General features: G+C 34.8%; 53 protein-coding genes (1 of these 53 running past the window's edge). 22 read left to right on the top strand and 31 right to left on the bottom strand.

Annotation, left to right across the window (positions count from 1 at the left end):
* Positions 1-337 carry the 5' end (the start) of an alpha/beta hydrolase family protein gene (locus EM308_RS00270; RefSeq protein WP_035640609.1) on the bottom strand. The gene continues 2,075 nt to the left of window position 1, outside the view, so 337 of the gene's 2,412 nt are visible here — the first part of the coding sequence; it begins with the start codon at positions 335-337; its stop codon lies beyond the left edge, outside the window.
* A 271-nt stretch (positions 338-608) separates the two neighbouring features.
* On the opposite strand from EM308_RS00270, the gene EM308_RS00265 reads away from it, so the two are divergent.
* Positions 609-1,616, top strand: a complete 1,008-nt coding sequence (locus EM308_RS00265) for a 3-oxoacyl-ACP synthase III family protein (protein WP_035640611.1) — start codon at positions 609-611, stop codon at positions 1,614-1,616.
* A gap of 195 nt (positions 1,617-1,811) precedes the next feature.
* On the opposite strand, the gene EM308_RS00260 is transcribed toward EM308_RS00265, so the two are convergent.
* Positions 1,812-4,148, bottom strand: a complete 2,337-nt coding sequence (locus tag EM308_RS00260) for an outer membrane beta-barrel family protein (protein WP_035640614.1) — start codon at positions 4,146-4,148, stop codon at positions 1,812-1,814.
* A gap of 361 nt (positions 4,149-4,509) precedes the next feature.
* Between EM308_RS00260 and argS the strand changes: the two genes are divergently transcribed.
* A complete protein-coding gene (argS, locus tag EM308_RS00255; protein ID WP_035640619.1) occupies positions 4,510-6,288 on the top strand; it encodes an arginine--tRNA ligase in 1,779 nt (592 codons plus the stop codon).
* Between the two features lie 92 nt (positions 6,289-6,380).
* Here the strand turns inward: argS and EM308_RS00250 are convergent, their stop codons facing one another.
* Positions 6,381-6,893: a hypothetical protein gene (locus tag EM308_RS00250; RefSeq protein WP_035640620.1), complete on the bottom strand. Its 513-nt coding sequence runs from the start codon at positions 6,891-6,893 to the stop codon at positions 6,381-6,383.
* Between the two features lie 567 nt (positions 6,894-7,460).
* Here EM308_RS00250 and ffh point away from each other — a divergent pair.
* From ffh to EM308_RS00205, 9 genes are all read left to right on the top strand, one after another.
* Complete coding sequence (gene ffh, locus EM308_RS00245; protein WP_035641237.1) at positions 7,461-8,813, top strand: signal recognition particle protein; 1,353 nt, start codon at positions 7,461-7,463, stop codon at positions 8,811-8,813.
* A gap of 118 nt (positions 8,814-8,931) precedes the next feature.
* A complete protein-coding gene (locus EM308_RS00240; protein ID WP_035640873.1) occupies positions 8,932-9,813 on the top strand; it encodes a bifunctional 5,10-methylenetetrahydrofolate dehydrogenase/5,10-methenyltetrahydrofolate cyclohydrolase in 882 nt (293 codons plus the stop codon).
* A 403-nt stretch (positions 9,814-10,216) separates the two neighbouring features.
* Positions 10,217-11,053 (top strand): ABC transporter ATP-binding protein, encoded by an 837-nt coding sequence (locus EM308_RS00235; protein ID WP_035640876.1) that lies wholly within the window; start codon positions 10,217-10,219, stop codon positions 11,051-11,053.
* A complete protein-coding gene (locus EM308_RS00230) occupies positions 11,043-11,861 on the top strand; it encodes a hypothetical protein (RefSeq protein ID WP_156101393.1) in 819 nt (272 codons plus the stop codon). The genes EM308_RS00235 and EM308_RS00230 overlap by 11 nt, the downstream gene beginning before the upstream one ends.
* Position 11,862: 1 nt before the next feature.
* The gene (locus tag EM308_RS00225) at positions 11,863-12,240 is read left to right on the top strand and encodes a GntR family transcriptional regulator (protein WP_035640883.1); all 378 of its coding nucleotides are present in this window, start codon (positions 11,863-11,865) and stop codon (positions 12,238-12,240) included.
* Complete coding sequence (locus tag EM308_RS00220) at positions 12,227-12,595, top strand: hypothetical protein (RefSeq protein ID WP_035640885.1); 369 nt, start codon at positions 12,227-12,229, stop codon at positions 12,593-12,595. The genes EM308_RS00225 and EM308_RS00220 overlap by 14 nt, the downstream gene beginning before the upstream one ends.
* 59 nt (positions 12,596-12,654) lie before the next feature.
* The gene (locus tag EM308_RS00215; RefSeq protein ID WP_231926274.1) at positions 12,655-12,933 is read left to right on the top strand and encodes a hypothetical protein; all 279 of its coding nucleotides are present in this window, start codon (positions 12,655-12,657) and stop codon (positions 12,931-12,933) included.
* 581 nt (positions 12,934-13,514) lie between these two features.
* On the top strand, positions 13,515-16,268 hold the full coding sequence (locus EM308_RS00210; protein ID WP_051877918.1) for an outer membrane beta-barrel protein: 2,754 nt from the start codon (positions 13,515-13,517) through the stop codon (positions 16,266-16,268).
* Positions 16,269-16,311: 43 nt separating this feature from the next.
* Positions 16,312-17,505 (top strand): TlpA disulfide reductase family protein, encoded by a 1,194-nt coding sequence (locus EM308_RS00205; protein WP_051877919.1) that lies wholly within the window; start codon positions 16,312-16,314, stop codon positions 17,503-17,505.
* Positions 17,506-17,600: 95 nt separating this feature from the next.
* Here EM308_RS00205 and rluF read toward each other — a convergent pair whose 3' ends face one another.
* The 4 genes from rluF to EM308_RS00185 all read right to left on the bottom strand — a co-directional run bounded on the left by rluF (position 17,601) and on the right by EM308_RS00185 (position 21,396).
* On the bottom strand, positions 17,601-18,413 hold the full coding sequence (gene rluF / locus EM308_RS00200) for a 23S rRNA pseudouridine(2604) synthase RluF (RefSeq protein WP_035640889.1): 813 nt from the start codon (positions 18,411-18,413) through the stop codon (positions 17,601-17,603).
* Positions 18,414-18,611: 198 nt separating this feature from the next.
* Complete coding sequence (locus tag EM308_RS00195; RefSeq protein WP_035640892.1) at positions 18,612-19,469, bottom strand: alpha/beta fold hydrolase; 858 nt, start codon at positions 19,467-19,469, stop codon at positions 18,612-18,614.
* Between the two features lie 46 nt (positions 19,470-19,515).
* A complete protein-coding gene (locus EM308_RS00190; protein ID WP_035640895.1) occupies positions 19,516-20,295 on the bottom strand; it encodes a zinc ribbon domain-containing protein in 780 nt (259 codons plus the stop codon).
* A gap of 3 nt (positions 20,296-20,298) precedes the next feature.
* Positions 20,299-21,396: a Nif3-like dinuclear metal center hexameric protein gene (locus EM308_RS00185; protein ID WP_035640898.1), complete on the bottom strand. Its 1,098-nt coding sequence runs from the start codon at positions 21,394-21,396 to the stop codon at positions 20,299-20,301.
* A gap of 236 nt (positions 21,397-21,632) precedes the next feature.
* Here EM308_RS00185 and EM308_RS00180 point away from each other — a divergent pair, with 236 nt between their 5' ends.
* The 4 genes from EM308_RS00180 to EM308_RS00165 are packed head-to-tail and all read left to right on the top strand — an operon-like array spanning position 21,633 to position 23,984.
* The gene (locus EM308_RS00180; RefSeq protein ID WP_035640901.1) at positions 21,633-21,908 is read left to right on the top strand and encodes a DUF2683 family protein; all 276 of its coding nucleotides are present in this window, start codon (positions 21,633-21,635) and stop codon (positions 21,906-21,908) included.
* Complete coding sequence (locus tag EM308_RS00175) at positions 21,890-22,171, top strand: Txe/YoeB family addiction module toxin (RefSeq protein WP_035640903.1); 282 nt, start codon at positions 21,890-21,892, stop codon at positions 22,169-22,171. Before EM308_RS00180 ends, EM308_RS00175 begins: the two co-directional genes overlap by 19 nt.
* Before the next feature lie 3 nt (positions 22,172-22,174).
* Complete coding sequence (gene lpxK, locus EM308_RS00170; protein ID WP_035640905.1) at positions 22,175-23,200, top strand: tetraacyldisaccharide 4'-kinase; 1,026 nt, start codon at positions 22,175-22,177, stop codon at positions 23,198-23,200.
* Positions 23,172-23,984 (top strand): purine-nucleoside phosphorylase, encoded by an 813-nt coding sequence (locus EM308_RS00165; RefSeq protein WP_035640907.1) that lies wholly within the window; start codon positions 23,172-23,174, stop codon positions 23,982-23,984. Before lpxK ends, EM308_RS00165 begins: the two co-directional genes overlap by 29 nt.
* On the opposite strand, the gene EM308_RS00160 is transcribed toward EM308_RS00165, so the two are convergent.
* The 3 genes from EM308_RS00160 to lipA all read right to left on the bottom strand — a co-directional run bounded on the left by EM308_RS00160 (position 23,981) and on the right by lipA (position 28,111).
* A complete protein-coding gene (locus EM308_RS00160) occupies positions 23,981-26,161 on the bottom strand; it encodes a tetratricopeptide repeat-containing hybrid sensor histidine kinase/response regulator (protein ID WP_035640910.1) in 2,181 nt (726 codons plus the stop codon). The genes EM308_RS00165 and EM308_RS00160 overlap by 4 nt on opposite strands.
* Positions 26,162-26,179: 18 nt before the next feature.
* Positions 26,180-27,175 (bottom strand): type I glyceraldehyde-3-phosphate dehydrogenase, encoded by a 996-nt coding sequence (gap, locus tag EM308_RS00155; RefSeq protein ID WP_035640913.1) that lies wholly within the window; start codon positions 27,173-27,175, stop codon positions 26,180-26,182.
* 66 nt (positions 27,176-27,241) lie between these two features.
* Positions 27,242-28,111 carry a lipoyl synthase gene (gene lipA / locus EM308_RS00150; RefSeq protein ID WP_035640916.1) on the bottom strand — a complete coding sequence of 290 codons (870 nt, stop codon included), beginning with the start codon at positions 28,109-28,111 and terminating at the stop codon, positions 27,242-27,244.
* 240 nt (positions 28,112-28,351) lie between these two features.
* Between lipA and EM308_RS00145 the strand changes: the two genes are divergently transcribed.
* Positions 28,352-29,254, top strand: coding sequence for a M48 family metalloprotease (locus EM308_RS00145; RefSeq protein ID WP_035640918.1), 903 nt, complete (start codon positions 28,352-28,354; stop codon positions 29,252-29,254).
* A 70-nt stretch (positions 29,255-29,324) separates the two neighbouring features.
* Here the strand turns inward: EM308_RS00145 and EM308_RS00140 are convergent, their stop codons facing one another.
* From EM308_RS00140 to EM308_RS00105, 8 genes are all read right to left on the bottom strand, one after another.
* Positions 29,325-30,158 (bottom strand): energy transducer TonB, encoded by an 834-nt coding sequence (locus tag EM308_RS00140; protein WP_035640922.1) that lies wholly within the window; start codon positions 30,156-30,158, stop codon positions 29,325-29,327.
* Positions 30,159-30,738: 580 nt separating this feature from the next.
* Positions 30,739-31,290 carry an RNA polymerase sigma factor gene (locus EM308_RS00135; RefSeq protein WP_035640927.1) on the bottom strand — a complete coding sequence of 184 codons (552 nt, stop codon included), beginning with the start codon at positions 31,288-31,290 and terminating at the stop codon, positions 30,739-30,741.
* Entirely contained in the window at positions 31,281-32,387 is a 1,107-nt protein-coding gene (locus EM308_RS00130) for a glycosyltransferase (RefSeq protein WP_035640945.1), read from the bottom strand. Before EM308_RS00130 ends, EM308_RS00135 begins: the two co-directional genes overlap by 10 nt.
* Positions 32,388-32,531: 144 nt before the next feature.
* A complete protein-coding gene (gene murB / locus EM308_RS00125) occupies positions 32,532-33,545 on the bottom strand; it encodes a UDP-N-acetylmuramate dehydrogenase (RefSeq protein WP_035640930.1) in 1,014 nt (337 codons plus the stop codon).
* A 38-nt stretch (positions 33,546-33,583) separates the two neighbouring features.
* Positions 33,584-34,252: a DUF2461 domain-containing protein gene (locus EM308_RS00120; protein WP_035640932.1), complete on the bottom strand. Its 669-nt coding sequence runs from the start codon at positions 34,250-34,252 to the stop codon at positions 33,584-33,586.
* A gap of 8 nt (positions 34,253-34,260) precedes the next feature.
* Positions 34,261-34,989, bottom strand: coding sequence for a thioredoxin domain-containing protein (locus tag EM308_RS00115; protein ID WP_035640935.1), 729 nt, complete (start codon positions 34,987-34,989; stop codon positions 34,261-34,263).
* Between the two features lie 72 nt (positions 34,990-35,061).
* On the bottom strand, positions 35,062-36,141 hold the full coding sequence (recF, locus tag EM308_RS00110) for a DNA replication/repair protein RecF (RefSeq protein WP_035640938.1): 1,080 nt from the start codon (positions 36,139-36,141) through the stop codon (positions 35,062-35,064).
* Positions 36,142-36,403: 262 nt separating this feature from the next.
* The gene (locus EM308_RS00105) at positions 36,404-37,153 is read right to left on the bottom strand and encodes an N-acetylmuramoyl-L-alanine amidase family protein (RefSeq protein ID WP_197056155.1); all 750 of its coding nucleotides are present in this window, start codon (positions 37,151-37,153) and stop codon (positions 36,404-36,406) included.
* Between the two features lie 638 nt (positions 37,154-37,791).
* Here EM308_RS00105 and EM308_RS00095 point away from each other — a divergent pair.
* From EM308_RS00095 to EM308_RS00070, 6 genes are all read left to right on the top strand, one after another.
* Complete coding sequence (locus tag EM308_RS00095; RefSeq protein ID WP_035641203.1) at positions 37,792-38,568, top strand: tetratricopeptide repeat protein; 777 nt, start codon at positions 37,792-37,794, stop codon at positions 38,566-38,568.
* Positions 38,569-38,672: 104 nt separating this feature from the next.
* On the top strand, positions 38,673-39,245 hold the full coding sequence (ribH, locus tag EM308_RS00090; protein WP_035641201.1) for a 6,7-dimethyl-8-ribityllumazine synthase: 573 nt from the start codon (positions 38,673-38,675) through the stop codon (positions 39,243-39,245).
* A 469-nt stretch (positions 39,246-39,714) separates the two neighbouring features.
* Positions 39,715-41,610, top strand: a complete 1,896-nt coding sequence (gene mutL / locus EM308_RS00085) for a DNA mismatch repair endonuclease MutL (RefSeq protein WP_035637035.1) — start codon at positions 39,715-39,717, stop codon at positions 41,608-41,610.
* A complete protein-coding gene (locus EM308_RS00080; protein WP_081907269.1) occupies positions 41,607-42,365 on the top strand; it encodes a rhomboid family intramembrane serine protease in 759 nt (252 codons plus the stop codon). The genes mutL and EM308_RS00080 overlap by 4 nt, the downstream gene beginning before the upstream one ends.
* Before the next feature lie 62 nt (positions 42,366-42,427).
* On the top strand, positions 42,428-43,288 hold the full coding sequence (locus tag EM308_RS00075) for a rhomboid family intramembrane serine protease (RefSeq protein WP_035637037.1): 861 nt from the start codon (positions 42,428-42,430) through the stop codon (positions 43,286-43,288).
* 72 nt (positions 43,289-43,360) lie between these two features.
* Complete coding sequence (locus EM308_RS00070; RefSeq protein WP_035637040.1) at positions 43,361-44,407, top strand: endonuclease/exonuclease/phosphatase family protein; 1,047 nt, start codon at positions 43,361-43,363, stop codon at positions 44,405-44,407.
* 65 nt (positions 44,408-44,472) lie between these two features.
* Here the strand turns inward: EM308_RS00070 and EM308_RS00065 are convergent, their stop codons facing one another.
* The 13 genes from EM308_RS00065 to dnaA form a co-directional block, all read right to left on the bottom strand.
* The gene (locus EM308_RS00065) at positions 44,473-45,096 is read right to left on the bottom strand and encodes a WbqC family protein (RefSeq protein WP_035637041.1); all 624 of its coding nucleotides are present in this window, start codon (positions 45,094-45,096) and stop codon (positions 44,473-44,475) included.
* Positions 45,097-45,165: 69 nt separating this feature from the next.
* A complete protein-coding gene (lepB, locus tag EM308_RS00060; protein ID WP_035637045.1) occupies positions 45,166-46,728 on the bottom strand; it encodes a signal peptidase I in 1,563 nt (520 codons plus the stop codon).
* Between the two features lie 43 nt (positions 46,729-46,771).
* The gene (gene dapB / locus EM308_RS00055; protein WP_035637047.1) at positions 46,772-47,479 is read right to left on the bottom strand and encodes a 4-hydroxy-tetrahydrodipicolinate reductase; all 708 of its coding nucleotides are present in this window, start codon (positions 47,477-47,479) and stop codon (positions 46,772-46,774) included.
* 48 nt (positions 47,480-47,527) lie between these two features.
* On the bottom strand, positions 47,528-48,088 hold the full coding sequence (locus tag EM308_RS00050; protein WP_035637049.1) for a DUF5683 domain-containing protein: 561 nt from the start codon (positions 48,086-48,088) through the stop codon (positions 47,528-47,530).
* The gene (locus EM308_RS00045; protein ID WP_035637051.1) at positions 48,088-48,987 is read right to left on the bottom strand and encodes a ParB/RepB/Spo0J family partition protein; all 900 of its coding nucleotides are present in this window, start codon (positions 48,985-48,987) and stop codon (positions 48,088-48,090) included. The genes EM308_RS00050 and EM308_RS00045 overlap by 1 nt, the downstream gene beginning before the upstream one ends.
* A gap of 4 nt (positions 48,988-48,991) precedes the next feature.
* Positions 48,992-49,759 carry a ParA family protein gene (locus EM308_RS00040; RefSeq protein ID WP_035637053.1) on the bottom strand — a complete coding sequence of 256 codons (768 nt, stop codon included), beginning with the start codon at positions 49,757-49,759 and terminating at the stop codon, positions 48,992-48,994.
* 248 nt (positions 49,760-50,007) lie between these two features.
* Positions 50,008-50,889: an SDR family oxidoreductase gene (locus tag EM308_RS00035; RefSeq protein WP_035637055.1), complete on the bottom strand. Its 882-nt coding sequence runs from the start codon at positions 50,887-50,889 to the stop codon at positions 50,008-50,010.
* Between the two features lie 103 nt (positions 50,890-50,992).
* Positions 50,993-52,129 carry a methionine aminotransferase gene (locus EM308_RS00030; RefSeq protein WP_262488059.1) on the bottom strand — a complete coding sequence of 379 codons (1,137 nt, stop codon included), beginning with the start codon at positions 52,127-52,129 and terminating at the stop codon, positions 50,993-50,995.
* A 35-nt stretch (positions 52,130-52,164) separates the two neighbouring features.
* Positions 52,165-53,010 carry a tetratricopeptide repeat protein gene (locus EM308_RS00025; RefSeq protein WP_035637060.1) on the bottom strand — a complete coding sequence of 282 codons (846 nt, stop codon included), beginning with the start codon at positions 53,008-53,010 and terminating at the stop codon, positions 52,165-52,167.
* A gap of 569 nt (positions 53,011-53,579) precedes the next feature.
* The gene (locus tag EM308_RS00020) at positions 53,580-54,680 is read right to left on the bottom strand and encodes a pectate lyase family protein (protein ID WP_081907271.1); all 1,101 of its coding nucleotides are present in this window, start codon (positions 54,678-54,680) and stop codon (positions 53,580-53,582) included.
* 249 nt (positions 54,681-54,929) lie between these two features.
* Positions 54,930-55,652 (bottom strand): SAM-dependent methyltransferase, encoded by a 723-nt coding sequence (locus tag EM308_RS00015; RefSeq protein ID WP_035637063.1) that lies wholly within the window; start codon positions 55,650-55,652, stop codon positions 54,930-54,932.
* A 106-nt stretch (positions 55,653-55,758) separates the two neighbouring features.
* Positions 55,759-56,226 carry a low molecular weight protein-tyrosine-phosphatase gene (locus EM308_RS00010; RefSeq protein WP_035637065.1) on the bottom strand — a complete coding sequence of 156 codons (468 nt, stop codon included), beginning with the start codon at positions 56,224-56,226 and terminating at the stop codon, positions 55,759-55,761.
* A 5-nt stretch (positions 56,227-56,231) separates the two neighbouring features.
* Complete coding sequence (dnaA, locus tag EM308_RS00005; protein ID WP_035637069.1) at positions 56,232-57,659, bottom strand: chromosomal replication initiator protein DnaA; 1,428 nt, start codon at positions 57,657-57,659, stop codon at positions 56,232-56,234.
* Positions 57,660-57,671: the final 12 nt, after the last annotated feature.

Here is a 57,671-nt window from a genome sequence, read left to right as displayed (position 1 = left end):
CTGGAAACCCTGTAATTTGTATTTCGTTTTTGTCAGCAACTTTTCTTAGTTTGATATTGTTTATGTAGGTTACCGTACTGGAAATATTGGTTATTGGGTTTATTCGTAAGCCTCCCAAACGCATTTCCTCCTGATTTAAATCGTCCAATGTTTTATAAGTGGCTCTATACATCAAAAGCATGTATTCTTTTTTGGTGTCCATGGAGACTGAAGGAGCTCTTTGATAATCAGCTAAATCTAATATTGATTTGGATGGTTTTTGATAGTTTAGATTTTCTTGTGCCAATGAAGACAATCCTAAACATAGAAATAGGAATGAGCAAACTCTTAATTTCATAAGGTTAATATATTTTGATTAGTAGTACTGATATGTCGGAACAAAATAATTTTGTTACATTTAAAACAAAAATAGAAATTTTAGTGTTGTTAATTAGCTTCTTGGAAGCGATGTTTTTTTGAAATAATTTCTAACCAAGATAGTTATGGTGGAGTCATTCTGCTCCAAAAAAAAAGCTAATTGAATATTGCCAAAAAATGAGTAATTTGTAGTCGAATATTTTGAAAGATATTTAAATTTATTACCTTGGTTTTATAAAAATTGTAAAAGTATGTACCATTCAAAAATAACAGGATTGGGATATTATGTCCCTGATAATGTAGTAACCAATGATGATTTGGCTAAAATCATCGATACAAACGACGAATGGATTCAGGAACGAACAGGGATTCAGGAAAGAAGACATATCATTCGTGGCGAAGACACTACCACTACAATGGGAGTAAAGGCTGCCAAAATCGCGATGGAGCGTGCAGGAGTTGGGGCTGATGATATCGATTTTGTTGTTTTTGCAACCTTAAGTCCCGATTATTATTTTCCTGGTCCGGGGGTTTTGGTTCAGAGGGATTTGGGGCTAAAAACCGTTGGAGCATTAGATGTTCGTAATCAATGTTCTGGTTTTGTTTATGCACTTTCTGTAGCCGATCAATATATCAAAACGGGAATGTATAAAAATATTCTGGTGATAGGTTCCGAGGTACATTCTACAGGATTGGATATGACTACAAGAGGTCGTGGTGTTTCGGTTATTTTTGGGGATGGAGCAGGAGCTGCCATTTTGAGCAGAGAAGAAGATTTGACAAAAGGAATTCTGTCTACGCATTTACATTCAGAAGGTATTCATGCCGAGGAATTAGTTCTAAAAGCACCAGGAATGGGAGGGCGTTGGGTTTCGGACATTATTGCCGACAATAATCCAAACGACGAAAGTTATCTTCCTTATATGAATGGACAGTTTGTTTTCAAAAATGCGGTGGTTCGTTTTGCTGAAGTAATTTCCGAGGGATTGCAAGCTAATAATCTTCAGATTTCGGATATTGATATGTTGATTCCCCATCAGGCCAATTTGAGAATTTCTCAATATATTCAAAATAAATTCAAACTTTCAGACGACCAAGTGTTCAATAATATTCAAAAATACGGAAATACAACTGCGGCTTCTGTGCCTATTGCATTGACCGAAGCTTGGGAACAAGGGAAAATTAAGTCCGGAGATACTGTAGTTTTGGCCGCTTTCGGAAGTGGATTTACTTGGGCAAGTGCGATTATTAAGTGGTAGTTTTCTAACATAGATTCTATGAATTGATGTTGGTTTTCAATGTCATAAAATAATCAATTTGTGAGAATTTGTGGAACTTGTGATTAACTTTTTTGGAAACCATTTGTTCTATGTCAGAATTAAATATAAAGAAACCCCAGAGTTGGCATTCTCTGGGGTTTCTTCTTTTGGTAACCTAATTATTAAAACTAATTTTTAGAACCCACCACTTCCCTGGGTTTCGTTTTTATCTCTTTCTTTTCTTTGAATGGCTTTGTTTTTTCCTGTTCCAAAACGATAATTGAATCCTACGTAAGCTGTTTGGCTTTCCCAATGGAACTCTCCACTTTGTAATTTGGGTTTTGTTGCCTCAAATGAAGAATGCATACTGTTAAAAACATCACTAACTCTGGCAGTTATTGTTCCGCTGCCTTTTAAAATGGTAAGGCTGGAACCTGCATCAACTCTCCATGTTGGTTTATTGATAAATTGCAATCCTATATCTTCGCCTCGGTACATTCCTGTCAATTGAAAACGTAAATTTTTATTGGCTTTAAAAGTGTTGCTCATTCTGGCGTTAAAAGTAGTAACGTCAACCTCTACATAATCCATTTCTACATAGCCTTTTATTTTTCTTTTATAGGCATCAAAACTAATATTGGCAGTATACCATTTTGTGAAGTCTAAATTTCCTGAAACCTCTACTCCGTAGGCATTGTTGTCCCCTAAATTAGAATAAGATAAAATTTGTTTTTCAGGGTCTTCTACACTTTGAGTCAGCGTTCTTGTAATCTCGTCATTAATTTGACGGTAAAATACACCTGAAGTTATCGAGCCAATTTTGGTTTTTCTAGTATAATTCAATTCAACTGAGTTGGTAAATTGAGGAGACAATTCGGGATTTCCCTCGGAATCGATTAGTGGAGTACTCCATTGGCGAATAGGATTTACCTGACCAATGCTTGGTCTGTCTACACGTTTTGAAACACTGAAATTGAACGAATTATTATCATTTTGAGTGTAAGTTAAAAAACCAGAAGGGTAAATCGTGAATAAATCTTCATTAAAATTACCATCAGCTTCATTTACTTTTTTAAATAAAGCATCGGCGGTGTATTTTTCAAAACGGGCTCCTGCTTGCGCATTCCATTTTTTCCATTGTTTTGAGAACGTGGTATAAGCAGAATAAATTTTTCTTTCGTAATCGAAATTTGAATTATAACCACCATTCAAAAGAAAATTATTTTTGGTGTTTTCAATTCTGGTTTCTAATCCTGCCTCAAGTTTGATGGTTTCTGTCAAAGGATTGACGTAATCTAGATTAAGCAAGACATTGTTTCTTTTATTATCAATATCGTTTGTTTTAGGATCGTTGTATATGCTGTTTTCAGAATCCTTGTTGTTGCTGTAATTACCTTCAAATTCAAGAGTATGTCCCTCTTTCTTGAATTTTTTCTTATAATCCAAATTATAAGTTTGGGTATAATTATTGTATTTACTGTCAACTGTTTGGTAAATACTTGGTTTTACAGGAATCAAATAATCCACAGTTACCTGAGATTTTCCGTTGTTATTATTGATATTTTGAGTGGTGTAGACAGAAATAGTATTTGTGTCATTCAAATAAAAGTCAAGCCCTACTTTGGCTAAGTGCGAGGTATTATCATTCAAAAAATCAAAGCTTTGAGTATTCTCATCATTTGGTTCAAGTGTTTTTACTTGTCCGTGATTGTGTCTTTTTCCGTCAGTTAAGCCGTAATTAGCATACATATTCACTTTTCCACTTCGGTAATTCATGTCAAAAGAGGAATTAGTTTTTGGGGTTTCTCCAAAGGTTACGCCACTGTTCACACTTCCGTTAAAACCTATTTTTGCGTTTTTGTTTAAAACAATATTGATAATCCCGCTCATTCCTTCGGGGTTATACTTGGCTGATGGGTTGGTGATTAATTCAATTTGTTTGATTGAAGTGGACGGAATTTGTTGCAATAATTGAGCAGCATCTACCGTGCTTGGCTTACCGTCTACAAAAACCCTAACATTAGAATTTCCTCTAAGGCTCACTGCATTGGTTTGCGGATCGACACTTACGGATGGAATGTTGTTCATGATTTCGGCGGCAGTGGCTCCTGCGCTCAATAAATCTTTACCAACATTAATAACTTTTCGATCCGTTTTTTGTTCGATTATCGAATGTTCTTTAACGATGTCAACAGATTGTAGTTCTGTAGCTTCTTCTTCTAAAAGAATTTCTATGCTTGAATTTTTTTTACCCGAATTCAATTCTAATGAAGTAACATATTTTTTGTATCCAATAAATTCAACTTCTAAAGTGTATTTTTTTAATTCTAAATTTTTAATCTGAAAGTTTCCGTTTTCATCAGCGACTATTCCTGAGACTACTTTTCCGGCATCTTTTATGACAATTGATGCATACTGAACGGGTTGTTTTGTTGTTTTGTTTGTTACTCTTCCCGAAATAATTCCCGGGTTTTCTGCATGTGCGATTCCTATGATACTCAATAGGAAAAATGTAAATAGTTTTAATTTCATGTTTAGTTTTTTTTTGATTGATTATTTTGATTTTTTCCGCTACGCTCCAAACAGTTCGGCTACGCCTCGGGTGATGACTGCATGTAAGACTGTTTTATCTTTTATTTGTAACACTTTTTGTGAAAAAAAGTAATTATCAATTGTTGATTTTGTTGTTAATCTTTGGTTTTAAAAGGGTTGTCTTGTGTAATTTTTTTTAGAAAAAAATGTTTTAGAAGAGTTTTTAGCGTTATTTGAGGAAGGCATGGATGTTTTTTTTAAGTAAAAATGGATCGAACGATTATGAATAGAAAGTAATTTTCACTTTCGATATTTGGTGAATAAGCCGTATATTTGCACACTTAAAAAAAAACAAGTATTCATGTCATTATCCAATATTCTTACCCCATCTATAGAAAAAGCAATTCAGACGTTGTTTGATGTAACAATTGATAAAATTGAGTTTCAAGCTACACGGAAAGAGTTTGAAGGCGATATTACCATGGTTATTTTTCCATTGTTGAAAGTGATAAAAAGTAATCCTGTAGAATTGGGAAACAAAATTGGAAATTATTTGGTTGAAAATGTTTCCGAAGTAGCGCGTTTCAATGTGGTTTCGGGATTTTTGAATATTGTAATTGCCGACCAATATTATCTGAATTTCTTCAACGAAATCAGAACTATTGAAAAATTTGGATTTGTAACGCCTTCGGCAAATGACAAGGCAGTGATGGTAGAATATTCTTCACCAAACACGAATAAACCCCTGCACTTAGGTCACGTTCGAAATAACTTATTAGGTTATTCAGTAGCCGAAATTCTTAAGGCTTCGGGTAAAAAAGTGTATAAAACGCAAATTATCAACGATAGAGGAATACATATTTGTAAGTCGATGTTGGCTTGGCAAAAATTTGGTAACGGCGAAACTCCAGAATCTACCGGTTTGAAAGGTGATAAATTGGTGGGTAACTATTATGTAGCTTTTGATAAAGCCTATAAAGCTGAAATTACCGATTTGATGAATGCGGGAAAAACTGAGGAAGAGGCCAAAAAACAGGCTCCAATTATTCTCGAAGCGCAGCAAATGCTTTTGGATTGGGAAAGTGGAAAACCGGAAGTTATTGAACTTTGGAAAATGATGAACCAATGGGTTTATGATGGTTTTGGAACTACTTATAAAAATCTTGGAGTTGATTTTGATAGCTATTATTACGAAAGCAATACCTACTTATTAGGAAAAGATGTTGTTCAGGTTGGATTAGACAAAGGGATTTTTGAAAAAGATCCAGACGGTTCAGTTTGGATTGATTTGACAGATGAAGGTTTGGATCGTAAAATCGTCTTGCGTTCAGACGGTACAGCAGTTTATATGACACAGGATATTGGAACTGCAATTCAACGTGTAAAAGATATGCAGGATGTAGGCGGAATGGTTTATACTGTAGGAAACGAGCAGGATTATCACTTTAAAGTATTGTTTTTGATACTTAAAAAAATAGGATTTGACTGGGCTTCCAATCTTTTTCACCTATCCTACGGAATGGTTGATTTACCTTCCGGAAAAATGAAATCCAGAGAAGGAACTGTTGTTGATGCTGATGATTTAATGAGTGAAATGACTAGTACAGCCCAACAAATTTCTGAAGATTTAGGGAAATTGGATGGGTATTCTGATGTCGAAAAAGCTAGATTATACAATACGATTGGCCTTGGGGCGCTAAAATATTATATTTTGAAAGTAGATCCAAAAAAGCGAATCCTTTTCAATCCAGAGGAATCTGTCGATTTTGCTGGAAATACTGGACCTTTTATTCAATATACTTATGCCAGAATTCAGTCGATTTTACGCAAAGCTGATTTTGATCTTAATGCTGTATCGAGCGTAGTCGAGATACACGAAAAGGAGAAAGAATTGATAAAACAACTTGAATTATTTCCAGAAGTAATTCAAAATGCGGCCAATAATCACAGCCCAGCTTTGATTGCTAATTATACTTATGATTTGGTGCGTGAGTACAACTCGTTTTACCAAGCCGTTTCTATATTGGGAGAAACTGATTTAGGCAAAAAAACGTTCAGAGTGCAATTGTCCAAAAAAGTAGCAGATGTTATTGCAGATTCCTTTAGTTTATTAGGAATTAATGTCCCGGAGCGAATGTAATTTTTCTAAGAAAAAATATTTTTAATTTAAAATCCGCATTAGACTTTGTTGAGAAGTCTAATGCGGATTTTGATTTTAAGAATTGAGCAATTTTAATTCATTGCCAAATCTTTGGTGTTTTTGATAATTTCACCTGTTGAATTAATAATTACAATTTGAGTTTTGTTGTTTTTTTTAAGTTTTAGATGATAAGATTTTTTTAATATTTCTCCTTTTTGTTGAGAATATTCAAATTTACTTTTTGTTATTGTCCAATCTGGATAAGACATGTAAACAGAATTTATGACTTCTCTAGGTAATTCTACATTAGTGTATTTTTCGGAAACATACATTAATACTCCTTTTTCATCGAATGTTGCCTGTAAAGAACCTTTTTTATTTTCTAAAGTAACTAAATATTCGCTAAAGTTTTTGCATTCATCATCTACTTTGTATAAAACGAACTCGTTTTGAGTATTTCTGACAACAGCATCAGGATTGTTGTCCGGAATGTATTTTTTGTTTTGTGAAATTAGTACTTCGGGTAATTTGATAGCTTTTTTTTCTTGTGAATAGGTCACGGAAAATAAACTTAAGCATAGAACGAAGGTGATAACTGTTTTCATGATTTTGTGTTTTTTATATTGTTTTTTTTTAGAAAATTATTTTGTTTTTTGATAGAGTAAATGTACGATCTATTTTTGGAAGCGCAAAATATTTTATTATTAATTTGATAAAAAAATAATTGATTTTTTGCTTAATATGTATTTTAGTGCTTTTATTTTGATTTTAAATTAAATAATAATTATTATTTTAACATTTTGATGAATATTTAAAAATCTTATTATTGCAAACAATAACATAAACGAAAACGTTTGAATAGAATTGATGCTAAAAGTGTAAATCTTGCTAAAGTGGAAAAAGAAATGACTCGAAACAGGGTGCAGAATATTGTAAGTAGGGTATCTAAAAAGATATATGCTCATATTTACTTATGCATTACCAAACGATTTGATAAATTCATTTTTTTACTTCTATTGATTTTTGTTTTTTAGGAAAATTGATTGATATATCTAGCTTTTTTTTGTTGTTTTGAATTTTATTTTGAAACAAATGATTTTTTGTTTCTAATACTTTTTAAACTTCAATATCAAATCCTTAAATTTGCGCCTTAATTAAAGAAAAACACAATTATGTTTGATAATTTAAGCGATAAACTGGACAAAGCCTTTCATATATTAAAGGGGCACGGAAAAATCACCGAAGTAAACGTAGCCGAAACTTTGAAAGAAGTGCGTCGTGCCTTACTCGATGCCGATGTCAATTTTAAAATTGCCAAAGATTTTACTACCAAAGTAAAGGACAAAGCAATAGGTCAGGATGTATTGACAACGTTGCAGCCGGGACAATTATTGGTAAAGTTAGTCAAAGATGAGCTTACAGAATTGATGGGTGGAGATGTTGCGGGAGTCAATCTTTCTGGAAATCCTTCAATTATATTGATGTCGGGATTACAAGGATCTGGGAAAACTACTTTCTCTGGTAAACTGGCTAATTATCTTCAAACAAAAAAGAATAAAAAACCACTTTTGGTTGCCTGTGATATTTATCGTCCGGCGGCGATTCAGCAATTGTATGTCGTTGGGGATTCAATAGGAGTTGAGGTTTACTCTGAGCCAGAAAATAAAAATCCAGTTGAAATTGCTCAAAATGCAATCAAACACGCAAAAGCCAACGGATTTAATGTTGTGATTGTCGATACGGCCGGTCGTTTGGCTGTCGATAAGGAAATGATGGACGAAATTGCCAAAGTGCACCAAGCAATCCAACCACAAGAAACTCTTTTTGTTGTGGATTCCATGACTGGTCAGGACGCAGTGAATACAGCTAAAGCATTTAACGATATCTTGAATTTTGACGGGGTTATTTTGACCAAATTAGATGGTGATACTCGTGGAGGAGCTGCAATTTCTATCAAATCTGTGGTGAACAAACCAATTAAGTTTGTAGGTACTGGTGAGAAAATGGATGCGATTGATGTTTTCTACCCAAATCGTATGGCTGAGCGTATCCTTGGTATGGGAGACGTTGTGTCCTTGGTAGAAAGAGCTCAGGAGCAATATGATGAAGAGGAAGCCAGAAAAATTCAGAAGAAAATTGCAAAAAATGAATTTGGTTTTGATGATTTCCTATCGCAGATTCAGCAAGTGAAGAAAATGGGTAATATGAAAGACTTGGTAGGAATGATACCAGGTGCTTCCAAAGCCATGAAAGATATCGAAATTGAAGACGACGCTTTCAAACATATTGAAGCAATTATCCATTCGATGACGCCTATCGAAAGAAGTAAGCCGGCAATAATCGATGTAAAAAGGAAGGCTAGGATTGCCAAAGGTTCCGGGACCAAAATCGAACAAGTGAATCAATTGATGAAGCAGTTTGACCAAATGAGCAAGATGATGAAGATGATGCAGGGCCCAGGAGGAAAAAACCTGATGAAAATGATGGGCGGAATGAAAGGAATGCCAGGCGGAATGCCAAGATAATAATGATAGTTTCAAGTTTCAGGTTGTAAGCCTGAAATTTGAAACTTTTTTAATAATAACAAATTGAGTTTCATTATTACCGTGAAACTTTGAACTTTAAACTTTAGACAAAAAAACAATGCAACTACTCGACGGAAAAAAAACATCGGAAGATATTAAAAATGAAATTGCTGCCAAAGTAAAAACAATGAAAGAAAACGGGGAAAAAGTTCCTCATTTGGCTGCCGTAATTGTTGGAACTGATGGAGCAAGTTTAACTTATGTAGGAAGTAAGGTTCGTTCTTGCGAACAAATTGGCTTCGAATCTACATTAGTTAGTTTACCTGCCGAAATTACCGAAGAGGAATTGCTTGCCAAGATTAAAGAGTTGAACGAGGATGATAATCTGGATGGTTATATCGTTCAGTTGCCTTTGCCAAAACATATCGACGAGCAAAAAATATTAATGGCGATTGATCCTGAAAAAGATGTAGATGGTTTTCATCCGGCCAATTTTGGAAAAATGGCTTTGGATATGGAAACCTTTTTACCGGCAACACCATTCGGAATAATGGAATTATTGGAGCGATACAAAGTAGAAACTGCCGGAAAACATACAGTAGTTATCGGGCGTAGCCACATTGTGGGGAGACCGATGAGTATCTTGATGAGCCGCAAAGGATATCCAGGAGATTCTACTGTGACATTGACTCACAGCAGAACCAAAAACATTGAAGAATACACCAAAAATGCTGATATCATTATTACAGCACTTGGTGTTCCCAATTATCTTAAAGCTGATATGGTAAAAGATGGTGTGGTTATAATCGACGTAGGAATTACTAGAGTACAAGACGCTTCGCATCCAAAAGGATATGTAATTACTGGTGATGTTGATTTTGACGGCGTAAGCAAGAAATCTTCTTTCATCACCCCGGTTCCGGGTGGAGTAGGGCCAATGACTATTGCCATGTTATTAAAAAATACACTTTTAGCAAGAGAGATTCGAAGCAGAAAATAGAATTTACATTATTATACAAAAGCCGTTTCATTTAGTTGAAGCGGCTTTTTTGCGTTTAATGGGATTCGTTTTTTCAAAAAAAGGAATATAAAAGCACTCAAGTAGTCATGTCGCTCAATGCCTGAGCCTAATATTGTCATTCCGACGGAGGAGGAATCTCAACAATACAATTCGACAACGTAATTCATTTTTTTACTTAGATTGCGGAGCTACTTGAGGAGATGCTTCCTCCATCAGTATGAGAAGTTTGGGGATTGTTGAGAGGTTAAAAAAAACAAAAAACTCGCAATCAAATTCAGGCTTTTAGATAGTTGTAAAATAATTTTTCTAAAAATGATTGTTTATTACATTATTATTTGCTTTATTTGTGTACTACTTAACTAGTACACTAAAAAACCATACTATGATTAACATCCAACACTTAAATTTTCAGTACCGAAAGCAAGACGCTTTGTTTACTGATTTGTCCTTTCAGCAGGAAAACGGCAGTATTGTAGGATTGCTTGGTAAAAATGGAGCAGGCAAATCAACTTTTCTTAAGTTAATTTCGGGGCTGCTAAAACCACAATTGGGAGAATTAAGAATCAACAGCTTTAAACCATTTGATCGATTGCCAGATTTTCTAGCCGATATTTATATGGTTTCCGAAGAGTTTTTGTTTCCCTCCATAACCATTGGGCTGTATATAAAGGCAACCGCGCCTTTGTACCCAAAATTCGATTATGATAAAATGGATAAAATCCTGAAGGAATTTGAATTAAATCTTAAAAGTAATCTGAACGGACTCTCACACGGACAGCGCAAAAAATTCCTCATCGCCTTCGCTTTATCCACAAATTGCAGTTTGTTGATTTTGGATGAACCAACAAATGGTTTGGATATTCCATCTAAAAGTTTGTTCCGAAAAGTTCTAGTCAGTTCTGTCACAGAAGAACAATTGGTTCTTATTTCGACTCATCAGGTAAAAGATATTGAAACCATAATCGATAAAATTGTGGTGCTCGATGAAGGAAAAATTGTTTTTAATGAAACGGTTTTTGACATCAGTCAGCAATGGCAATTTAAAACTGTTAATAGTTTATCTGGTATTGAAACGCCTATTTATCAGGAGAAATGTCTTGGTGGACATCGTATCTTAATGGGAGCTGACGAACTCGAAGAAACCGAAATAGACATCGAACTACTTTTTAATGCCATAATCAATAAAGTAACCCTAAAATCCGAAAGCCATGTCATTTAATAACTATTTTAATATAAAAAGATTTAGCCATTTATTGAAGCAAGATTTGCTAATTAATAAAACCAAATACCTTCTGACTATTATTGGATTAGCATTCATAACTTATCTATTATCATATTGGTTTCTTAATTCAGCTAAAAATAGTATGATTCAATATGAAGGTGGTGTAAGTAGGAATTATATGGTGTGTTTTATTTTTTATATGATGGCAGTTGGGGTTGTAGTTGGAACAGCATTTCCTGATTTAAGCAATCAAATCAAGACCAGTAATTATTTACTTTGTCCGGGTTCCAGTTTTGAAAAATTGATGGTTCAGTTTTTGCTTAGAATCGGTCTTTTTGTACCTATAGCGTTGGGAATATTCTGGATTGTTATCCGTTTGGCAAAAGCATCTTTGACTCCAGGCGAATCAGGATTGGATCTTTCATTAATTCCCTATTTTGAGTTTCGCTTTTTGGTAAGCAATTATAAAAATGAACTTGATGATATTTGGAAGATACTTTTTATGATTTTCGGGTTTTTGTCTTATGGTATTTATCTTTTTGCGGGCACTACCTATTTTAAGCGTTATGCATTAATTAAAACTGTGATTGTCTCAGTGGTTTTATGGGGAACTTCAGTTTTATTTGTGATATTGCTCTCCCATATTTTTTATCCTGAAAATCATGGTTTTGGTATAATATTAAGAGATTTTGTTATTACAGAACATTTAGATAGCAGTCAAATGTTCGCTTTATTATTTTCGCTATTTTCTTGGATGTTCTTTTTAGCTATTGCTTATTTTAAATTAAAAGAAAGAGAGGCATAGTATGGATTTTAAATCAACAAAAGGGATTTACCTCCAAATAGTAGATGCTCTCTGTCGGCAAATTTTAGAAGGTGAATTGAAGCAGGGAGACCGGGTGGCATCGGTTCGGGATTTGGCAGCCGAATTTGAGGTGAATCACAATACAGTCATGCGTGCTTATGCCAATTTGCAAGATGCAGGCATTTTTGACAACAAAAGAGGCGTCGGTTTTTTTATCTCTGAAAAAGCTTTGGACCTTATAAAGGAGAATGAAAAATCTAATTTTTTCAGTCAGGATTTGCCTGATTTTCTACTTAAAGTAAAATTACTTAAACTCAATAGCGCCGATTTAAACGAATTATTATCAGTAATAAAAAACAATGATCATGAAGACAAGTAACTATATATTTATTTCTTTTTTAATTTTTCTTTTTAGTGGAATTACCCTGCTTTTTGTAGGAGCAAAATACTATAGGGGTACTGAGCATAAGGGTGGTTTCCTGACTCAAGAAAAGCCGTTGCAACCGTTTTCGGTCGTGGTTGCAGAGACAGGAGCCAATTTTATTTTGAAAAATGGACCCCAAAACAAAATAATCCAAAACTATTTGAAAAATTCGGTTCCCAACTTTGCGCCATTCTTGGTTCGTAATGATACCCTTTTTGTTTATTCGGTTAAAAAAGAGCATCTCAACGAAAGCAGTCAACAAAAGGGGGGTATTTTTTTATTGTACCGGATATTTATTGTCAAAATGTAAAAAGTATCCGTGCTAAGGAAAACTCAGTAGTTCGGTTAAATGAATTTCAAACCGATAGTTTGCGTGTTAATTTGAATAAGGCTCAATTGAATTCTAATTTTAAGAAGATTACTTCTATTTCCATACTAGCCAAAGAATCTGAAATTTACTTTGAAGGAGAAAGTTTGACAAAGTTGCTAATACAACTTGATAAAACAAAATTATATGTTCCTGTTAAAAAACGAATCAGCATTTTGTCAGGAACTTTGAAGAATAATTCCAACTGTCTTTTAACCATCGGTAATAGTGTTAATCTTGATGCCGATAAAACGAGTGTTTATCAATTTTATAATAATTAGAGTTTTGACAAAATTAATTTCTAATAGTCTGCAATTTGCTTATTTCTGAGTTAAATGTTAAATAATACTGTGTTAGCTTTTATTGCCTTTTGTTTGATTCAAGATAGATATTACCAAATTCAAGAAGTGCAGGATTTCCTAGCAATAGTGTATTTACATTTGCTTCATAATATTATTGAATTATTTTCAAAAGTCCACAATTCGTCCATTTCTGAATGAAATGTTAAATAATGTCATATTAATTTTACACAGATTTTAACGTTTTGTTGTAATATTTATGTTTTGTTTATGACTATGTTTGAAAATTATTAAAAAAAACTTACAAAAAAACCAATCCTCAAACGGTAAACTATTATGGAAAAAACCTTTCTTTTGCTTGTTATGCTATTGCCAATGTGTAGCTTTCTTTTTCAAAAAATAATTAAAAAGCCAATGTTTTGTGTTCGTACACAGGAAAATAGCATTTTTAAAAATGAACAGATAAGGCACGTAAAACGAAATAAATTATAATCATGAATAAAATCTACTTACTGATAATAACGTGCTTTTTTAGTCTTTTAGCTAATGCTCAAAGCAAAATAATGCTCAAGGGAAAACTCATCGACAAGGAAACTTCAGCTCCAATCGAAGACGCAACCGTTTATCTTACGACAGTAAAAGATTCTGCTATAATAAGTTATACAGTTTCGGATAAAAATGGAATTTTCAAGTTTGAAACCAAAAAGATAACTGTTCCTTTTTTCTTGAAAACATCTGCCACTGGTTACGAAAATCTTAAAATCAAGGAAAATTCGGCTACTGAAAATAGAGATTTTAACGTTTTGCCTCTTTCAAAAAAGCAAATTCAACTTTCGGAAGTGGTCGTGAAAAGCGATGCGCCTCCAGTCAAAATCAAGAAAGACACTTTGGAATTTAACGCATCCTCGTTCAAGGTGCGCCCAGATGCGAATATCGAAGCTTTGATTCGGCAATTGCCCGGAGCACAAATTGATGGGAATAAGAATATCACCATCAACGGAAAAGCTGTTGACAAAATATTGGTTAACGGAAAACCGTTTTTTAGCGAAGACGGGAAAATTGCGCTTCAGAATTTATCTGCAGACATGGTAAAAAAAGTACAGGTTTCGAACACCAAAACCAAGGAAGAAGAAATGACCAAGCAAGAATCGACTTCTAATAGTTCGACTATCAATTTTGTTTTGAAGGAAGATAAAAACAAAGGAGTTTTTGGAAAATTCATGGGTGGCTATGGTACCAATGATCGTTATGAAACCAGTGGAATTGCCAGTTATTTCAAAAACAAACGCCGTGTTACTGCAATTGTTTCGTCTAACAATATCAATGCGACAGGATTCTCTATGGATGATGTTTTTGATAATATGGGTGGTGGCCGAAATATTTCGGGGCCACGTATTTCTTATGGGAATGGTAATTCTGCTCCAACAGGGATAACCCGTTCAACAACAGCGGGATTGAATTATGATGACGAATGGACAAAAAAATTAAGTGCACACACCGCTTACAACTATAAGAATTTGGACAATGAAAATAAAAACAAAACATCCAGAGCAGACTTTTTGCCAACAGGAAACATTTTCACCGAATCAGAAAGTAAGAGCAACCAATTGACTGAAGGGCATGATTTTAATGGCGAATTTCAATATAAAATAGATGACAAAACAAATATTTATCTAGCTCCGCGTTTTGCAAAAACAACAACGAATAGTAGTTCTGCCTATCAGGCTGCCTCACGGGACGATAACAATAATTTGATGAATGAGAACAGTTCCAAAGTTAATTCTCATAGCGAATCGGGAAATTTTAATAATTTTATGGGTTTTTTTAAAGGCTTTAAGAAAAAAGGAAGGTATTTTAGCGCTTATTTGCAAAATAATAATTCGATAAGTGAATCCAATTCGATAAATAATTCGGCAACTTTGTTTTATCAAAACGCAACTCCAGATGATATTCGGAACCAAAATGTGTTGGCGAAAAGAACCAATGATAATCTTTCTTTTAATCTTCAATATACGGAGCCTATTACCGATTCTTTGTCTGTTTTTGTTGGGACAATGACAAATTGGGCCAAAGGGAAAGATGATAACAATACTTTTGATTTTGATACTGCAGCGGGTAAGTATTCGGATAGGAATGAATTGTTGTCAAATTATTTTGAATCGAAATCATCTCGGTTTTCACCTAGTGCCGGATTAATGCTCCGTAAAAAGAAAGGCTATTTTAGGGTTTCGCTAGGGACGTATTTTGTAGAAACAGATAATTTTTCAAATTATTTAGATACCAATACCAATTTGTCAAAAAACTATGCTTTGCCGGAAGGGAGTTTGAATTTTAATTATAATATTACAAAATCAAAGAGTATTAACGGCTATTACAATCGTTCGTATTCTTTACCCACCGCTCAACAGCTTTTGCCAGTCGAAAATCTTTCCAATCCTTTGAATACGGTTGTTGGAAATAATAATTTGGACATAGGGAAAAGTCACTATGCCAGTGTTAGTTTAAGAAGTCAGAATACCGCAGGTCTTTCAAGTTATTCCATTTATTCTAATGGTAGTTATTCAGACAGCGGTATTGCTACCACTTCGATTTATGATGCAAATGGAAAACAAAAAACGACCTATGTTAATATTTCAGGAAATTATAATCTTAGCCTAGGTGGGAATTGGAATAAAACCATAAAAAAAGGACTGAATACCTATAAATACGGTTTGGATTTGAATACAGGATATGGTTTTCAACAAGGATTTACCAATGCTAGGTTATATTCGGCGGAGATAAAAAGTGTCACCCCAGGATTTTCTTTCTCGTATGATTACGGAGAATTTTTTACACTGCGCCCTACATACTATTTTACAATTAGAAAAACAGATTATAACAATTATAGAATTGACGAAACATCCAACAGAGAACACGAATTCAAGATAGAGGCGACGAATTATTTCTATAAACAATGGGTTTTGGGGAATGATTTTGGATACAACTACAGTTCGAATATTTCGGGAGGTTTCAAAAAAGATTTCTATTTGTGGAATACCAGTTTGTCCTACAAAAGCAAAGAGGATCAATGGATTTTCAAATTTAAAGTGTATGATATTTTGAACCAAAATCAAAGTGCCACACGAACCATATCAGCAACCTCTATTGTTGATGCGCAAAACACCGTTTTAAAACGTTACGGAATGTTCTCGATAACATATAAATTCAAGAAGTTTGGAGTGAAATTGGAAGAAGAAAAACCGGTACAAAAGCCAGAACAAAAACCGGAACTAAAACTAGAGCAAAAAACACAACAAAAAGCACCTGAAAAAAAATAGTCATTATGTATAATTCAGATTTTAAATTAATATAATTGTAGCTATGAAAAAAACATTATCATTCCTCTTTACAATAGTATCGATCTCTTGTTTTAGTCAAAATAACTCTAAATTTTCACTACATGGAAAAACGAAAGATATAGCCGACGGAACGGTATTGTTATTAGTAAATTCATTGACAGAAAAAAAAATGGATTCATCTGTTGTCAAGAATAATACTTTTTTGTTTAAAACTAAAATAGGTGTATTTCCAATCCAAACTGTTCTTTTTAACAGAAATTTAGGTACTAAAACAATCTGGCTAGAAAGAAATACCATGACATTCAACTCTACAGAAAACAGTTTTAGTAATGCTGTTATTACTGGTTCTAAAACAGATAGTTTAGTAGGAGTACTTAGAAAGGAAATGAGAGCTCTTAAAACCTATGAAGAAATTGTTGAAAATGAAATGAAATTTATTCAAAATAATCCCAATTCTATTTTGAGTGCTCATAACCTTTCTATTATGGCATCTGTCTTTGGAAAGAAAAAATCTACAGAACTATTTTCGAAGATGTCTGATGAAAATAAAAAGTCTGAATACGGTAAAAGAATTTCTAGTTTGTTATTGGATTTAAATGACTTAAAAGCAATCGAGATTGGAGAAAAATATAGAGATTTTTCTATGAAGAATCAAAATGAGATAGAAAAAAAGCTTTCAGATCTCAACGGAAAAGTTGTGTTGCTTGAGTTTTGGGCTTCGTGGTGTTCGCCTTGTCGCGCGGAAAATCCCAATCTTGTCAATACGTATAATAAATTTAAATCGAGTGGGTTTGAAATTTTTGCCGTTTCATTAGACGACAATAAAGATAGTTGGCTCAAAGCAATTCAAAAAGACGGATTGAATTGGGAACATGTAAGTGATTTGAAAGGAAGGAGTAGTAATAAAGCCGCTTTGTTGTATCATATAAACACAATTCCTGAAAATATTCTTATTGATAGAAATGGTTTTGTGATTGGTCGAAATTTACGTGGTGAAGATTTAAATAACAAACTTTCAGAAATATTATCAGCTCCAAGTTTAGATGTTAAGCAAGAAAAAAAAGGAACAACAATTAAGATTCCTAATTCAATGATTTGGAAAGATGAGAATGGAAAAGTATTGAGTGAATCAGAACTTGAAACAATGATTAATTCAAGGAATTATATTCCCCATATTGATACAGTGAAAAACACTGCAATACTTAAAAAAATATAATAATCCTCTCAGCCAAACTTTAAACTAAGCCACCTTGTACTTTCACTGTAGGTGGTTTAGTTTTATTACAATTTACCATTCTATAAAAAAGGGATTTAATAATCCCCTCTTTTCTTAAATCTTGGATCGTCTCTTTTGATGAATTCAGTTCTTCGTTTTGGAGTTTCTGCTTTTGGTAAGCTGGCTTCCTCGGTTTTGCTCGAAGGCTCGATAAGTTGATTGAGTTCTTTTATTTCGGCATCGGTTAAATCACGGTAGCGTCCTACAGGAATATCCAGTGAAATATTAATGATTCGGATGCGTTTCAAGGCGGTAACTTCGTAGCCTAAATATTCGCACATTCTGCGGATTTGACGATTCAATCCTTGTGTCAAAATGATTTTGAAGATGTATTTACTGATTTGCTCTACTTTGCATTTTCGGGTTACGGTGTCCAAAATAGGCACGCCATTTCCCATTCGCTCTATAAAACGATCGGTTATAGGTTTGTTTACCGTTACAGTGTATTCTTTTTCGTGATTGTTTCGGGCGCGCAATATTTTGTTTACTATATCTCCATCATTTGTCATGAAAATCAAGCCTTCACTGGCTTTGTCTAAGCGTCCGATGGGGAAAATGCGTTTAGGATAATTGATGTAATCCACAATATTATTGCGAACATCAAGATTTGTGGTGCATTCTATTCCAACTGGTTTATGAAAAGCCAGATATATGGGTTTTTCCGTTTTTTCACGAATTAATTTTCCATCTATACGCACTTCGTCCTCTGGTGCTACTTTTGTTCCGAGTTCTGGTACGGCACCATTGATGGTTACCCGACCTTCTTCTATGAATTTGTCGGCTTCACGACGGGAACAATAACCGGTTTCGGCTATGAATTTGTTGAGGCGTTTTAGATTTTCTTCCATATTGCAAAAGTAGTATTTTTTTAGATTCTAAGATTCTAAGTTTCTGAGATCCTAAGAAACTTAGATTTTGCATTTAATGCTAGCTGAAAAAGAACCAATTTTTCCATTTTAGCCCCGATTGAAGTGGAAATCCTTTTGTGCCGGGGTTCGGTACAAAAGATTGAAACGGAAAGCGGGAACCCATGTTTACAAATAAGCCTATTTTTTGGCTTCAAATAAAAAACGATAGATTTCTTGGTATAAATTATCATCGTGCATAGAATGTCCCAAATCGTTGGTTGTAATGAATTTTCCTTTTTTCCAGCCATTCGCTATTTTTTGGCCTTCTTGGTAGGAAACAACGGAGTCTGTAGTGTCGTGAGCGATGATTCCATCTATTTTGATGTGCTGTGCAAATGCTTCACCCGAGAAATTGTCCAGTTTGAAATTGAAATTTTCCAGATAGCGTTTTTCCAAAAGACGAAACATTTTTCGGTTTAGGCTCAACATTTGGATATAATTATCGAGGAGTGTCTTTAAATCAGACGGAGCGCCTAGAATTATCATTTTTTCAATGCTAGTTTCTGGGTGTAAATATTGGTGATAAATACAAGCCGAACCACCTATGGAATGGCCAATGATAATACTTGGATTGTATTTTTTTACCGCTTTGTTGATAAATTCGGCATAACGCGGTACGTTGAATTCTTTTCCGCTACTTTGTCCGTGTGCCGGTGCATCTATAGCGATGATTGTACTTCCTGATTTTTGGAGATAGGGTAGTGTTTTTTCCCAGCGTGCCGAATTGCTTTCCCAGCCGTGAACCAATAGGATTTTAGTCTCGTTTCCTTCCCAGGTGTAGGTCTGGAAATAATGCTCGTTGTGTTGGAACGTTTCTTTAACGGTGTTTTGTAAAATTGCAGGAAGGTTTTCCTTTTGTATTTTACCTACTCTTGGATTGGTAAAAAGCGCATAGGATAAATGCACTGCTTTTTTTGGGTGCACAAAATGGAGCAGGTTTATGTATTGCCCAACAGATTTGGCAACCAAGAATCGTATGCTTTTTTTAAGGTTCAAAATAGGGGGGATAAAAAAGTCCCGATAAATCGGGACTTAATTTGTATTAGAATGTTGCAAATAATTGTTCCATTTTTTCTCTTTCTTCCTGAGCTAGAACGGTGTCAACCAAAATTCTTCCTGAGTGTTCATCGATTAAGATTTTCTTTCTTGATGCGATTTCTACTTGTGTTTGTGGTGGAATTGTGAAAAATGATCCTGCGGATGCTCCTCTTTCGATAGAAACAACTGCTAGTCCGTTGCGAACACTGCTTCTGATTCTTTTGTAGGCAGCTAATAAGCGATCTTCAATCAATGCTTCGAATTCAGCTGATTTCTCAGTTAAGAATGTCTCCTCTTTTTGAGTTTCAGACATGATAGCATCAAGTTCTGATTTTTTATGTTTTAAGTGAGCCAATTTAGCTTCTAATTTTTCTTTTGAAGTAGCAATCATTTCTTTTTTGTGCTCTATAGAAGCTTTCATTTCTTTGATTTGCTTTTCGGCCAATTGAATTTCCAATTCCTGAAACTCTACTTCTTTTGTCAAAGAGTTGAATTCGCGGTTGTTACGAACGCTTTCTTGTTGTTTGGTGTATTTTTTGACAGCTTCTTTGTGTTCGTCAATTGCATTTTTTTTCTCTTTGATAAGGTTTTCGATTACTTCGAGTTCGCCTTTCAATTTCTCTGAACGAGTGCTTAAACCTGCAACTTCATCTTCTAAATCTTCAACTTCTAAAGGAAGTTCTCCTCTAACGTTTCTGATTTCGTCAATTCTAGAGTCAATTAGCTGTAAATCGTAAATTGCTCTTAACTTGTCCTCAACACTTAATTCTTTCGTATTCGCCATATTCTATAAGTACTTAACTGGATTTGTATTTTCTTCCGATAAAATGATTGCAAAATTAGGAATTTTTTTTCTAAGATAATCAACAATATACTCTTTTGTATAACGCTCACTTTCAAAATGTCCGATATCTGCCAATAAAAGTTGATTTTCTGCCTCGTAATATTGATGGTATTTCAAATCAGAAGTCAAATAAACGTCGGCTCCGGCCTGAATTGCATTTTTAATGGCAAAACTTCCAGAACCTCCCAAGACGGCCACTTTTTTTACTTTTTTTCCTGTAAAGGCCGAGTGACGAATTCCGTTGGCACCCATTTTGTCTTTTGCAAATTGTAGAAAATCCTTTTCATCCATTGGTTCTTCGAGTTCTCCGATCATTCCCAAACCAATATGTTTAAAAGTGTTCTTCATATTGTAGATTTCGGTGGCAACTTCTTCGTAGATATGGTTTTCTCTCAATGCTTTTATTATTTTGGCTTCCAAATGCTTGGCGTAAACAACCTCAATTTTAACCTCGGTTCCTCTAGAAAGCACGCCTCGTTCACCAATAGTGGGTTCGCTTTTTTCGTTTCCTTGATACGTAAAAGTACCCTCTGAGTTGAAACTGCATTTGTCATAATTCCCAATGCTTCCCGCTCCTGCTTCAAATAAAGCATTTCGAACTTTTTCGGCATTGTCACGGATGGTATAAGTAACTAATTTTCGGATATGATTTTGTTTTGGAATCAAAATCTCAGTTTTCACAAGGCCTAGGGTTTCGCAAAATATTTTGTTTACACCTTCCGGGTGATTGTCTAAGGCAGTATGTACGGCGTAGATGGCAATGTCATTTTTGATTGCTTTTAGAAGTGCTCGTTCTACATAATTTTTTCCTGTTATTTTTTTTATTCCATCAAATAAAATTGGGTGGAAAGACACTACCAAGTTGCATTTTTTTGTGATGGCTTCGTTAATTACATTTTCCAAGGCATCGTGGCAAACCAAAATTCCGGTTGCTTTTGCATTTTCGTCCCCAATTATTAAACCAACATTGTCAAAATCTTCGGCGTAAGCTAATGGAGCCATTGTTTCAAGAACTGAAAGAATTTCTTTTATTGTACTCATTTTTTAATCTTTTCAGGATATTTGTTTGCTGTATTTTTATAAACTAATAACACAAAATGTTTGAAATTTATCTAAAAAGTTGCTATCAGTTTGTTTTTAATAATTTCCGTTCAAAGATAAAATATTAAACTTTCGTAAAATGAATTTACTGCGAAAAATATTGTTTCCCAAGCATGCTTTTTTTTACCAAATAAAAACCGTGATATTTTGTACATTTGTGAATTAAATCAATAGTCATGACTACAATAACCATAAAAATTAACGAGCGCACAAAAGCAGGAAAGGCATTTATGGCAATGTCGGAGACTTTTTTTAAAAACGTTGAAGGTATTGAGATTATTGAAACGGATTCTAAAAAAATAAAAAAAACCGATACGAGCGATAGCGAATCAGAGAAGAAAAGCCCTTATAGCACTGATTTTGTTGCCAAAATAAAAAAAGCTGAAGCTAACATTAAAAAAGGAAATACAACAAGGTTAAATCCTGATGATATATGGGGAAGTATTTTGTAGAATTTGAAGATGTCGCCCGTAAAAACTTGAAGGCTCATTATAAATCGGGGAACAAATCTACTATAAAAAAAATTGAAAAAATACTTTTAGAACTTACTGAAAGTCCCTTTTCAGGAGAAGGTCAGCCCGAAGAATTAAAGTATAATTTGGAAGGGTATTGGTCAAGGAGAATCAATAAAAAAGACCGAATTGTTTATCGAGTAGAAGCTGAAATTGTAACTGTTTTTGTGGTTTCCGCAATGGGGCATTATTTTGATAAATAATTTATGAATTTACTGCGAAAAATATTATTTCCATTTGCCATTTTGTATGGCTTAATTACCAATATCCGCAATTTGCTTTTCGATGCAAGAATTTTGAAATCATTTTCTTTTGATTTACCTGTTATTGCTGTGGGAAATCTCAGCGTGGGCGGAACAGGAAAAACACCTCAAATTGAATATTTGATTCGGTTGCTTTCAGATAAATACAAAGTTGCGACATTGAGCAGGGGATATAAAAGACAATCCGAAGGTTTTGTTTTGGCCGATTCAAGTTCTGATGCATTGCAATTGGGGGATGAACCATTCCAATTTTATCAAAAATTCAGAAATATTCAGGTTGCCGTAGATGCCAATAGAAAGAATGGAATCGAAAAATTGTTGTTGAATTCAAATCCTCCCGAAATTATTTTATTGGATGACACTTTTCAGCACAGAAAGGTAAACGCAGGATTTTATATTCTTCTTACGTCTTATGGAGATTTGTATTGTAACGATTTTATGCTGCCTACAGGAAATTTAAGAGAAAGCAGGAGTGGTGTGCAAAGAGCTAATATTGTTGTGGTTACAAAATGTCCTTCAAATCTTTCCTTGGGGGAGCAAAATTCTATAAAAAAACAACTGAATCTGGCTTCTAATCAAACTTTGTTTTTTACCTTTATTGAGTATGATGGTGTGGTTTATTCTAATGAAAAAACCATAAATGTTGCCGAAGTAAAAAAGATGGATAAGATACTTTTGGCAGGAATAGCGAAGCCTGAATCATTTTTTACACATTTGAAAAAGGAAAATGACGAATGTCTGACTTTTCCTGATCATCATAATTTTAGCGAAAGCGAACTAGAAGAAATTAAGAAAAAAGCAGGCGGCAAGGTTATTGTAACAACAGAAAAAGATTATGTCCGATTGAAAGGAAGTATATTAAGTGAACAGCTTTATTTTTTGCCAATAAAAAGTTCGTTCCTTTCAGATGGAGATGATTTTGATAAAAATATTTTAAGTTATGTGGGACAAAGTACAAGAAACAGTTAGTTATATAAAAAACAAAATAGATTTTACGCCGGAATTTGGGGTGATTTTAGGCTCCGGATTGGGAGGTTTTACCAATGATATTGCGATTGAATTTAGGTTGCCTTATGAGGAAATTCCAAATTTTCCCGTTTCGACAGTTCAAGGACATAAAGGGGCGTTGGTTTTTGGGACCATTGGTAGTAAAAAAGTGGTTGCCATGCAAGGACGCTTTCATTATTATGAAGGGTATTCCATGAAGGAAGTTACTTTTCCGGTACGTGTGATGAAGTATTTGGGTATTCAAAAATTAATTGTTTCGAATGCTTCGGGAGGTGTGAATCCAAATTTCAAAGTGGGTTCAATCATGATTATCAAAGATCATATCAATTTTATGCCGGAACATCCTTTGCGAGGAAAAAATGATGAACGTTTTGGACCAAGATTCGTAAATATGAGTCAGCCATATTCCGTTGAAATGATTGCAAAGGCAAAAGAGATTGCCCATGAGTTTAATATTGAGGTTCATGAGGGCGTTTATTTAGGCTTGCAGGGACCAACATTTGAAACTTTGGCAGAATACAGAATGGTTAAGATTATGGGTGCTGATTGCGTGGGAATGTCAACCGTTCCTGAGGTGATTGTGGCACGACACATGGATTTAGAAACCTTTGGTGTTTCCATCATTACTGATATGGGCGATGAGGAAAGTATAGAAACCATTTCGCACGATGAGGTTTTGGAAGCGGCCAAAGGTGCTGAGCCTCATTTGCGTAAGCTAATCAGTGAGTTGATAGCGAGAAATTAGGAAATGATTAAATTTTGGGCAATAGTGTCATAAAAATCTTCGGCGACAAATGGTTTTGTAATCACATCTGTCATGCCAAATGAGAGTAACATTTCTCTGTTTTCATTTAATGAAATTGCTGTAAGGGCGAGAATTGGGGTTATGTTGTCAAACTCCCTGATTTGTTGTGTCGCGATAGTACCATTTATTCCCAATAAATGAACATCCATTAATACCAGGTCGAATGTATCGTCTTTCAATATTTCGATTGCGTCTTCCCCATTGTCCAGAATAGTGCAATCCATACCTTTGTTTACCAGCATTTTTTTGGTAATCATCTGGTTGATTTTATTGTCTTCAACCACAAGTATTTTTTTGTTCTTAAAGATTTCTGGATTGTAATTTTTGGTAGTAACTTTTTTAAACATCGGTTTGCTGTCCACTTTGAAGTTCAATTCAAAAGAAAAAGTAGAACCTTCTCCAACAATACTTTTAAGTCGGATATGGCCTCCTAAAATGCGAACCAGTTTTTTTACGATTGTTAATCCTAGTCCGGTGCCTCCAAATTTTCTGTTGATTTCAACCGATCCCTGCGAAAAACTTTCGAATACAGTTTTTAATTTATCTTCTGGAATTCCAATACCCGTGTCGACAATTTGAAAAAATATTGTGGCGTTTTCATTTTGGTAGTTTCTTAATCGTGCAGCTACAATAACAGTTCCGTTATTGGTGAATTTGAGTGCATTGTTGATTAAATTCATGAAAATTTGAGACAGTTTTGTAGGGTCTCCGATTAAATTTTCGGGTATGGATGGATCAACCTTGAGAATAAATTTATTATTGTTTATCGTTGCAATTTCTTTTAGAGAGTTTTGAATGTCTCCCAATAACTGTTTGATATTGAAATTAATATATTCAATTTCGAGTTTGTTAGATTCAATTTTGTTTATTTCCAAAATATCATTGATGAAGGTGGTCAAATAGTTGCCCGAAAATTTTAAAGAGGACAAATAATGCATCTGTGATTTTTTTGGTTTTTCTTCCAATAAAAGGTGGGTAATTCCGTTGATGGCGTTCAGTGGTGTTCTAAGTTCGTGGCTTACAGTGGAAAGAAATTCAGACCTTGCTTTGGAAGCTTCTTCTGCCTTGTTTTTCGCAGCAATCAATTCATTGTTTTTTTCTCTTAATAATGCATTGGTTTGGTTACGAATGATATTGTTTTTGTAAAGAGATAAGCTCAAAAGGGATAAAACAGATATGATTGCAATGGCTAAAATGCTTATTAGTTTTGAAAATTTATCAGCTTTTTCTTTTTCTTTATTTTCTTTCTCGAGTAATAATTCTTCTTGTTTCCGTTGGGATTCCTTGAATACTTCATAGTCGTTTATGCCTAGTTTTTCTTCATTGGCTAGAACGATGCTTTCTTTTACATTCAAATGTTTTTTTAAGTAGGCAAAGGCATTAGATTTGTCAAGCAATTTGTCGTAAACGGTACTTAGGGCTAATAAAATATTAGACTTTTGAATCGTGCTTTTAGTTCTTAGATTTAATTCTAAGGCTCGGTTAAAGTAATTCAAAGCCAAATTATACCTTTTGTTGGTAGCTTCAATTGTTCCAATTTGGTAAAAGGCTTCGGCTTTTGGGTAGGTTAGAATGTCACTGTTTGGTTTTGAAATAATGTTGTTGAATAGGTTTGAAGCCAAGTCGTTGTCACCTTTTATTTTTGCGAGAATCCCTTTTTGTAAATTAATTAAATCCGTCTTGTCGTCAATGTTTAATTCTTTTTTAATTTTTTCGGCATTGAAAATACAGATTTCGGCAAGGGGGTAATTTTTTTTCTCCGTATAGGACAAACTTAAATAGTAATAGGCATTTGCTACTTTATTATCAGGGGCATTGGAAACGGTGTTGAATAACTTAATGCTTTTGCCTAATAATTCGATTGCATCATTATGAAGATTTAGATCAAAATAAATTTTACCTAAGTTGTATGTTTGGATAGCCTCGTTTTCAGAATCGTTATTTTTTTTACTGAAATCGATAGCTTTTTGAGTTAATGATAAAGCTTTTTTATAATTATTGTTTTTGATATTCTCGCTTGCAGATATTGAATAATAGGCGATACTGTCCGCCTTTTTTTCAATTTGGCAATAGAGTAGAGAATGAAAAAAAACAGTAAATAATAAAAAGTATTTCATGATTGGGGCTGTTTTTTGTTATTTTTTTAATAACAAAATCAGATCTATAAGCCTTGATGAATATCCAATTTCGTTATCGTACCAACCTACAACTTTTACCATTTTGTCGATTACAGAAGTAAGTTGAGAATCAAATATACATGAATTTTTATTTCCAATTACATCAATTGACACAATAGGGTCATCTGTATATTCTAAAATTCCCTTCAAATTGGTTTCTGACGCCAATTTAAAAGCGTTGTTTATTTCCTCTATCGTGACAATTTTTTTTACGTTGAAGGTTATGTCCGTAAGGGAACCATCAGGAACGGGTACCCTAATTCCGCAACCACCCATTTTGCCGTCTAATGAAGTAAAGATTTTTGTTAAGGCCTTTGCTGCACCCGTTGTCGTTGGGACAATAGATTGGCTTGCGCCTCTAGCTCTGCGTAAATCTTTATGGGGTTGATCGTGTAAGCTTTGATCTGTTGTAAAAGAGTGAATTGTTGTGATGTAGGCTTGCTCGATTCCGCAAAGTTCTTCAATTACTTTGATCATTGGCGCTGCATTATTGGTAGTACAGCTGGCATTGGATACAATAGTTTCGGTTCCATCAAGAATAGATTCATTAACGCCCAAAACCACAGTTTTTATCGTGTCAACTTCAGATGGAGCTGAGAGAATTACTCTTTTGGCTCCAGCCAAAATATGGTTGTTTATCTCTTCAAAAGTTTTGAACTTGCCAGTAGATTCTATAACAAAATCGATGTCAACACTTTTCCAGTCTAAATTTGAAATATTTTTTTCGTGGAAAAACAAAAAATGCTTTCCGTCAACAATAATTCCTTTTTCATCGTTGCTTACCGCAAAAGGCAAAACACCGTGAATGCTGTCGTATTTAACTAAATGAGCCATTGTTTTTTTATCGGCAATGTCATTTATGGCGACTACTTCAATAGAGGGGTGGTCCAAAAGCAATCGAAATAAATTTCGTCCGATTCTTCCAAAACCATTGATGGCAATTCTTGTTTTCAATTTTTCGTTTATTTGTTTAACCGTTTAATCGTCTAACCGGTTTGGCAATTAAACGATTAAACTTTGTTATAAAATGTGTTTTTGTGCTTTATATGAAGATCGAACCAATGCTCCACTTTCTACATGACGGAATCCTAATTCCAGACCGAATGCTTCATATTTTTTGAATTGATCCGGAGTGATGAATTCTTTTACAGGAAGGTGTTTTTTAGTTGGCTGTAAATATTGACCGATGGTCACAATGTCTACATTTGCAGCATATAAATCGCGCATAGTTTGAAAAACTTCTTCTTCTTTTTCACCAAGACCAAGCATAATTCCCGACTTAGTTCTGTTAATCCCTTTTTCTTTCAAGTATCTTAAAACTTCCAAACTTCTGTCGTACTTGGCTTGAATGCGTACTTCTCGAGTGAGTCTTCGAACGGTTTCCATATTGTGAGAAACCACTTCAGGATTGGCCTCTACGATACGGTCGATGTTTCTTTCGATGCCTTGAAAATCTGGAATTAGAGTTTCCAAAGTTGTGTTTGGATTCATTCTACGGATAGCTTTTACAGTTTCTCCCCATATAATAGAACCTCCATCTTTCAAATCATCCCTGTCCACACTAGTGATTACGGCATGCTTGATATTCATAATTTTTATTGAACGGGCCACTTTCTCAGGCTCGTCCCAATCGACAGTTTCTGGCCTTCCGGTTTTTACACCACAAAAACCGCAGGAACGGGTACATACATTTCCTAAAATCATAAATGTTGCCGTACCTTCCCCCCAACATTCTCCCATATTTGGGCAGCTCCCAGAAGTACAGATTGTATTAAGGCTATATTTGTCAACTAAACCGCGAAGTTCAGTATATTTTTGTCCAATAGGTAGTTTTACTTTTAGCCATTTTGGCTTTCCCACAGGGAGTGTATTGTCTAAAGCAGTTTCCATATTTCATTTATTCAGAATGCAAAGATAAGGAATGTAGTTTTAGAATTTGAGTTCCCTAATTATGAATTTTGATAAAACTTAGATGATTATCAAGTTGTTTTTTGACTTAAAGAGTTGTTTTTTTATAGATTGACTTAGCGTTTTTTAGTGTTAATTTTTTTTTAAGATTATACTAAAAAGGTGTTTTTGTTGTTTAGCAGTTGCAGTATATTTGTAGTATAAAATTAAATATAATAAAAGATGAACACAAAATCATTATTTTTAAGCGCTTCGGCTGTCCTTTTTGGATTTTCTGTGGCTCAGGCTCAAATTAATCTTGGGGAAAGAGCATTAGGTGCTGTTCAAAAAGGAATAACGGGATTTACTATTACCGATGCGGATGCGGCTGCTTTGTCCAAAGCTGCGGTTGATAAAATGGATACCGAAAATAAAGTGGCAGAACCAACAGATCCTTACGCTATTCGATTGGCACGAGTTTTTGGGAAATACACTAAAGGGGATACTTATACCTTAAATTATAAAGTCTATTTGACTAAAGATGTCAATGCTTTTGCTACAGCTGATGGTAGTGTACGTGTTTTTTCGGGATTGATGGATATTATGGACGATAACGAATTAATCGCTGTTATTGGTCACGAAATTGGTCACGTAAATAATCACGATTCAAGAGATGCGATGAAAGCAGCATATAAAAAAGAAGCTTTAATTGATGCCGCAGCTTCACAATCTAATAAAGTAGCTGCTGTTACTGATAGTCAATTAGGTAAAATTGGTAGCGCGATTATTGATTGTAAATTTAGTAGAAAACAAGAATCCGAAGCTGATTTGTTTGCTTATGAATTCATGAAAAAAAATGGATATGATGTAAATGCTGAGGAATCGGCGTTTAGAACATTGGCTAAAATGAGTCAAAGTGCTGAGAGTTCCTTTATTGATCAAATGATGAGTTCGCATCCAGATTCTAACTTGAGAGCTGATACAGCCAAAGCAAGAGCAGAGAAAGACGGTTTGTATAAAGCTTATATGAAAAAGCCTATCATTAATGGGGCTTTGCCTGTTGCAAAGAAAACCACAACAACTAAAACCACAACTAAGGCTACTACAACTAAAACAGCCACAAAAACTACTACAACCAAGAAGTAATTATAGTTGCAAATAATAAAAAAAGCCGAGCTCCTAGAAGTTCGGCTTTCTGTTTTATATGGGTAAAAATCTAATTCGGTTGAATGGTGATTGGAAGGTTATAAGCAGTTCGAACTGCTTTGCCGTCAATCATTCCAGGAGTCCATTTTGTTTTTAGGGATTTCAGAACTCTTACGGCTTCTTTTCCTAAACCATATCCAGGATCTTTCAATACACGAATGTCTGTCATGCTTCCATCTTTTTCAATAACAAATGCGACATTTACACGAATCGCTGAATCGCCATCCAGTTCCGGTTTTTCAAAATTATTGCCAACATAAGAATAAAATTTATTGATTCCTCCAGGGAATTCAGGTAATTTATCCAATAGAGCGCTCGATACAATTGTGCTTTCGGTAATGCCAGGCGAACTTGTTCCAGTACCTGTTCCTGTTGAGTTTGATGTGCCAACTCCTGATCCTGTAGCCTCAGTTGTTCCAGTGTTTGGAAGGTTTTTGAGTTCGTTGTTGGTAGCAATATCAATTGGAGTTGCAGCGGTTGAAGTTACAACTTCCGGATTAATGAGCTGTTGGCTGGTAATTGGTTCCTGGGTAATTGGTTCTTTAATTTGAGGTATTGCTGCCTCTTCATGACTCGCTGGTGGAGGAGGAACATAAGTGTCTAAATTCACAATTGTAGCCGGTTCTAATTTTGGAGTCAAAGTTGTGATTTGGTGTTCTGGATTCAGGTAGTTATAAATCTTCGGGAGGCTTGCGGCTACGGCCAAAAGCAATACTCCCGTTAAGAGTGCGAAAATAGACGTTTTGGTGTGTTCCTGGCGTAAATTATAGGCTCCGTATTCTTTGTTTCTGTCTTCGAATACAAGATTAGTCCAGCTGTTTTCGTAGATGTTTAATTTAGACATGATTTATGGATTTAATGGTTAAGTAATAGTCAAGTCATAAGTGTTTTTTTAAATGATTTTTAGGTTTTGGTTTAGAATAATGATGTTTTATGGATAACAGGTGTGTAGTTTTTAATTCAATTGTTAAAAATTATAGATATAAGTAAATGTAAGAAAAATTATTAGATAAGTAGTAGTAATTTAACAAATATTTTCTAGGAAGATGTTTTTTTAACAGAGTTTAATTGTTGCTGTTTTTTTTGGATGATTATTAAAAGGCAAAATCTTTCTTTTTAGCCCCGATTACTTCACTATAGTTTTATTTTCATAGGAGTTCAGTGAACTTTCGTTTGCAGTGAAAATCCTTTTTGTTTTTTCTTTAAAAATAAAAAGATTGCAACGAAAAGCGGTAACAATGCCTGCTGAAAAAGCCTAATTTTTCTGCTCCAAAAAATAATAATCGAACTTGGGATGAAGAGAATTCAAGAGTCTGCGAAAGTCTGCGAAATCTGCGTGAAAAAAAACTAACAAAGTAGGTCTTTAAACAATAATTGAATCAGATTTTTTAGGAAGAAGTGTTTTTTTGTTGTTGTTAAAGAAATTATCGTCTGTTTTGGATGATTTCCGAAAGCAATTTTTTGGCACGAAGTAATTTTATTTTTACGTTGCTCAAAGGTTCGTCTATTTTATTGGCAATTTCCTGATAACTCATCTCTTGGAAATAACGTAACTGAATAACTTCTTGGTAATGAGGTTTTAATTCCTTTATAAATTGTAATAGTTGCGAAAGATTTTGCTCTGTAATCAAAACATCCTCTGCCGATGGGGTTGTATCGGCAACATTATACGCAGTTTGATCCTGTTCATCAGTTATTTCGATGAAAAGGCTTGATTTTTTTTTGCGAATTAAATCAATATGTACATTTTTTGCAATGGAAATCAGCCAGGTATTGAATTGATATTCTGGGTTGTACGAGGCTATTTTATCAAATGCTTTAGAAAAAGTTTCAATGGTTATGTCTTCGGCGATAGTTTCGTTCTCGGTTCGTTTTAGCATGAAGCCGTACACTTCATTCCAATAATAATCCAATAGAAAGGTAAAGGCTACTTGATTTCCTTTTTTTGCTTTTTCTATTTGTTTGTTTATTTCCAATGTGCAGGTTTTGAAAAGATGTTGGTTATAAAAACATTAATTTGAGTGAATATAAGTATAATTTCTATAATAGGATACCAATACATCACATCTTTTTCTTTTAATTTTCCGGCAGCAAACCCGGCAACAATCCAAGTTACCAAGTATCGGAACCCAATAAGGCTCAGAACCAAAATCCATTGGAATTGAAAAATAAGTAGTGGAATTGGCAATAATAAAAACAATAATTGTGAGCTGAAAAAGAGTCCTAATTGTATTTTATCAAAAGCTTTGTAATGTTTGGCCGTGGCAACGTGTCTTCTTTTTTGGATAAACCAATCTTTAAAAGTCGATTTTGGAGCCGAGTAAGTGAAGCTTTCAGGGCTGTAACTGATAGTGATATTGTCTGAATTTGCTGCCTGGTTAATGAATAAGTCATCGTCGCCAGAACGAATCTGAATATGGTCTATAAAACCGTTTACTTTGAAAAACTCTTCTTTTTTGTATGCTAAATTACGGCCAACACCCATATAAGGTTTGCCAATTTTTGCCCAGGAAAAATATTGGATGGCGGTAAGTAAGGTTTCGTATCGGATTATTTTATTCAAAAAGGAATTACCTGCTTTTTCATAAGCTCCATATCCCAAAATGATAGTTCTTTGTCTTGTAAATCGAGAACTCATGGCGGTTATCCAATCTTTGGAAGTAGGATAGCAGTCGGCATCGATAAATAAAAGGTGTTCTTTTCTGGCAGCCTTAATTCCCAGTGTTAATGCATATTTTTTGTTTCCCCAAAAAGCCTCATTGTTTTTTACTTTTACCAAACGAATATTTGGATATTGTTTTTCAAATTCTTCAAAAATCTCCAGGGTATTGTCTCTGGAAGCATCGTCAATCAAAACAATTTCAAAGTCCGGATAATTTTGTTCAGCTAATAAAGGAATGTATTTTATTACGTTTTCTTCTTCGTTTTTGGCACAAACTATTACGGAAATTGGTATGTTTTTCGCTTCAATTTCTTGTGTTCTGGCAAAAGAAAATTTTGTAAAAACAACGAGATAATAAAAAAGTTGAATGACAATTATTGCAATAAAAAAGTATAAAGTAAAGGTTAGCATCATGTATTTTTTTGGCTTTTAAAAACGATTGCAAAGGTAATTAACAATTGAAAATTATTTATGTAAATAAGCAATTACTTTTTTTATTTGGATATTTCTTTTCTGCTATTTTCAATTTTTGCTCTGCAATCGGAATTCTATAATCTATATGATGTTAACTTCTGCCTCAATATGGATGCCAAACGTATTGAACACCGTATCCTGTACTGTTTTGGAAACTTCTAGAATTTCCTGTCCTGTAGCTCCACCATAATTCACTAAAACTAATGCTTGGTTTTTATGGATTCCGGCATCGCCAAAACGTTTTCCTTTTAATCCGGCTTGTTCAATCAGCCAACCTGCAGGAACTTTGACTTCGGTTGCTGAAATGTCAAAGAATCTCATTTCGGGGAAATTTTGGTGGATTTTCTCAAAATCAGTTTTTAAAAGTATCGGGTTTTTAAAAAAACTACCGCTGTTTCCCAATTCTGCAGGATCGGGTAATTTGCTTTTTCGAATAGCAATCACGGCATTGCTCACGTCTTTTAGAGTGGGAGTTGTGATGTTGTTTTTTGTCAATTCAGCAAGAATGTCTCCGTAGGAAGTGTTTATTTTATGGTTCTGTTTCGTTAGTTTGAAAACAGCAGAAGTGATGATGTATTGGTCTTTGACCTCGTTTTTGAAAATACTTTCTCGGTATCCAAAATTACATTCTTCTTTAGTGAAAGTTCTCATTTCCTGACTCTCGATATTGATAGCTTCGCAGGAAACAAAAGTGTCTTTCATTTCGACTCCATAAGCGCCAATGTTTTGTACGGGTGTTGTACCAACATTACCGGGAATAAGCGACATATTTTCGATTCCGCCAAAGTTTTGGTCAATGGCCCAAAGCACAAATTCATGCCAGTTTTCGCCAGCTTGGCTTTCAACCCAAACATAATCGGCATCTTCTTTGAGTATTTTTTTTCCTTTTAAATCAATATGGATTACTAGCGCTTCGATATCTTTTGTCAAAAGCATATTGCTCCCTCCGCCAAGGATGAATTTTTTTTGATTTTTATTTTGTTCCAAAATGCTTTTTAATTCGGCTACACTGTGGACGGCGACAAATTGTTCGGCTTTGGCTTCAATGCCAAAAGTGTTGTAGTTTTTTAAAGAAAAATGATGCAAAATCTCCATAAGGAATTGTAATTAATGAGTAGTGTTTGGCTTTGAAATTATTCTGATAATGCTCTGTCGATAAAATTATTAAATGGTTTTAAGGCAATCATTTTTTCGGCGATTATCGAGACAAAATCTTTTTGGGTTGCCAGTTTTGTGTCAAATTTTTGAATAGCAGTAAAACTTTTTAGTTTCAAGAATTCAATAGCTGGGTCTTCTTTATCGTATCCTTTTGGTGGATTTTTCAGGGTTGAATTTTCGTCCCTGCTTAAACTTTCGTAAATGGATTTGAACTTTTTATCGTTAAGAATTTCGACCAAATCATCATAGAAAAAGTGAATTTCTTTTCTGATTTTTTGAAGCTGATCCGGTTGCGGACAATACAATCCGCCTCCAACAAAACAGTTTTCGTTTTCGATATGAAGATAATAACCCGGAGCCTCAATGTGTTTGGAGCCCGGAGAAATCCAAATTCCTAAATTGGTTTTATAAGGTGATTTGTCTTTGGAAAATCGAATGTCACGATTGATTCTGAAAACACAATTTTTGACCTCCATCATTTCCAATGAGGAATCAAGCGGTTTCAGTGTGTCGAGTAAAGAACCCACTAGTTGATGGTAGTCTTTTTTTACAGCTTCGTAACGTTTTTTGTTTTCGAGAAACCAATCACGATTGTTATTGGCTTTTAAGTCTTCGAGAAATTGCAGCGTGTCTTTTGAGAGCATAGGCCAGATTATTGTAATTGGGTTTTTAAATCTTCTTCACTGACGAATCCAGATTTTTGCCATGTAATTGCTTTGTTTTTATACAAAACCAAAGTAGGCAGTTCGCTGATTTTTAGTTCCTGCATAATCGTTTTGTTTTCGTCGGCATTTAATCGGATGATGACCACTTTGTTATTCATCTCTTTTTGCATTTTCAGTATATAAGGCTCCATTTTTTTGCAGGGAGCACACCAAGGTGCGTAAAAGCTTATCAGTACTTCTTTGTCGGTATTTAATAATTCGGAATATTCCTGACTGCAAATACCTATGATTTTGGTGTCTGGTTTTGCCAACCCTGCAGCTTCCCATTTTAGCATTCCTCCGTCGAGATTATAGATGGTTGTAAAGCCCAATTCGGCTAATTTATCAGCCGCTTTAGCACTCCTTCCGCCACTTTTGCAATACACAAAAACGGGTTTTGTTTTGTCGTATTTGTCGGTTCTTAAGACAAAGCTATCACTGAGGAAATTTACATTATCTGAGTTTTCGATATGTCCCGATGCATATTCTTCGGGTGTGCGAACATCTAGAATTTGAGCATTTGGAGTTGCTTTTATTTTTTCTGAATAGGAGGCAACATCAATTGTTTTAACGGTTTGTGATGCTTTTACGTCGCAGTATAAAGGAGGCGACGTTTGTCCTTTGCCGGAAAATACAATTAAGCAGATGGCAAGTAAATAGAAATAATTAATTTTCATTGGGACGTTATTATTATAATTTGTGTAAAATTACGCATTTTTTGCCTTTTTGAATCTTTAAGTAATCTTAAATCACAAATTGAAAATCGTGTAACTCTGCAATGTCGATTTTACGATTGTTTCCGTGCGTTCGGGGTGCGTGTCTGATATAAAAAGCTGCCCAAAAGTGTCGTTGTTGACCATTTCGATAATTTTGGAAACGCGGTTTTCGTCCAGTTTATCGAAGATGTCATCAAAAAGCAGAATGGGTTTTACTCCGCTTTGTTTTTTTAGGAATTCGAATTGAGCTAGTTTCAGCGCTATTAAGAAGGATTTTTGCTGACCTTGTGAACCAAATTTTTTAATTGGATAATTGTCTATTTCAAAGGAAAGATCGTCTTTATGAATTCCCATGCTGGTGTATTGCAGGATACGGTCTTTGTTGATGCTTTCCCGTAAGAGCGTCAATAATTCATTTTCGAATAAATGGCTTTCATAAATCAACTGAACAGATTCTTGCGAACCGGTAATGTTGTGGTGGTGAAAGTTGAAAATAGGAATGAATTCTGCAACGAAAGCTTTTCTTTTTTCAAAAATGTATTGACCAAATTCGGTTAACTGCTCATTATATATAGATAAGGTATCGTTATCATAAGTGTGGTTCAGCGCAAAATACTTTAGCAATGCGTTGCGCTGACTCATGATTTTTTGGTACTGAATGAGTTGCTGTAAATATTGTGAGTCCAATTGGGAAATCACGCTGTCCATAAATTTTCTTCTGGTTTCGCTGCCTTCTACAATTAAATCCGTGTCGGCTGGCGAGATAATGACCAACGGAATAAATCCGATATGGTCTGAGAATTTATCGTAGGCTTTTCCGTTGCGTTTCAGGATTTTTTTTTGACCTTTTTTGAGACTGCAAACGATTTGTTCGGTTCTGTCGTTTTTTTCGAATTCGGCATCAATTACGAAAAATTCTTCGCCGTGTTTGATGTTTTGAACAGCAAGCGGATTGAAATAACTTTTTCCATACGACAAATGATAGATCGCATCCAATACATTGGTTTTTCCGATGCCGTTTTTGCCAACGAAACAATTGATTTTGCTGTCAAATTCGAAATTGGCTTCGGAGAAATTTTTGTAATTGAATAAGGATATTTTCTTTAAATGCATCTGAATGTCTTGCTGGAATTGTTGGCTTCGAAACCTTTTTCTGGGTGGTTTTTAAGCGGCTGCAAATTATTGAAAAATATCGATATATAAGGAAGGGAAATGAATTTAAAAAAGTTTCCGACGGTTGAAATCACGGACTATGGCAAACTAAAGTCAAAACTTCAATAGCGTTTTTATTTTTAATTATGGTATAGCCAACGGTTTCAACCGTTGAGGATAATATTATGAGTCTTGTTTAAATAGGAAAGTTTCAGCTGTTATCTCAAAAATTTTCCTTTTTGTAACTTATGATAGCTTTTGCAATTGCTGAGGCAATGTCGTTTTGTCCTTTTTCAGATTCTAGTACACTTACATCATTTTTGTTGGAAATAAAACCTATTTCGATTAAAACTCCGGGCATTGTGGTAGCGTCCAGAACCCACAGCGGCTCTTGTTTGATTCCTCTCGATTTTATGGCGTTGGAATTTGAAAAGTTATTCTGTATTTTTTTCGCAAGATCAATACTGCTCGTTAGATTGCTTTCCTGCAGGATTTGTAATCCTATTAATGTTTCGGGTTTGTTTGGGTCAAAACCTTTGTAGGATTTCTGATAATTGTCTTCGAGAAAGATTACGGAGTTTTCTGTTTTTGAAACTTCTAAATTCATATTTGCTCTGGACATTCCCATTACATAGGTCTCGCTTCCATTTCCTGTGAGATTCTTATTTGCATTACAATGAATCGAAATGAATAAATTTGAATTGGCGTGATTGGCAATTTTTGCTCTTTTTCTAAGTTCAATAAATTCGTCGGTTTTTCGGGTATATACTAAATTGATATTTGAATTTTTCTCTAATATTTTGCCAACTTTCAGTGCAACTGCGAGAGTTAGGTTCTTTTCTTTGTTGCCAAAATATTTGGCTCCTTCATCTTTTCCGCCGTGACCAGCATCGAGTGTAACCGTGAAATTTTTGGATTGCCCATAAACAGTAGCCATAAAAAGCATTGTTAAAAAAGTGAATGCAATTTTCATTTTTTTTGATAAGTTCATCTAATCGTCAATTTAATGAATTAAAATACTTGGGGTTTTGTGTGGGGAGTGTTTGATTTGTAAAAGATTACAAATCGGTGTTGTTGGGTGCAAATTATTGAAAAATATTGATATAATAAGATAGGGATCTGATTTAAGATTTTCGATTAGCGTTTTTTGATTTAAGATTTAACCAAATTATTTTTAACTTCTTAAATCTAAAGTCTTTTTTGTTCGCTTGCGTGAGGGCAATGTCATTAAGTTAAGGATATAAAACCATCGTTTTGTCATTCCGAGGTACGAGGAATCTCACTAGTGACTCACGTTATGTGATTTCTCCTTCGTCGAAATGACATAAAAAACGCTTAACTTAATGACATTGTGCGTGAGGGATAGGAGCAAGCTACCAAAGTAGCGCGGATAGCCCGACCCCGTTGTGCAAAGGGGCGTATAAACGCAACAGTTGATTGGCCCCTTTGTGCAACGGGGGCACGCCCAAATTATTGAGATATTGTGTGTGGTTTTTTGGGATGAAATTGTGATGAGAATATTTTTTTCTAAAAATTAAGATAAAATCAAATTTTTTTACGTGCATAACAATAAAAATTTTATTTTTGCCGTTCACTAAATTAAAATTTTAAATGGCTACTTACAGTAAAAGAGGATATAAAGCACCAAAAGAAAAGGAAGTAAAAGACGATGCAGTTGAAAATGTAATGATTGATGAAAAAGACAGCGCTACGGCTGAGGTTTTTTCGAAACTAGACGAAACGGCTTCTAAAACAGAAGACTGGGTTGCTAAGAATCAAAAAATTATTATCGGGGTTGTTGGTGCAATCACATTGGTAACTGTTGGTTATTTTGCTTATCAAAAATTTATTGCTAATCCTAAAGAAGAGGATGCTGCAAGTGAAATGTTTGTTGCTCAGTCTAATTTTGAAAAAGCGACAAATGGCGTTGCTAGTGATTCTTTGTACAAATTGGCATTGAATGGATCTGAAGGTAAATTTGGATTTGTGAAAATCGCTGATGAATATTCAGGGACTGCAGCTGGGAATTTGGCTAACTATTATGCAGGAATTGCTTATTTGAATACTGGTAAATATGATGAGGCTATCAGTTATTTGGGTAAATTCAGTTCGACTGATGTGATGTTGAGCGCTTTGGCAAAAGGAGCTATCGGAGATGCTTATTCTCAGAAAAAACAACCTAAAGAAGCTTTGGAAAATTACATTAAAGCGTCTGAGGCCAGTAAAAATGATTTTACAACGCCACGTTTCTTGATGAAAGCCGGTAAAGTTGCTTTGGCTTTAGGAAATAAAGCAGATGCCTTGAAGTATTTTACTGATATTAAAGAAAATTATGAAAACTCACCAGAAGCTGCAACAGTTGATGGTTTGATTGGTTTGGCACAATAGTAAAAAGATTTAAGATTGTTGATTTAAGATTGTTGATTTTTGATTTCAAAAGTCTAACTTTAATATCTGAAATCTAAGTTCTAAATTCTAAAATCTAAAATTAAATGGCTACCGAAAATAAAAATTTATCGGATTACGATAAAAACACAATCCCAAACGCGAAAGATTTTCGCTTTGGGATTGTTGTTTCAGAATGGAATGATACTATCACCGAAGGTCTTTATAATGGTGCATTGACGGCATTGTTGGACAATGAAGTGGCTCCTCATAACATCATCCGTTGGAACGTTCCCGGAAGTTTTGAGCTGATTTATGGTTCCAAAAAAATGTTGCAGACACAAAACGTAGATGCTGTTATTGCTATTGGATGTGTGATTCAGGGGCAAACAAAACATTTTGATTTTGTGTGCGAAGGTGTAACCCAAGGAATTAAAGATTTGAATGTTCAAACGGATATTCCGGTTATCTTTTGTGTGTTGACAGACAATACAATGCAGCAGTCCATCGACAGAAGCGGCGGTATTCACGGAAACAAAGGGACCGAAGCGGCTATTGCAGCCATAAAAATGGCTTATATCCGTCAGCAGGCTTCATTAACCCATAGAATTGACAACCAGCATTTGTTGTCATCGGGTCCTTTGCGAATTGAGAATCAGCCTTTGCAAATAGAAGAGTAAAAAATTGTTTTAAAATTTTAAAAGCCTATATCGTTCGCAGGATGGTATGGGTTTTTTTATGTTTTTACTTTAATTCGCTATGTTCTAAAATAAACAGCATTTAATTTTAAACATATAAGTCATGTAAGTTTTTAAAAAAGTTAGGTTGTCAAATTAGTGGTAAAAAGGGAGTATAAGTAAAAAACGTTCTTCATAAGGTTAAGTGACTTTGCTTAAATGAACTATTTTTTACTCGATTTCATTTATATTAAAAACTTACATGACTTATATGTTTAACAATGTGTTTCGACTTTTTACAATTAAAAAAGTTGTATTGTATTGATAAAAAGTTACTTATGAAATTGTGTTTTTTTGTTTTTTATCATCGGTAAAAAAGCAAAACCCGATAGAAATTCCTTAAATTTGTCATCCTTTGGTTTTAATTTAAAATCAAAATCTCAAATCGTTAATCAACAACCTATAATTTTCAATGTCGAGTATAATTCAATTGCTTCCAGATCATGTTGCCAATCAAATTGCTGCTGGAGAAGTGGTACAAAGGCCAGCTTCGGTAGTGAAAGAACTACTGGAAAACGCTGTGGATGCAAAAGCAACAGATATTAAATTGATTATAAAAGATGCCGGTAAATCATTGGTACAGGTAATTGATAATGGTTCTGGAATGAATGTTACCGATGCCCGTATGTGTTTTGAGCGTCATGCAACCTCGAAGATTCGACAAGCCGAAGATTTATTTTCATTGCATACCAAAGGTTTTCGTGGAGAAGCATTGGCTTCAATCGCGGCGATTGCCCACATGGAGATGAAAACCAAAATGGAGCAGGAGGAATTGGGAACTCACATTGTTATAGAAGGGAGTAAGTTTATTTCTCAAGATGTGGCGGTTTTGCCGAAAGGAACTTCATTTGCCGTAAAAAATTTATTTTTCAACATACCGGCACGCCGTAATTTCCTGAAATCGGACACGGTGGAATTTCGTCATATCGTAGATGAATTTCAACGAGTGGCGCTGGCTCATCCCAAAATTCATTTTACTTTTTTTCACAATGGCAGTGAAATGTATAATTTGCCGTCATCTAATTTAAGACAACGAATTGTTAATTTTTTTGGTGGTAAAACCAATGAAAAATTGGTTCCTGTTGTTGAGGATACCGAAATGATGACAGTTCAAGGTTTTGTTAGCAAGCCAGAATTTGCCAAAAAAAATAGGGGAGAGCAGTTTTTCTTTGTCAATGACCGTTTCATAAAGAGTCCGTACTTGCATCATGCGGTTATGGCTGCCTATGAAGGGATTTTGAAAGATGGTTCGCAGCCCAGTTATTATTTGTATCTAGAGGTGCCTCCGAATACTATTGATATAAACATTCATCCTACAAAAACTGAAATCAAGTTTGATAATGAAAGTGCGATGTATGCTATTTTACGAGCTTCGATAAAACACAGTTTGGGACAATTTAATGTAGCTCCAGTTTTGGATTTTGAGCGTGATTCTAATTTGGACACGCCTTATCATTATAAAAACATGGATGCCGAAGTACCTACGATTCAAATCGATAGGAGTTTCAATCCTTTTGCCGAAGACAAACCTACTAAGAGTTTTTCATCTTCCTATAAAAAACAGGAAGTAACAGCAGGTTGGGAGAGTTTATACACGGGAATTAAACACGATACGGAAGTTATTACGGAGGAAGGTGAATTTGCCTCTGTCAATAATAATTATTCTTTTGAAAGCAAAGAGTTTTCTTTTGAAAATGAAGAAGTGACTTCCTCTTTGTTTAATGATGAGGAAGTGGAACAAACGGTTCATAAAACGTATCAGATTCATAAAAAATATATAGTTTCTCCAATCAAATCGGGGATGGTGATTGTGGATCAAAACAGGGCGCACCAACGAGTTTTGTATGAACAATTTTTGGTGAATATGACCGTGCATCACGCCGCGAGTCAGCAATTGCTGTTTCCTATCAATCTTTTTTATTCTGCGACAGAGATGGAGCTTATTGCGGAGTTGCAACAGTCGTTAATAAATACCGGATTTGTTTTTGAAGAATCAAATACAGATCATGTTGTGATTTCGGGCATTCCGGTTAATATTACGGAAAGTGAAGTTGCAGCGGTTCTGGATCAGTTATTGAGTGATTTACAAGATGGAATTCCCGAAAATAGTTTCAGTCAGAATGATACTATCGCCAAATCGATGGCCAAAAGTCTTGCTGTCAAAACGGGAGCCTATTTGACCGAAAAAGAACAGGAAAATTTAGTAAATGGTCTTTTTGCCTGTAAAGACCCAAATGTTTCCCCATTTCAGAAACCAACTTTCATCACCATGCGTGTGGAAGATTTAGATAAAAAGTTTGCCTTATGATGAGTATCACACCTACTGTAAAACAGTTATTGATTATTAATATATTATTTTATATTGGTTCCATGTTTGTTGGGGAGCCAGCTTATAAAGTGCTTTCGATGTACTTTTTTGAAAATCCCGATTTTCATTTTTGGCAAATTTTCACTCATATGTTTATGCATGCGCCATTGCCAAATATCATGCACATTGCTTTCAATATGTTTGCGTTATATTCTTTTGGTTCTGCATTAGAGCATTTTTGGGGCGGTAGAAAATTTGTGTTTTTTTATATTTCCTGTGGTATAGGAGCTGCGTTATTACATTCTGCTGTTAATTATTATTTTTTTCAAGATGGGTTGAACACCTTGATGAATCAAGGTTTTTCTAAAGCAGAAATTATGGCTGTATTAAATGAAGGGAAAGGAAATAGTCAAATTGTTTCAATATTGAATAGCCCCGATTTTATGAATTTTGTTAGTGCTTATTTTGGAAATGTTGTGGGGGCGTCTGGAGCTATTTATGGATTATTAGTGGCTTTTGCATTTATGTTTCCAAATGCAGAATTAGCTTTGATGTTTATTCCGATTCCTATAAAAGCCAAGTATTTTGTTCCAGGATTACTGTTGGTTGATTTATATTTGGGAGTATCCGGAGGATCTATTTTTGGAGGATCTAGCGGAATAGCTCATTTTGCTCATTTAGGTGGTGCATTGGTTGGGTACTTAATGATGTGGTATTGGAAGAAAAATCAATTCAATAATCGCCGTTGGAATTAAATTTTCTATATTTCGGAAAAGAAAAATTATACTATTAAAAAACATAATCGATAGTTTCTAATATGAATATCTTAGACGATTTAAAAATGCAATATAAATTAGGCGGAATTGGCCTGAAAATGATCTATTGGAATATAGGTTGTTTTTTGGTTTCCCTAGTGTTTTTCTATCAATTTAAGTTTGGGGCTTTTGACTTTCCTAATTGGATTGCCTTGTCATCTGAGCCATCGGTTTTTGTATTAAAACCATGGACGTTTCTGACTTATGGTTTTTTTCATAATGATTTTTGGCATTTGCTATTCAATATGCTGGTTCTGAATTTTTCGAGTTACTTGTTTTTGACTTTTTTTAATTCCAAACAATATTTGGGACTTTATATTTTAAGCGTAATTTTTTCCGGATTAATTTTTGCTTTAGGATTTAATTTGTTGCATTACAGTGGTACAATCGTAGGTGCGTCAGCAGCAATTATGGCAATTTTGGTCGCGGCAACAACTTACAGCCCTTTGATGGGGGTTAGGTTATTTTTATTTGGAAATGTAAAATTATGGCATCTTACCGCAGTGATTCTTATTTTGGATTTAATGCAATTTAGATTAGGGAATTCAGGCGGACATATTTCTCATTTGGCGGGCGCTTTTTTTGGTTTTATCTATGTTAAATTACTTCAAAACGGAACCGATTTGAGTAAGATAGTCAGTGTTGTTCTGGATTTCTTTTTGAATGCCTTCAAAAAACCTGGAACTCCTTTCAAAAAAGTACATAAGAATTATAAAAAACCTATCGAAAAAACGACTTCAAGAATTGTTGTGAAAGATAAAAAGCAACAACAAATTGATGAGATTTTAGATAAAATAAGTCAGTCCGGTTATGAGAGTTTGACTCAGGAAGAAAAAGAATTCTTGTTTCAAGCCGGAAAATAATTTATTTTTATATCATTATTGAAGTGTAAAACGTAAACTTTTGAGTTAAAAGTTTAAATACATCAAATAAATATGAGGAACCTTTCATGGTTTAATAAGGGAATGTATTTTGTGAATTTAGCGCTTATTGCTCTAACATTCATTGCATATCTGCTTCCTTTTTTGGCGCCAAAATTCTTTCCGCTTTTATCGGTTTTTACTTTGTTTATGCCTTTGTTTTTTTTGGCAAATGGTTTGTTTTTTCTGTATTGGGGGATTCAGTTTAAAAAGCGCATGATTTTATCAGGGCTTGTTCTTTTGATTGGAATTACTTTTTTTAATAAATTTTATAAGTTTTCGGCAAAAGAATTTCAGGAAAGTGACAAAGATTTTACGGTTATGAGCTATAACGTGAGATTGTTTAATGTTTTCAAGTGGTTGGATCGTGATGATATTCCGGACAATATTTTGGAGTTTATAAATGAACAAAATCCGGATATATTATGCATACAAGAGTTTTCCAATTCTGCTGATATTGACCTAAAAGTATATCCTTATAAGTTCGTTTTGATGGAGGGAAAACAAATTAAAACAGGTCAGGCAATTTTTTCTAAATTTCCAATAATTGAACATGGAAATATACCGTTTCCTAAGTCAAATAACAACGTGGTTTATGCCGATATTAAAAAAGGGAAAGATATTATACGAGTGTATAACATGCATTTGCAGTCGATAAAAATTTCCCCCGATGTCAATGAAATTTCTGAGAATATTGATGTAATTGACCAACAAAAATCGAAATTTCTTTTTATCCGAATCAGTAAAGCGTTCACGCAACAACAGGAGCAAGCTGCTATTTTTAAAGAACACGAAAAGAACTGTAAATACCCAATTATTATCTGTGGTGACATGAATAACAGCGCTTTTTCCTATGTATATCGAAATATAAAAGGTAAACTGAAAGATAGTTTTGAGGAGGCAGGAGTTGGTTTTGGAGCTACTTATACGTTTAAGTATTATCCAGCCCGAATAGATTATATTTTTGCCGACGAAACTATGGAAGTGAAACAGTTTGAAAGTTTTCCTGATTTTCAAAACTCAGATCATTATCCTATTATGGCGAGATTGTCGATGAAATAGATTTTTTTTTGAACAGAAAATAATCTTAAAAATAAAATTTGCAAATTTGTTTATTAATTGAAATTCTATTTGATAAGCACTTGATTTTTTAAATAATCCATCGCATATTTTCCTTCATTGAATAACAAATCAAGGACACTCAAATTATTCAAAAACCCGAATTTATCATCAAAAACCTGTGGGTAATTCTCAAAAACCGAAAGGTCTTTTTTCCCGTTAATCAAATATCTTAAATCAGTAATTTGGGAATCTTCTATCGTGTGAAAATATTCTGTTGTGGAGTCAAATTCCAATTTCATTCGCAAACATTTGCATGTTAATTCCAATGCTTCAAAATTAAGATCCATGAGGAAAGTGTGTTTTTTTTGAAAAAAAGGAACTAAATCATCTTCAAAATATTCAAAAAAAGGAGAGCTTCTATAAGCAGCTTCCATGGATTTGAAATGCTGCTTTTGCCAGTCAAATTCCTGCTCTATTTTAACATCTTTTGTTTTTTGATGCGATAGATTGGAGTGTTTTATAGGGATATTCAATAACTGAACACCATTCGGACTGTAAATGTAAGTTCGGTTGCGATTGGTTTGTTTTTGAAAATTATCCTCCATTTCAAACGTAATGCTTTCCGATTGTGCCATAGCTACAAAATGGCTTATTGACGGGAAATAGGAGGGATGTAATAGTGCTTTCATTATTTTGAAGTTTCAAGTTTAAGGTTTCAAGTTTTGATATGAACTTTAAACTTGAAACCTGAAACTTTATTAACTATTTTCTTTTGCTTTTTTCTTTTTCCAAAAATACTCACCAACAAAAAAGGCAGCAAGGGCAATTAGAAAATATTTAAAGTAAGATTGAGGTTGCCCTTCACCATCAACAGTTGTGAAAACTCTGTCCCAGCGTATTTTGTTGATGCCTTTACCGTTGGTGTCCCAACTCATCCAGATAAAAATTGGTTTTCCTACAATGTGATTTTCGGGAACGTAGCCCCAATAACGACTGTCTTCAGAGTTGTGGCGGTTGTCTCCCATCATCCAATAATAGTCTTGGTCAAAAGTGTAAGTTGTGGCTACTTTACCGTCAATTCTGATTTCATTGCCATTCACCTTCAAATCCTTTTTCTCATAATCGGTTATGATGGTTTTGTAAAAAGGTAAAGTTTCCAAATTTAAGGCAACTGTTTTTCCTTTTTGAGGAATATAAATTGGGCCATAATTATCACGATTCCATTCCTTGTTGTGAGGGAAAACACCATAAGTACCGGTTTCTGGTGTATGCGAAATATTACGGAATACCGCTAATATTCCTGGAACATTTTTTAATCTTTGAGCATTTTCAAATGTTAATGCAGCTATTCCAATAGTATCTTTTCTTGGACTTACATAGTTTATTCCATCAGTAACATTCATGTCTCTAAAAAGATATTCAAAGTCGATAGGGGTTTTGCCATCCAAAACAATTTTATATGAAAACTGTGGTTTTGCACGTTCTGGTAAAATCAATTCCTTTCCGTTGATGTATACCAATCCGTCTTTTATAGACAAGCTATCTCCAGGAATACCCACGCAACGTTTTACATAATTTGATTTCTTGTCAATTGGTTTGTCTGCTCTTAGTCCAGATGAGTCTCGGAATTTAAATACAGTATCTGCGGGCCAGTTGAACACAACAATGTCGCAACGCTTGATATTTTGTATGCCAGGAAGTCTGAAATAAGGTAACTGAGGCCAAGTCAAGTATGATTTTTTCTTAGTCATTGGTATAGTGTCGTGTACCATTGGCATGGCAACAGTAGTCATTGGGACTCTCGCACCATAATTCATTTTGCTGACAAACAAAAAGTCTCCAACCAATAAGGATTTCTCCAATGAAGAAGTCGGGATAGTATAAGGCTGAATGAAATAAGTATGAACAATAGTTGCCACAATTATGGCAAAAAGCAATGAACTGACAGTATCTGCAGCTTTGTGCTCTGGATTTAAGTTTCTATCAGGTATGTAAGTTAGTTTTTGTGTGTAATTAAGATAAAAGATGTAAAAACCTAAAGTTACAATTACCAATGCGGTATCCAGAGAAGATTTTTTTCCAAAACTACGGATAGTTTCAACCCAAATAACTGGAAACATAATCAGGTTGATAATTGGGATAAAAAGCAAAATAGTCCACCAAGTTGGTCTTCCGATTATTTTCATCAAAACAATGGCGTTGTAAACAGGAATTGCAGCTTCCCAACGTTTTCTGCCTGCACTTTCGTATATTTTCCAAGTTCCTAAGAAGTGTATAACCTGAACGGCTAAGAAAAATAAAAACCAGTGATATTGTGTCATAATTTTAAACTTTAGATTAAATTTCTATTTGGATCTGGGGTTTCTATTTAGAATTTAAATTCAATACATCTTTCATAGTAAAAATGCCTTGTTTTCCGGCAAGCCATTCGGCAGCAATTACAGCACCCAAAGCAAAACCTTCACGGTTGTGGGCTGTATGCTTTATTTCGATGGAATCCACATCAGAATTATATGTTACTGTATGAGTTCCTGGAACTGTTCCTACTCTTACTGCTTCGATGTGAATCTCATTTTCTTTTGGAGTGTCTAGTGTCCAATTGGTGTAGTTACTATTTTCGATAACGCCTTTTGCCAATGAAATTGCTGTTCCACTTGGAGCATCCAATTTTTGGTCATGGTGAATTTCTTCCATATCCACTTTGTAGTGATTAAATGGAGCCATGATTTTGGCTAAATATTCGTTGAATTCAAAAAACAAATTCACACCAAGGCTAAAGTTTGAGCTAGAGATAAATCCTCCGTTTTTTTCTTTACAAAGCGCAACCATTTCGTCGTAATGTTCCAGCCAGCCTGTTGTTCCGGAAACTACAGGAACATTGGCATGAAAACAACTCGAAATATTGCTTACGGCAGCTGTTGGTACACTAAAATCGATAGCAACATCAGCAGAGGAAAGTCCGTCATAAGTATTGAATTCATCTTTTTTCAAAACAATTTCATGGCCTCTTTCAATGGCAATTCTTTCAATTACCTGTCCCATTTTTCCGTATCCTAAAAGTGCAATTTTCATCAGTATTTTATTTTTGATTTTTTAAAAAGAAACGAATGGTATTCGAATCTAAAAGCGATAATTAATGGTTAGTCCTAAATTTGATTTTAATGTTACAGAATCAGGACTTATTTCTGGTTTTAGCGATAAGTTTTGATTAACATTAAATTGAATTAAGGCTGCGTCAACATTGGCATCGATGATGTTTAATACATAAAATCCAATTACAAAAAAACCAGATAATGAGTAGTTTCTTTGGTAAAATTCTTGAGCTTGTATTAATTGTGAGTCCGAAAGATAGTTGTAATTTGGGTCTGGATTTCCAGCCAAACGGCTTTTGTAAGCATCACGATATTCGTTGTATTTTTTTTTGTTGTCGATGTAGAAATATAAACTGGTTCCCATTGCGCCATAGACTAATGGGATTTTCCAGTATTTTTTGTTGTAAGCCTGACCTAGTCCTGGCAATATAGCCGAGTAAAAAGCAGCTTTTGCAGGTGTTAAAGGGTCTATGTCGACAGATTTTAAAGTGTCTTTCGTCTTTAAAACAGCATCGGTTTTTGCTTGTGCAAAAACCGAAACGTTTCCTATTAGAAAAAGTAATAACCCTATGGATAAGATTTTATTCACTACCCTTCTATTAATTTTATTATTCTATTGAAGTCTTCTTCAGAATGAAAAGGAATGGTGATTTTTCCTTTTCCATTTCCTGCAACTTTTACATCGATTTTTGCTCCGAAATATTTGTTGAATCTTTTTACATCTTCATCATTAATTTCAAAAGATGATGATTTTGTTGGGATTGCTGGTTTTGGTTTTAGGCTATCGTGATAATTTTTTACCAAAGTTTCAGTTTCTCTAACCGAAAGGTTTTGACTTACTATTTTTTGGTAAATATCTGTCTGAACGTCATGATCTTCTATGTTGATGATGGCTCGACCATGTCCCATACTGATAAAACCGTCACGAATTCCTGTTTGAATGATTGGGTCTAATTTTAACAGACGCAAGTAATTAGAAATAGTGGAACGTTTTTTGCCCACTCTTTCACTCATTTGTTCCTGAGTCAATTGAATTTCATCAATCAAACGTTGGTAAGAAAGCGCAATCTCAATCGGATCTAAGTCATGACGTTGAATGTTTTCAACCAAGGCCATTACTAATGATTCGTTGTCGTTTGCAATACGAATATAAGCAGGAACAGTTGTAAGCCCAATCAAAGTGGAAGCACGCAAACGGCGTTCCCCAGAAATTAATTGGTATTTGTTGAAGTCTAATTTACGAACAGTAATAGGTTGAATTACACCTAATTCCTTGATGGAAGTGGCTAATTCGCGTAACGATTCTTCGTTGAAATTGCTTCGGGGCTGAAACGGATTAATTTCGATAGCATCAATTTCAAGCTCTATAATATTTCCTACAACTTTATCTGCGTTTTTATCATCTACCGATTGAATATCGTTTTCAGGATCTTTTAATAATGCAGATAAACCTCTACCTAAGGCTTGTTTTTTTATTGCTTTTGACATACAACTATTTACTGTTTTTCTTTATAATTTCTTGGGCTAAGTGAATGTAATTTACTGCTCCTTTGCTGGTTGCGTCATAGTTGATGATGCTTTCGCCAAAACTAGGAGCCTCACTCAATTTTACATTTCTTTGTATTACGGTTTCAAAAACCATATCGTTGAAGTGTTTTTGAACCTCTTCTACCACTTGGTTAGATAAACGCAATCTGGAATCAAACATTGTTAATAATAAACCTTCGATGTCCAAATCAGGATTGTGGATTTTTTGGATACTTTTTATTGTATTCAACAATTTGCCCAAACCTTCCAATGCAAAATATTCACACTGAATTGGAATAACTACTGAATCTGCAGCAGTTAAGGCATTCAAAGTCAAAAGTCCAAGAGACGGTGCACAATCAATCAGGATATAATCGTATTGGTCTTTTACGCTTTCCAATGCTTTTTTGAGCATATATTCTCTGTTTTCTTTGTCAACAAGTTCGATTTCAATCGCAACAAGATCAATATGTGCAGGAATTACATCTACATTTGGAGAAGAACTTTTTACGATAGCCTCTTCAGGGGTATGACTATGTTCGAGAATTTGATAGGTTCCGATTTCAACCGTTTCGACATCAATTCCTAATCCGGATGTAGCATTCGCTTGAGGATCAGCATCTATCAATAATACTTTTTTTTCTAAAACTCCTAACGAAGCAGCTAGGTTAATTGAAGTTGTTGTCTTACCAACACCACCTTTCTGATTCGCAATCGCTATGATTTTGCCCATTTATTTTCTAAATTTTGAACGGTAAAAATACAATTATTTATGGGTTTTGAAAATCTATTTTGTTAACAAAAACAAATAGTTTTCATGCAGAGCTATTTATCTTGACAATAAGGTAAATTTTTTGCTTTTTTTATATTTAATAGGAATAAAAAAGAGAACTGTATGAAAAGTTCTCTCCTTATTGGTTATTGTAATATTGGTTTTGTTTTCTTTTTTTGTTAAAATTAATTCAAGAATATTGTAGTTGGTTAACTCCTTTTTTTTGCTTTAATCATCATTTCCAATTGATCCCAAAGTTCTTCGGGGATAGCTTCGAGTAAGTTGAATTGTCCGGCCCCTTTTAGCCATTCGCCACCATCAATTACAATTACTTCGCCGTTTACGTATGCCGAAAAATCAGAAACCAGATAAGCAGCTAAATTTGCCAATTCCTGATGGTCGCCAACCCTTTTCAAAGGAACTTTTTTGGCCATATCAAATTTTTCCGATAAGTCTCCCGGTAATAATCGGTCCCAGGCGCCTTTGGTTGGGAACGGTCCGGGTGCTATCGCATTGGTGCGAATACCATATTTTGCCCATTCTACAGCGAGGCTTCTCGTCATGGCGAGAACACCTGCTTTTGCCGTGGCACTCGGAACCACATAAGCAGAACCCGTCCAGGCATACGTAGTAACGATATTTAAGACGGTCGCCGAAGCTTGTTTGGTGTCTATCCAGTGTTTTCCAAAAGCCAGCGTACAGTTTTTGGTTCCTTTCAAAACAATGTCAATTATGGTATCAAAAGCATTTGCCGAAAGGCGTTCTGTGGGAGAGATAAAATTTCCTGCGGCATTATTTAATAACACATCTACTTTCCCAAAAGCCTTCAATACAGCTTGAAGCATGTTCTCAACTTCTTCATAATGACGAACATCACATTGTAAAGGTAAGCATGTTCCGCCTGTTTCGGTTTCCAACTCTTGTGCTGTGTTTTTTAGTTTATCCAAATCTCTAGAAGTGATGGCAACTTGCGCCCCCAATTCCAAAAAATATTTTGTCATCGCTTTTCCTAAGCCGCTTCCTCCCCCTGTTACTACAATTACTTTTCCTTTTAAGGCATCGTCTCTTAGCATTTTATCGGTATAACTCATAAATTTATTTGTTTGGAATGTAAATGTAATAAATTAAAATAATATGCATGCATAATATAGTTTCTGAGTTTCTAGGAATCTCAGCATCTTAGATTCTTAGCAACTATACCCGACTCAATCGTCTAGCTGCTTCTTCGAGTGTTTGATTGTCTTTGGCGAAGCAAAAACGTATTAATTTTAAATCTTTTCCATCAGCATAAAAATTAGAGATGGGGATGGCGGCAACTCCGTAATCGGTTATTAATCGCTTGCAAAAATCCACATCATTTTCATCTGAAATACCAGCATAGGAAACGACCTGAAAATAAGTTCCTTCGCATGGCATCAATTGGAATCGGCTGTTTTTTAATAATGATCTGAAAAAATCTCTTTTTTCCTGATAAAAAGTGCTGATTTCATTTATGTTGACTAAATCCAAATATTCAGAAACTGCGACTTGACAAATACTGTTGACGCTGAAAACCAAAAATTGATGCACTTTTTTGATTTCTTTCATCAAATAATCGGGCGCCACGAGGTAACCTATTTTCCATCCTGTTACATGAAATGATTTTCCAAAAGAGGAAACGGTGATGCAACGGTCAAGTATTTTTTTTCGAGTGTGGGTCGAGATATGCTTTTGTTCGAAAGTAATGTATTCGTAAACTTCGTCTGAAAGCAGTACTACATTTGGGTGCTGTTCCAAAAGATTTTCCAGGGTTATTAAGTCCGATTCGGTTAAGATTTTTCCAGTTGGATTGTGCGGATTGTTGGTAATTATCATTTTGGTTTTCTCCGAAAATGAATTGGCAATCGTATTCCAATTTGGAGTATAATCATCATTTAGTGGCACGCGAATGGGTTTTGCCTGACTTAAAAGGATTGGAGCTTCGTAACAATCATAACTGGGATCAAGAATGATTACTTCGTCATCAGGCTTTAGCAGAGCTAGTAATGTGGTGAATATGGCTTGAGTTGCGCCAGCCGTGACGAGTAATTCGGTTTCAGGAATGATATTTCGGGCGTATGAAGTTTTTATTAATGATGTTATTTTGTTGAGCAAGGGAGGATAACCTGCCATTGGAGTGTATTGATGAACATCTTCAAATGCTAGTTTGGAAACAATTTGGGTTAATCTTTCATCAACCGGGAAATTTGGAAAACCCTGTGAAAGATTGATGGCATTATGTTCTGTTGCCATTTTTGACATTATGGTAAAAATGCTGGTCGCTACATTTGGGAGCTTGCTCATGAAGGAGATGAATTTATTTAATTGTATAAAAGCCGTTTCGAAAATTAATTTATTTTTTCCAAATCCTTTTTAAATTTTTCGACATAAGACCCAAAACGACTGTCTTTGTCAATTTGAGTAAAATTTACCCACTCGTTGAATTTCTTTAAGTTATTCTGACTATAGAAAGCATATAAAATATTGAAAGCGTTTTCAGATTTATAAGTTTTGTCAGTTATATCTTTTTCTATTTTATAATAGGTTTTTATTGCGTCGGGGAGTTGGTTGTTGCGTACTTGTGCATAAAGCAATTCTTTGTAGGCATAAGCGTCGTTCGGAGTTTCTTTAATTGCTTCTTTAAGAATAATAATCGCATTTTGAGGTTGATTTAAGCAGTTATATGAAAAAGCAATCTCAGTTTTAAGGCCTTTGTAGTTTGGGTCTGTTTTTTTTACTTTTTCTAAGTAAGTCAATCCTTTAGCGCATTCGTTCCAGAGGTTGTAAGTATAGCCCCATATAAATAATCTATTGATTGAGTTTTCGCCTTCTTGATAAGCTTTGAGCCAATCAGGAGTTTTTGAAATACTAAATTCGGCAAAATAAGATTCAGGAATGACTGCTACCAATGATTTGTTAGGTTGTAACCTGAATTTCATGGAACTTCCCTCTTCTTTTTTACTTATAAGAAATTTTCCATTGCTGTTTATTTTGAATGAACCGGCAAAATCGAAAGTCAAACCGGCCTCATTGTCCATATATACAAAACCATAGTTGTAGGAACCGGATGAGTCAGAAGGAAAGACAATCCAATTGTTTTCGCAATCAATAGGTTTAGAGTTGAAATTTAATTGGTCTTGTGCTACACAGCAAATACTTGTGAAAAAGCTTATTATCAAAATGAGGGGTTTCATATATGTAAAGGTTATTTTTTATGGGTTATATATGTTATGCTTCGCCAATTTGCTACGCTCGTGTCGACTTTTATCCATCGTTGTTTGTTTGCAACAAACCTTTGTTAGTGGCGATTTCATAAATATTGTTGATTTAAAACGAAAGCTTGGAGTAATTTTATTTTCAAAATTAAGGAAAATTGTATTATAGGCTTTTTGGTTGGCTAATTGTTTTTCGAAAAAACATATTGCGATAAAATAAACGGGTTGTCTTTTGGTAAATTTCCTGCGGATTTGCGTGAGGGCAATGTCATTAAGTTAAGGATTTCCCGACAAGATTTTTCTAAATATAGCTCTCGCAAAGGCGCCAAGACGCAAAGTTTTGCACCGAATTCTTTGCGGCTTTGTGGCTTTGCGAGAAAACAAAAAGCTTAACTTAATGACATTGTGCGTGAGGGGTAGGAGCAAGTTACCTTGTAACGCGGATGACCCGACAGCATAAAAAAATGGGCCGACTCACCGGTTTGATGAGTAGGCCCATTTTTTTATGGTGGCACGCCCAAATGGATAATGCCGTTACTTCTAGTAAATTAGTTGCTTGAGACAACACCTTTTGTTGTGACATTCAGAGTGGCTCCAGCGCCATTGGTGGAATTTGACACTTTGAAAGCAACGTCGGTTATGGGTATTACGGTATAGGTGTAAGTAGGTTTTGAAACCGTTCCTGTTACAGAACTCACTCTGTTAAGGCAACCGTCAAATGCAATCCCGACTGTTCCACCATCTGTTGAGGTGTAGTCTTTATAAACGTTACCGATGGTTTCAAAATTGCTGTTTTCTACATAACAAGTGGTGTTTTTGTTTCCGCCGCCTAGACCTATAGCCAAAGATCCAGTTACCGAAGTTTTATAATAACAGTTCAAAATATGTAATTCTGCATTACGGGCGCGTGGCATTCTTTCTTTGCATCCTTCGGCCCAATAGCAGTTTTGAAAAGTGATGCTATAATGACCATCTGCAGGAAAATCAGTTGCAGAAGAACCTACCAAATCAGTAAAACGGTGGTCGGCAGTACCTCCAGATCCACCGGATGTCGGTGCTTTTAAATAGGTGAATTTACACCAAGAAATGGTTATGTTGTCTGCTTTTCCTTTGTTGTCAAAATTGCCATCCATTCCGTCTTGAAACTCGCAATGATCTACCCAGACATTTGTTCCTTCGTTAGTAAGATTGTCATTCCCGTCAACATCATAGGCTCCTGGACCCTCAAAAATAAGATTTCGGATAATAACGTTATTCGAGCCTGCTTTTATATTAAGAATTCCAGAATTGGCTGCTGAAAGAGAAGAATTTCCGGGCGTTATCTGTAGGTTCCTTAGTTTTGCTCCTGGCAAACCTATAATGGTTTTGTCGTTAAGCAGCACGCTGGTAAAGGGACAGTCAATGATGCCTGAAACTAAAATTACCGAATTTGTTGAAGTAAGTGCAGTTTTGAAGGAATTATAGTCTGAAACCGTTATTGGAGTGGCATTGCCTCCTCCTGTAGCAGCGGCACCAAATCCTTCAATTACTATTTTGGGATTTGGGATTGGATTAGGGTTTTGAATTGGATCAGGGTTTTGAGTAGAGTTATCACCGCCACTGCTGCAAGCACTTAATAGTAAGATGCTTAATAGTAATATTTTTTTCATTAGGTTAAAGTTATTGTTAGATTGGATTTGTTGCAATTTACAATAAAATAACTTTATGTAATCGATTACATTGTGAAATATGATGGCATTATTGTGTTAAAATTTTGGTCTCCGATATGCTGTTGAAATGAAGGTATTATGCCATTTATATTTGTTGTTTCTGGCATTGTTGGGGAGTGCGAATAAAAAAAGAGTTGTTTGTTTTTCTGATGACCCTTTCAGATTGGGGGGTTGGTGTTCAAAGTTTTTTTACATTTTATGTATGATGAAAATGGTGGGGCGTTTGTGTAAGTCAACTGTTTCTTTTTTCCATGCCGAAATTTTCTTTGTTTTGATGTATTCCGTTGGCAAAGTAATGTCTGTGGCAATGCATAAATGCGTTTCAGGATGTAATGTCTGGATTAAATCTTCCAGTAATTTATTGTTGCGATACGGGGTTTCGATAAAAATCTGAGATTGATTTTTTTCAAAAGAGATTCGTTCCAAACTTTTGAGAGAAGCTTTCTTTTCGTCTTTTTCAATAGGCAGATAACCATGAAAAGTAAAGCTTTGACCGTTCATTCCAGAAGCCATCATAGCCAGCAATATAGAAGATGGACCAACAAGAGGGATAACTTGAATCCCTTTTTCGTGTGCTAGTTTTACGATAACCGCGCCGGGATCGGCAACGCCAGGGCAACCCGCTTCGCTCATAAGTCCCATGTTTTTACCGTCGAGAAGGGGTTTTATAAAATCCTTATAATCTTGGGTTTCTGTGTGTTTGTTGAGTACAAAAAGTTTTAATTCGGATTGTTTTTTCTCCGGACATACCAATTTTATGGATTTTCGGGCTGTTTTGTCGTTTTCAACCACATAATAATCGATTAGATCCACGCATCTTTTTATGGTTTGCGGAAAAACATCCATAGGGTCACAATCACCCATAGTAGTTGGGATTAAGTAGAGTTTTCCGAGTAGAGGCGCTGTTTTCATTTAAGATTTTTTCGATTTTTTAAAAAAGAGGATTTTTTCTTTTTCGATTTAACATCGAGTAGAAAATAATCATTGTGCAAAGGTATGAAAAACGTGTTTGGTTTTCCTAGTGGTGTTTGGTCATCAGTCTTTTTGCAATAACTTCACAAGCTTCGTCCAGCATTTGGTAAACCATATCAAAGCCATTCGCAGTTCCATAATAAGGATCGGGAACGTCTACATTTTCATTTGGGAATACAGCATCAAGTATAAGTTGTACTTTTTCTTTTTGGCTGTCGTTTTGTGCAAGATGAATAACGTCTCTGTAGTTGTTGTTGTCCATTACATAAATGTAATCGAAGGAATCAAAGTCGTTTATAGAGAATTGTCGGCCTCTTTGGGTGGTAATATCCAGACCGTTTTTTTTGGCTGTTTCTATGGAGCGGCGATCTGGTGTGTGGCCGATATGCCAGGAACCTGTTCCTGCAGAATCCACAAAAAAAGTATCATTAGGAAGTTTGGAGGCTAATATCCCTTCTGCCAATGGAGAACGACATATATTGCCTAGGCAAACCATTAAGATTTTGACGGGCATTTTTTTTAGAGCGTTAATTTTGAATTAATATCCTCGACGTATTTTTTGAATTGTTTGTCGGTTGCTACAAGGTTATCAACTGTTTTGCAGGCGTGTAATACTGTGGCGTGGTCGCGGTCTCCTATTTGTGAACCGATATTGGCAAGTGAGGCTTTGGTGAATTTTTTGGCAAAAAACATTGCCAATTGCCTCGCTTGTACAACGTGTCTTTTTCTTGTCTTGGATTGTAAAGTTTCAATGTCCAATTGGAAATAGTCGGAAACAATTTTTTGAATATAATCGATGGAGATTTCCCTCTTTACGTTTTTTACAAATTTTTCTACGACGCTTTTTGCAAGTTCGATAGTAACTTCTTTTTTGTTGAAAGAAGATTGTGCAATCAATGAAATAATGGCACCTTCCAATTCACGAACGTTTGATTTGATGTTGCGTGCCACGTATTCAATAATATCGTCCGGCATTTCTACACCATCACGATATAGAATGTTTTTTAAGATTGAAATTCTAGTTTCATAATCCGGTTGGTGCAACTCGGCAGATAACCCCCATTTGAAACGGGACAATAAGCGTTGTTCGATATCTTGCATGTCAACAGGAGCCTTGTCTGAAGTTAGGATAACCTGTTTTCCGTTTTGGTGCAAGTAATTGAAAATATGGAAAAATACATCTTGTGTTCCTGATTTTCCAGAAAGGAACTGAACATCGTCGATAATTAAAACATCGATTAACTGATAGAAATGAATAAAATCATTTCGGTTATTTTTCTTAACCGAATCGATATATTGTTGTGTGAAAATTTCGGCAGAGATATATAAAACAGTTTTTTCAGGATATTTGTCTTTGATTTCTACACCAATAGCGTGCGCTAAGTGTGTTTTTCCTAATCCAACACCACCAAAAATTAATAATGGGTTAAAAGACGTACCGCCAGGTTTATTGGCGACAGCCATACCTGCAGAACGAGCCAATCTATTAGAATCTCCTTCCAGGAAATTGTCAAAACTGTAATTAGGATTTAATTGGGATTCGATTTTTAAATTTCGAATACCAGGAATGACAAAAGGATTTTTTAATTCTGGATTTAGATTTTTAAATGGCGCATCTACTTCTTGGGCCTTCATAGGTGCTCTATTGGCACTTGGCAACTGTTCCGTAAACGGTTGTTTATTGCCATAAGTGTTTTCCATTTTAATTTTATAGAGTAACTTTGCGTTTTTTCCAAGTTCTTTGGTAAGCGCCACTTTTAATAATTTAACATAGTGTTCTTCCAGCCATTCGTAGAAAAATTTACTTGGCACTTGGATATACAATGCATTATCGGTAAGTTCAACTGATTTAATTGGTTCGAACCAAGTTTTGTAGGCCTGGTCTTGAATATTGTCCTTTATGAAGGACAGACAGTTTTCCCATACTGATTGTGCAGTCTTGTTCATATATCTTGTTAA

Source organism: Flavobacterium gilvum, assembly GCF_001761465.1.
Classification (GTDB): Bacteria; Bacteroidota; Bacteroidia; order Flavobacteriales; family Flavobacteriaceae; genus Flavobacterium; species Flavobacterium gilvum.
This window is presented reverse-complemented; position numbering and strand designations above follow the sequence as displayed.

Excerpts from the sequence above, each read along its gene's own strand:
- EM308_RS00265 (WP_035640611.1), top strand. The coding sequence starts at position 609 with ATGTACCATTCAAAAATAACAGGATTGGGATATTATGTCCCTGATAAT.
- EM308_RS00260 (WP_035640614.1), bottom strand. The coding sequence starts at position 4,148 with ATGAAATTAAAACTATTTACATTTTTCCTATTGAGTATCATAGGAATC.
- argS (WP_035640619.1), top strand. The coding sequence starts at position 4,510 with ATGTCATTATCCAATATTCTTACCCCATCTATAGAAAAAGCAATTCAG.
- EM308_RS00250 (WP_035640620.1), bottom strand. The coding sequence starts at position 6,893 with ATGAAAACAGTTATCACCTTCGTTCTATGCTTAAGTTTATTTTCCGTG.
- ffh (WP_035641237.1), top strand. The coding sequence starts at position 7,461 with ATGTTTGATAATTTAAGCGATAAACTGGACAAAGCCTTTCATATATTA.
- EM308_RS00240 (WP_035640873.1), top strand. The coding sequence starts at position 8,932 with ATGCAACTACTCGACGGAAAAAAAACATCGGAAGATATTAAAAATGAA.
- EM308_RS00235 (WP_035640876.1), top strand. The coding sequence starts at position 10,217 with ATGATTAACATCCAACACTTAAATTTTCAGTACCGAAAGCAAGACGCT.
- EM308_RS00230 (WP_156101393.1), top strand. The coding sequence starts at position 11,043 with ATGTCATTTAATAACTATTTTAATATAAAAAGATTTAGCCATTTATTG.
- EM308_RS00225 (WP_035640883.1), top strand. The coding sequence starts at position 11,863 with ATGGATTTTAAATCAACAAAAGGGATTTACCTCCAAATAGTAGATGCT.
- EM308_RS00220 (WP_035640885.1), top strand. The coding sequence starts at position 12,227 with ATGAAGACAAGTAACTATATATTTATTTCTTTTTTAATTTTTCTTTTT.
- EM308_RS00210 (WP_051877918.1), top strand. The coding sequence starts at position 13,515 with ATGCTCAAGGGAAAACTCATCGACAAGGAAACTTCAGCTCCAATCGAA.
- EM308_RS00205 (WP_051877919.1), top strand. The coding sequence starts at position 16,312 with ATGAAAAAAACATTATCATTCCTCTTTACAATAGTATCGATCTCTTGT.
- rluF (WP_035640889.1), bottom strand. The coding sequence starts at position 18,413 with ATGGAAGAAAATCTAAAACGCCTCAACAAATTCATAGCCGAAACCGGT.
- EM308_RS00190 (WP_035640895.1), bottom strand. The coding sequence starts at position 20,295 with ATGGCGAATACGAAAGAATTAAGTGTTGAGGACAAGTTAAGAGCAATT.
- EM308_RS00185 (WP_035640898.1), bottom strand. The coding sequence starts at position 21,396 with ATGAGTACAATAAAAGAAATTCTTTCAGTTCTTGAAACAATGGCTCCA.
- EM308_RS00180 (WP_035640901.1), top strand. The coding sequence starts at position 21,633 with ATGACTACAATAACCATAAAAATTAACGAGCGCACAAAAGCAGGAAAG.
- EM308_RS00175 (WP_035640903.1), top strand. The coding sequence starts at position 21,890 with ATGGGGAAGTATTTTGTAGAATTTGAAGATGTCGCCCGTAAAAACTTG.
- lpxK (WP_035640905.1), top strand. The coding sequence starts at position 22,175 with ATGAATTTACTGCGAAAAATATTATTTCCATTTGCCATTTTGTATGGC.
- EM308_RS00165 (WP_035640907.1), top strand. The coding sequence starts at position 23,172 with ATGTGGGACAAAGTACAAGAAACAGTTAGTTATATAAAAAACAAAATA.
- EM308_RS00160 (WP_035640910.1), bottom strand. The coding sequence starts at position 26,161 with ATGAAATACTTTTTATTATTTACTGTTTTTTTTCATTCTCTACTCTAT.
- lipA (WP_035640916.1), bottom strand. The coding sequence starts at position 28,111 with ATGGAAACTGCTTTAGACAATACACTCCCTGTGGGAAAGCCAAAATGG.
- EM308_RS00145 (WP_035640918.1), top strand. The coding sequence starts at position 28,352 with ATGAACACAAAATCATTATTTTTAAGCGCTTCGGCTGTCCTTTTTGGA.
- EM308_RS00140 (WP_035640922.1), bottom strand. The coding sequence starts at position 30,158 with ATGTCTAAATTAAACATCTACGAAAACAGCTGGACTAATCTTGTATTC.
- EM308_RS00130 (WP_035640945.1), bottom strand. The coding sequence starts at position 32,387 with ATGCTAACCTTTACTTTATACTTTTTTATTGCAATAATTGTCATTCAA.
- murB (WP_035640930.1), bottom strand. The coding sequence starts at position 33,545 with ATGGAGATTTTGCATCATTTTTCTTTAAAAAACTACAACACTTTTGGC.
- EM308_RS00120 (WP_035640932.1), bottom strand. The coding sequence starts at position 34,252 with ATGCTCTCAAAAGACACGCTGCAATTTCTCGAAGACTTAAAAGCCAAT.
- EM308_RS00115 (WP_035640935.1), bottom strand. The coding sequence starts at position 34,989 with ATGAAAATTAATTATTTCTATTTACTTGCCATCTGCTTAATTGTATTT.
- recF (WP_035640938.1), bottom strand. The coding sequence starts at position 36,141 with ATGCATTTAAAGAAAATATCCTTATTCAATTACAAAAATTTCTCCGAA.
- EM308_RS00105 (WP_197056155.1), bottom strand. The coding sequence starts at position 37,153 with ATGAAAATTGCATTCACTTTTTTAACAATGCTTTTTATGGCTACTGTT.
- EM308_RS00095 (WP_035641203.1), top strand. The coding sequence starts at position 37,792 with ATGGCTACTTACAGTAAAAGAGGATATAAAGCACCAAAAGAAAAGGAA.
- ribH (WP_035641201.1), top strand. The coding sequence starts at position 38,673 with ATGGCTACCGAAAATAAAAATTTATCGGATTACGATAAAAACACAATC.
- mutL (WP_035637035.1), top strand. The coding sequence starts at position 39,715 with ATGTCGAGTATAATTCAATTGCTTCCAGATCATGTTGCCAATCAAATT.
- EM308_RS00080 (WP_081907269.1), top strand. The coding sequence starts at position 41,607 with ATGATGAGTATCACACCTACTGTAAAACAGTTATTGATTATTAATATA.
- EM308_RS00075 (WP_035637037.1), top strand. The coding sequence starts at position 42,428 with ATGAATATCTTAGACGATTTAAAAATGCAATATAAATTAGGCGGAATT.
- EM308_RS00070 (WP_035637040.1), top strand. The coding sequence starts at position 43,361 with ATGAGGAACCTTTCATGGTTTAATAAGGGAATGTATTTTGTGAATTTA.
- EM308_RS00065 (WP_035637041.1), bottom strand. The coding sequence starts at position 45,096 with ATGAAAGCACTATTACATCCCTCCTATTTCCCGTCAATAAGCCATTTT.
- lepB (WP_035637045.1), bottom strand. The coding sequence starts at position 46,728 with ATGACACAATATCACTGGTTTTTATTTTTCTTAGCCGTTCAGGTTATA.
- dapB (WP_035637047.1), bottom strand. The coding sequence starts at position 47,479 with ATGAAAATTGCACTTTTAGGATACGGAAAAATGGGACAGGTAATTGAA.
- EM308_RS00045 (WP_035637051.1), bottom strand. The coding sequence starts at position 48,987 with ATGTCAAAAGCAATAAAAAAACAAGCCTTAGGTAGAGGTTTATCTGCA.
- EM308_RS00040 (WP_035637053.1), bottom strand. The coding sequence starts at position 49,759 with ATGGGCAAAATCATAGCGATTGCGAATCAGAAAGGTGGTGTTGGTAAG.
- EM308_RS00035 (WP_035637055.1), bottom strand. The coding sequence starts at position 50,889 with ATGAGTTATACCGATAAAATGCTAAGAGACGATGCCTTAAAAGGAAAA.
- EM308_RS00025 (WP_035637060.1), bottom strand. The coding sequence starts at position 53,010 with ATGAAACCCCTCATTTTGATAATAAGCTTTTTCACAAGTATTTGCTGT.
- EM308_RS00020 (WP_081907271.1), bottom strand. The coding sequence starts at position 54,680 with ATGAAAAAAATATTACTATTAAGCATCTTACTATTAAGTGCTTGCAGC.
- EM308_RS00015 (WP_035637063.1), bottom strand. The coding sequence starts at position 55,652 with ATGAAAACAGCGCCTCTACTCGGAAAACTCTACTTAATCCCAACTACT.
- EM308_RS00010 (WP_035637065.1), bottom strand. The coding sequence starts at position 56,226 with ATGCCCGTCAAAATCTTAATGGTTTGCCTAGGCAATATATGTCGTTCT.
- dnaA (WP_035637069.1), bottom strand. The coding sequence starts at position 57,659 with ATGAACAAGACTGCACAATCAGTATGGGAAAACTGTCTGTCCTTCATA.